This is a genomic window from Pseudoduganella lutea (genome assembly GCF_004209755.1).
Classification (GTDB): domain Bacteria; phylum Pseudomonadota; class Gammaproteobacteria; order Burkholderiales; family Burkholderiaceae_D; genus Rugamonas; species Rugamonas lutea.
Map to the genome: position 1 here is coordinate 1 of NZ_CP035913.1, position 57,671 is coordinate 57,671.

Genomic DNA, 57,671 nt, shown 5'->3' on the forward strand with positions numbered 1-57,671 from the left:
CTTACGCCGGACGAGATGCGGGCGTGGGGCTGGCGCATCCCGTTCTTCATCGGCGCGGCCGCCGCGCTGGTCGCGCTGTTCCTGCGCCGCGCGCTGGTGGAAACGGCCACCGAGGCAAGCAAGAGCGAAAAGGCGGGCACCATCCGTGGCGTGCTGGAACACCCGCGTGCCCTGCTGACGGTGCTCGGCTACACGGCCGGCGGTTCGCTGGCGTTCTACACGTACACGACCTACATGCAGAAGTACCTCGTCAACACGGCGCACATGGACGCCGAGTCGGCGACGCTGGTGATGACGGCGGTGCTGTTCTGCTTCATGCTGATCCAGCCCGCCTTCGGCGCGCTGTCGGACCGCATCGGCCGGCGCACGATGATGATCATCTTCGGCTTGCTGACGACGGTTGCCACGGTACCGCTGCTGACGGCGATCGGCCAGGCGCAGTCGCCGGTGCAGGCATTCGCCCTGGTGCTGGCCGCGCTGGTGTGCGTGAGCTTCTACACGTCGATCAGCGGCATCGTGAAGGCCGAGATGTTCCCGCCGGAGATCCGCGCGCTGGCCGTCGGGCTGTCGTACGCGATCGGCAACGCGGCCTTCGGCGGCACCGCCGAATACGTGGCCCTGCTGTTCAAGTCGCAGGGGCATGAGAGCGCCTTCTTCTGGTACGTGGCCATCATCTGCGCGATCGCGCTGGCCGCCTCGTGGATCATGCCGGACTCGCGCAAGCACGGCTACCTGAAGGCATGAGCGGCCGTTGCCGCCCGCGGGCGCGTTACGGCTGCTGTTCTTCCCGGAGCACCTTGGCCAGCCGCAGTTGGCCGAGTTCCGCATATTTGCGGCAGGCCTCCTTGTCGATGAAGGCGGCGGTGCCCAGCTGCGCCGCCTTGCCCCTGCGCTCCCACAGGCCGCTGAATTCCGGGTGGGCGGAGACGAGCACGTCGCACGGCAGCGCGGCTACCCTGGCGATCGACGCTTCGAGCTGGGCCTTTGCCTCGGGCCAGCGCCGGTCGCCGCCGTAGCGAAAGCCGTCAGAGCCAAAGGCGGTCAGGCTGTCGGCATACACCATGTTCGCGGTGCGGCCATTCTCGGTCGATTGCCACGTCCACGACAGGCCGCCCGGCGTGTGGCCCGGCGTGGCGTGGGCGGTAATCGCCAGCGGGCCGAGCGTGATCACCTCGCCGTCGCGCACTGCGCGTGTCTTCGCGACAGGGACCATATCGGACAGGCTGGCGAACTGCGGGTCCGCCGGGGCGGGCTTGCCGCTGGCCAGCACCTTCGCGCTCTTCACGCTGCCGACGACGGTGGCACCCGTCATCTCCTGCAGCGCGGCGGCGCCACCCACGTGGTCGTAATGCTCGTGCGAGGTGAGGATGTACTTGACGTCTTCGACCTTGAAACCGAGCTTGCGGATGCTGGCCGCGATGGCAGCGGGCGATTTCGGCGTGCCGGCATCGATCAGGATGTGGCCGGCGGGCGATGTGACGAGTACCGCGCTGACGCCGTGCGGGCCGACATAGTATGAATTGCCGAACAGGGCGAATGGCTCCTGCGGCGCATCCCAGTCGGCGGCGTGCGCCAGCGATGCCATGGCAAGCAAGGCGGCAGCGATGAAGGTCTTCTGCATGGTGTTCCCGTTGTTGGTGATTGGACGGGAACCATTCTAGATGCCGGCTCTGCGCCAGGCCATCGCCGCCAACCCGCGGCGCGGGCGATTCATCCCACGATGACCAGGCCGGCGTGCTGCTGCGAGTTGCGGTCGCCGCGCCGGTAGCTGCGGAAGAGATGATTGCCGGTGCCATCGCACGCGCAGCAGGTGCAGCCGCCCACGTGGTCGATCTCCTTGATGCCTCCCTCGCGCAGCTGGTAGTCGGCGACCGCGCGCAGGTCCAGGTGGCGGTGGCGCGGCAGCAGTGACCCCGCCGGGATGGCCGCGAATTGCTGCGCGAACCGCAGCGCCAGCTCCTCGCTCACCTCATAGCACGCCGCGCAGATCGTCGGCCCCACGGCCGCCACCCAGCCCTCCCCTGCCCCCAGTTCATCGAGCACGCGGGGAATGACGCCATCGGCCAGCCCGCGCCAGCCCGCGTGCACCGCCGCCACATGGCGGCCATCGCGTCGCGCCAGCAGCAGCGGCACGCAGTCGGCCGTGATGACCGAGACCGGGATGCCCGCTTGTTCCGTATGGAAGGCATCCGCCTCGCCCACGCGCTGGCGCTCTTCGACGACCCGTACCACCCGCGTGCCATGCACCTGCTTTTTTTCCGGGCGCACTTCCCAGGCCGGTTGCAGGACCCGCGGCACGAGTTCGCCCTCGCCGCCGAAGCCGTGGCGGATGGATGGAATACTGCTGAGCAATGCGCTGGTAATCACGGACGTCTCCCAAGTTTCGACCGCCGCATGATAGCGAAGAAATATTTCCAAAATTCGGGGTCAGACCCCGTTTTTGGGAAATATTTCCTGAAACCGGGGTCTGACCCCGGTTTCAGGAAATGTTGCTTGGTGTTCGTGGCGTTTGGCCAGATCGGGATGCGGATAAAAAAACGGCGGCCCGGGGTGGGGCCGCCGTGAAGGACAACGCTAGGGTTTTAGTTGCTGGCTTGGGCGGTGTTGACGGGCGTGTCCCAGCCGCCGCCGAGGGCGCGGATGAGGGCGACCGTGGTGATGGCGCGGTCGCCGCGCAGTTGCACGGCGGTGCGTTCGACGGCGGCGAGGTTGCGCTGGGCGTCCAGCAGCTCCAGGTAGCTGGAGCGGCCGGCGTCGTACAGCTTCTGCGCCAGGTCGGCCGAGCGCCGGGCGGAGACCACGGCGTCGTCGATCTGCGCCGTCTGGCCGGACAGGATGCGCAAGCCGGCCAGGTTGTCTTCCACCTCGGCGAACGCGGTCAGCACGGTCTGCCGGTACGTGCCGACCGATTCTTCCAGCACGGCTTCGCTGCGGGTGATGTTGGCCCGGTTGCGGCCGCCGTCGATGACGGGCATCGACAGCAGCGCGCCCAGCAGCCAGGAGCGGCTGGACCAGCGGAACACGTCGGCGAATGCCGGGCCCACGCCGCCGCCGTCGGCGCTGATGGTCAGCGCCGGGAACATCGCCGAGCGGGCCATGCCGATGCGGGCGTTCGACGCTTCCATCGCGCGCTGGGCGGCGGCGATGTCGGGCCGGCGTTCGAGCAGCGACGATGGCAACCCGCCCGGGATGGCCGGCAGCGCGCCGGCGTCGGCCAGCGGGTTGACGGCGGCGGCGAACGATGCCGCCGGGCGCCCCAGTAGCACGGCCAGCGCATGCTCGGCGTTGGTGCGCTGCCGCTGCAGGCCGATCGCCTCGGCGCGCGACGTGGCCAGTTCCGTCTTGGCGCGCGACAGATCGAATTCGCCGATGTCGCCCAGGTCGAAGCGGCGCTGGTTGACCTTCACGTTCTCTTCGCGCAGCCGGACCGTCTGGTCCACGGTCGCCAGTTCGGCGTCCGTGGCACGCAGGCGGAACCAGGTCTGGGCCACGTCGGCCTGCAGCGCCAGCAGCACGGAGCGGTAATTCGCTTCCACCGTTGCCGCGTCGTTGCGTGCCGCCGCCACGTTCGACGACACGCGGCCGAACAGGTCCACTTCATAGCTGGCCGTCAGCCGGGCGCTGTAGCTCGTCGACGGCGCCACGTCCGTTCCCTGCGGCAGGCCGGACTCCCGCGGCGACAGGCGGCCACGGTTCGCGCCCACGCCCACGCCGACCTGCGGAATGCGGTCCGCCTCGGCGATGCCGGCAATGGCCCGCGCCTGCTTTACGCGGGCGGCGGCAACGGCCAGGTTGGCGTTGTTGCGCGTTGCCTCGGCCATCAGTTCATTGAGGCCGGTGTCGTTGAACGCCAGCCACCATTCGCCGCGCGGCTGCTGTTCGGCCGGCTGCGCCTCCTTCCAGCGCGTACCGTCGGCGGCCACTTTCACAGCATCGGCAGACTGGGTTTCCTTGAAGGCGACTGGTACGTCGACGGCGGGCTGCTTGAATTCCGGCGCAGCGCAGGCGGTCAGGACCAGGGCCGCCACCAGCGGGGCCAGGCCCCGTGCGGTCAGTTTCGTCATCAAGTTGTTCATCCGTGGGTTCCTTCCATTTTCACCAGCGATACGCCTTCCTCGTGGACCGGCGTGTCTTTCTTTTCCATGCGCTTGGCCAGCGTGCGCAGCAGCACGTAGAACACCGGCGTGAGGAACAGGCCGAAGAACGTGACGCCCAGCATGCCGGCAAACACGGCGACACCCATCGCATGGCGCATCTCGGCGCCGGCGCCACTGGAGAACACCAGCGGCAGCACGCCCATGATGAATGCGATCGACGTCATGAGGATGGGGCGCAGACGCAGGCGGCAAGCCTCCAGTGCGGCGTCGACGACGCTGCGCCCGTGATCTTCCAGTTCCCGCGCAAATTCCACGATCAGGATCGCGTTCTTCGACGCGAGACCGACCAGCACAAAGAGCGCGATCTGGGTAAAGATGTTGTTGTCGCCACCGGTCAGCTTCACCCCCACCAGGGCGCACAGGATCGACATCGGCACGATCAGGATCACGGCCAGCGGCAGCGTCCAGCTTTCATACTGCGCGGCCAGCACGAGGAACACGAGCAGCACGCACAGCGGGAACACATAGATCATCGTGTTGCCGGCGATGATGTCCTGGTACGTCAGGTCGGTCCATTCATACGCGATGCCCTTCGGCAGCGTGTCGCGCAGGATCTCGTCCATGATCGCCTGCGCCTGGCCGGACGACACACCCGCTGCCGGGCCGCCGTTCAGGTCAGCCGCCACATAGTTGTTGTAGCGCTGCACGCGGTCCGGGCCATACGTATCCTTCACGCGCATCAGCGACGACAGCGGAATCATTTCGCCCTTGTCGTTCTTCACCTTCAGCTGCGCGATCTGTTCGGGATGCGAACGGAACTGCGCGTCGGCCTGCACGCGCACCTGGTAGGTGCGGCCGAACTGGTTGAAGTCGTTCACGTACAGCGAGCCGAGGTTGATCTGCAAGGTCTGGTAGATCGTCTGCAGGGGCACGCCCAGCTGCTTGGCTTTCACGCGATCGACGTCGGCGAACAGTTGCGGCACGTTGATCTGGTAGCCGGAGAACACGCCCTGCAGCCGCGGTTCCTGCGCCGCCTTGGCCTGCACGGCCTGCACCGCCTTGAACAGCTCGTCGTAGCCCAGGTTGCCCCGGTCTTCGATCATCAGCTTGAAGCCACCCGTGGTACCCAGGCCGTTGACCGGCGGCGGCGGCAGCACCATCACGAACGCGTCCTGCACGGCGCCCATGCGCTTGTTCATCTCGCCGGCGATTGCCTCCGCGGACAGCGACTTGTCCTTGCGCTTGTCGAACGGCTCCAGTCCCAGGAACACGATGCCCGCATTCGGTGCGTTCGTGAAGCCGTTGATCGACAGGCCCGGGAACGAGATCGAGTTTTCCACGCCGGGGATGTCTTCCGCGATCTTCGACATCTTGCGGATCACCTCATCGGTACGGTCCAGCGACGCGGCATCCGGCAGTTGGGCAAAGCCGATCAGGTACTGCTTGTCCTGCGCCGGCACGAAGCCCGGCGGTACGGCCTTGAACATGAACAGGCCGGCGGCACCCAGCAGCGCATACACGACCAGCGATGCACCCTTGTGACGCAGCACACCCTTCACGCCATTCTCGTACTTGTGGGCAGACTTGTTGAAGAACTTGTTGAACACGCGGAAGAAGCCGCCAAACACCTTGTCCATGCCGCGCGTCAGCACGTCCTTCGGTTCATGGTGGCCCTTCAGCAGCGCGGCGGACAATGCCGGCGCCAGCGTCAGCGACGAGAACGCGGAGATCACGGTCGAGATGGCGATGGTCAGCGCGAACTGGCGGTAGAACTGGCCCGTCAGGCCGGACACGAACGCGATCGGCACGAACACGGCGCACAGCACCAGCGCGATCGCAATGATGGGACCGGACACTTCCTTCATCGCCTGGATCGTCGCATCGCGCGGCGTCAGGCCGTTCTCGATGTTGCGCTCGACGTTTTCCACCACCACGATCGCATCGTCGACCACGATGCCGATCGCCAGCACGAGGCCGAACAGCGACAGCGTGTTGATCGAGAAGCCGAACATCATCATCACGGCGAAGGTACCCACCACCGAGACCGGCACGGCCAACAGCGGAATGATGGAGGCGCGCCACGTCTGCAGGAAGATGATCACCACCAGGGCAACCAGGATCACCGCTTCGATCAGCGTGTGGATCACGGAGTCGATCGACTCGCGCACGAATTGGGTCGGGTCGTACACGATGCTGTATTCGACGCCTTCCGGGAAATCTTTCGACAGCCGTTCCATCGTTGCCCGCACGTCCGTGGACAGCTGCAGCGCGTTGGCGTTGGGGGCTTCGAAGATGGGAATCGCGACCGCCGACTTGTTGTTCAGCAGCGAGCGCAACGCATAGGAGTTCGAGCCCATTTCAAGGCGTGCCAGGTCAGACAGGCGCGTCACGGCGCCGTCGGTATTGGTCTTGACGACGATGTCGCCGAATTCCTCGACCGTCGACAGGCGGCCCTGCGTCTTGACGGTGAGCTGGAAGTCGGCATCCTTCGACGGCCCCTGGCCGATGACGCCGGCCGCCACCTGCACGTTCTGCTCGCGGACCGCATCGACGACGTCGCCCGCGGTCAGGCCGCGCGCCGCCACCTTTTGCGGATCGAGCCAGATGCGCATCGCATAATCGCCGGAACCGAACAGCTGCACGTCGCCCATGCCGTTGATGCGGGCCAGCTGGTCCTTGATGTTGAGCACCGCGTAATTGCGCAGGTACAGGTCGTCGTAACGGCCGTCCGGCGAATTCAGGTGGACCACCATCGTCAGGTTCGGCGACGACTTCACGGTGGTCACGCCGATCTGGCGCACCTCTTCGGGCAGGCGCGGCAGCGCACGCTGCACGCGGTTCTGCACGGCCGTCTCGGCCTGCTCGACGTTGGTGCCGATCGCGAAGGTGACGGTCAGCTGCAGGGCGCCGTCGCTGGTGTTCTGCGACGACATGTACAGCATGTTTTCAACGCCGTTGATCTGTTCCTCGAGTGGCGCGGCCACCGTTTCGGCGATGATCTTCGGATCCGCGCCCGGATACTGGGCACGCACCACGACGGAAGGCGGCACCACGTCCGGGTATTCGGAGATGGGCAGCTTGAAAATGGAAATCAGGCCGGCGACGAACACGATGATCGACAGCACGGCCGCGAAGATCGGTTTGTCGACGAAAAAGCGTGAGAAGTTCATGGCTATTCCTTGTTCTTGTGCGAGGGTCGTCGCTTACAGCGCGGCGACGTCGGCGCCCTTCTTGTTTTCCTGCGGCTTGGCAGCCACCGTGGCATCCATCGGCACGATCTGTGGCGACACGGGCGCACCCGGGCGCACGCGCTGCAGGCCGTTGACGACGATCTTTTCGTTGGCTTTCAGGCCTTCCTTCACCACGCGCAGGCCATCGTAGGTGGGGCCCAGCTTCACGGCGCGGTATTCGGCCTTGTTGTCGGCGCCGACCACGAACACGAACTTGCGGTTCTGGTCCGTGCCCACAGCGCGGTCGTTGATCAGCACCGCGTTGCTGGCCGCGTTGCCGCCGCCCAGCTGTACGCGGGCGAACAGGCCTGGCACCAGGGCGCGGTCCTTGTTGTCGAACGTGGCGCGCATGCGCACGGAGCCCGTTTGCGTGTCGAGCTGGTTGTCGACGAATTCCAGCTTGCCCTCGTGCGGGAAGCCCTCCTCGTTGGCCAGCCCCACCTTCACCACGACCGGCTCACCCTTGTGGTTCTGCGTGCCCACGCGCAGGTAGGTGTCTTCGTCGCCATCGAAGCTTGCATAGATCTTGTCGAGCGAGACGACGGAGGTCAACACCGCCGACGCATCCACCAGGTTGCCCAATGTGATCTCGGCTTTCGAGACGCGGCCGTTGATCGGCGACGTGACCTTCGTGTAGGACAGGTTCAGCTTTGCCGCGGCATACTGGGCCTGGGCTGCGCGGGCAGCGGCCTCCAGTTCCTTCTGGCCGGAGGCGCGCTCGTCGAACTCGCGCTGCGCAATGGCCTTGTCGGCCAGCAGCTTCTCGGCGCGGGTCAGTTCCAGGCGGGCGAGTTCGGCACGGGCGCGCGCCGAGTTGGCCGCCGCTTCGGCGCGGTCGGCCTCGGCCTGGTACGGACGGGGGTCGATCACGAACAGCACGTCACCCTTCTTCACTTCGCTGCCCGGCTTGAAGTTCACCTCGGTGATGAAGCCGGAGACGCGCGAGCGGATGTCCACATGGTCGATCGCCTCGAGACGGCCGGAAAACTCCTGCGTTTCCGTGATCTGCCTTTCAATGACGAGCGCTGCGGAAATGGGTGGACCGCCGGCAGCCGGCGCGGCTGCCTCGGCAGCCTTGCCATTGGCATCGTCGCAACCGGCGAGCGTGACGGCAACGCCGGCGGCAGCCAGTGCCATGACGATCTTGGCCAGTGCCGGTCGCGTCCATGCTGACATTGGATTCGTGTTTTTCATTCTTAACCCCTTTTTGTATGAAAAATAGTAATAACCTAGCGTTGCCGGTTTTCACTCGCCTAGTTCGAGAGAAAAAGCGGTCCCACCACGCCTCATGGGCGCTTTTACTTTTGGTTACAGGAAATTGGTCGTTCGACTATATCGCCAGCCGACGATAAGTAAACGTTTTTATTTATTTATACGTCAGGCTGGTGGGTCTCCGTCCCATCGACGCCGCGGATGAACGCGGCAATTTCAGTCAATGCAAACACACAGGCACAATCGTTGCGCCCACCGGGTTGTTCGAGCGGCGCGGGGGCAGGCGTTTCACCGTGGTGGTGATGCCGCACTTGATGAGTTTTGCCCCGTATTGTTCAGCTTCGTCACGTAATGGGTCGTCCTCGGCGGACAGGATCAGTGCCGGCGGCAGGTTCTTCAGGCGCGACGATTGCAGCGGCGACGCATACGGATGGCTGCGGTCGGCCGCATTCGGCAGGTAGCCCCGATAACCGGCCGCGCACGTATCGGCCACCTTGTCGATGACGGCCGCCTTGTCGCGGCACACCGGCACTTCGCGCATCGAGCACGTGGACAGCGCCGGATCGAGCATCGGCATGATGAGAACCTGGCCGGCCAGCGGCGGCCCGCCGCGGTCGCGCGACATCAGCGATACAACGGCCGCCAGGTTGGCGCCGGCTTCGATGCCGGCCACGACGAGGCGCTTGCCGTTCCACGACAGCTTCGACTTGTTTTTCTTGGCCCACAGCAGGAGCGCATGTGCATCCTCGACGGCGGCGGGAAAAGGCTTCACGGAGGCCAGCGTGTAGCCGGCCGACAGCGCCACCTGGCTGCGGTCGCCGCTCACGAGGTGCGAGAGAAAATCGTCCGCCTCGTCGATGGAGCCGCCCACGAAGCCGCCGCCATGGAAGAACACGACGAGCGTTTCACGTTTCGCGCCGGGGGCGCCGGCCAGGTAAAGCCGTGCCGGCAGCAGCCCTTCGGCGCCCTGCACCTCCAGGTCGCGCAGCACGAGGTCGTCCGCCACGGGCGCGACTTGCTGCATTGCGTTCTGCTGCGAGCCCTTCATCGGGATGCTCCGCGCGGTGCCTCGGCCAGCAGCGGATCCTGCGCGGAAGCACGCACTTCCACCATCAGCGCATGCAGGCCGCGCGCCTCGGTGCCCGCCGCCTGCGAATAGGCGTCCGTGCTGACGATGCCGACCATGGCCAGCGCATACAGCGCCAGGGCCACGATGATGAGAAGGTTGCGAAGTTCCATGATTGCTTTCCTTGCTGAGGCTGCCATTGGCAGCGTTTCTATGATGCAGTGCAGTAATCATAGACTTGATCTACAATCTGATAAATACGGCAATGACGAATTGATTGTTCATAGATCCGAACAATGACAGCTTCGTGACGGAACAGCACTCCGGATCTTGCCGTGCAATGTCGAGGCACTGGCGGAGGGTGGAATGAACAAACTACAGGCGATGGAAGTTTTCGTGCAGGTCGTGGATGCAGGCGGCTTTTCGCGGGCAGCCGACTTGATGCAGCTGCCGAAGGCCACCGTTTCAACGCTGATCCAGCAGCTCGAAACGTCACTTTCAGTTAAGTTGCTGCACCGGACCACGCGCCAGGTCAGCGTGACGGCCGATGGCGCCGCTTATTACGAGCGCTGCCTGCGCATCCTGTCCGACGTGAAGGACGCCGAGGAGTCGCTGTCGCGCACCCGCCTGTCGCCGAGCGGTCGGCTGCGGGTGGAATCGCCGACCGGCCTGGCCGGCGAGGTCCTCGTGCCCGCCCTGCCCGCGTTCTTCGAACGCTACCCGGACATCCAGCTGGAACTGGGCAGCTCGGACCGCCCCGTGGACCTGATCGAGGAAGGTGTCGATTGCGCCGTGCGCGGCGGCGCGTTGGGCGACTCCACGCTGATCGCGCGGCGCATCGGCATCGTCAACTTCGTCACCTGCGCGGCGCCATCGTACATCGCGAAATACGGCACGCCGCAGCACCCGCGCGACCTGGAACGGCACCGCTGCGTGAACTATTTTTCCGCCAAGACCGGCAAGATCTACGACTGGGATTTCACGAAGGATGGCGAGCGCATCCAGGTACCGATGCCCGGCGTGATCGCGTTGAACGACTCGAACGCCTATGTGCAGGCGGGGCTGGCCGGCCTGGGCGTCATCCAGATGACCGATTACCTCCTGCTGCAGCACGTGCGCGATGGCCGCATGGTGCAGGTGCTTCCCGAGTGGACCACCGACGCGCTGCCGATCCACATCGTCTACCCGCAGAACCGCCACCTGTCCGCGAAGGTGCGCGTGTTCGTCGAATGGGTCGCCGAACTGTTTGCCAACCACCCGGGCATGCGCCTGCGCACGCCCCCTCATTCCTTACCGGAGGCTGCTTGAATCCCACCCACCACATTGTTTTCCTCGACCGCGACAGCGTGATCGCCAACGTGCGACGCCCCGCCTTCGACCACACGTGGACCGAGTACCCCGCGACGAGCGCCGGCGAAGCCGCCGCGCGGCTGGCGCAGGCCACCATTGCGATCACGAACAAGGTGCCCTTGCGCGCGGACACGCTGGCGCGGCTGCCGAACCTGAAGATGATCGCGGTCGCCGCCACCGGTACCGACATCGTCGACCTGCCGGCCGCCCGCGAACGCGGCATCGTGGTCTCGAACATCCGCGACTACGCCTATGCGGCGGTGCCCGAACACACGTTCGCGCTGATCCTTGCACTACGCCGCAACCTGCTGGCCTACCGCGCCGACGTAGAGGCGGGCAAATGGCAGGCGGCGCCGCGCTTCTGCCTGTTCGACCACCCGATCCGCGACCTGCACGGCAGCCGCCTCGGGCTGTTCGGCTACGGGGCGCTGGGCCGCAAGGTGGCGCAGATCGGCAGGGCGTTCGGCATGGAGATCGCCGTGCACACGCGCACGCCGGTGCCGGACGCCGACGTGGTCAATGTCGGCTTCGACGAATTGCTGGCAACGTCCGACGTGCTGTCGCTGCATGCGCCGCTGTCGGACGCGACACGTAACATCATCGGCGCGGCGGAACTGGCGCGCATGAAGCCGACGGCGCTGCTGGTCAATACGGCACGTGGCGGCCTTGTCGATGAAGCGGCGCTGGCCGATGCGCTGCGCCGTGGCGTGATCGCCGGCGCCGGCTTCGACGTGCTCACGCAGGAGCCGCCCCCGGCCGATCATCCGCTGCTCCACCTGCGGCTGCCGAATTTCATCCTCACCCCCACAACGCGTGGGCCAGCCATGAAGCGATGCAGGGACTCGCCGACCAGCTGATCGGCAATATCGAAGCCTTCGTGCATGGCGCACCGGTCAATCGGGTGGGATGATCACGCGCTGGCGGCTTGCGTATCGATAGTAAATCGCAGGAATATCCGGGCGAGCCAAGACCGATTGCGAAGTTGCATTTTATGCATTTATCCCATATTTTTCCTTATAATAGGGATCTTTCATTCGATATTCCGGCCATGAGCTTGCGTACCAGCGCCTTACTCTCCCTTTCGATTGCCGCCGTATTATCTTTCCCACTCGCCCAGGCGCATGGCGCGCCGGCGTCGAAGGCCACCACGGCGGTGGCTTCCACCTTCAATCCCGACAGCGTGCCGGTCAGCACCCGGCCGCTGCCGGCCTTTCCGTACCTCGACTGGCCGGAAAAGCTGCAGGAACGCGAACGCCGCGGCAAGACTGAGGATTTCGACCGCGCGTGGTTCGTCGCCGGTAATGCACGGCATGCGGCGGAGGGCCGCGTGTCGCGCCGCTCGTATTATCTGTCGCACGCCGGGCTATCCCAGCTGGCCGCCGTGCGCAATTACGAGCAGGCGCTGAAGGAACTGGGCGCCGTGCGCATCGATACGGTCAAGCCGTACAGCAAGGATTTCCCGGCCGAGGATGCCCCGGAGCGGAACCGCTTCATCCAGAAGGAATTTGGCATCTATGGAAAAAGCGCCGATTATTCGACGTGGCTGCTGCGCACGCCGGAAAAGCGGATCTGGTTCGGCCTGACGGTCACCAGCCAGCAGGTCAGACTGACCACCCTCGAAGAAAAGCCGATGGAACGGTCGATCGCGCTGACCAAAGCCGATGAAATGAAGGCTGCGCTCGACAAGCAGGGTTTCATTGCGCTGTACATCAATTTCGACACCGACAAGGCGGCGCTGCGCGACGATGGCAAGCCCGCCGTCGATGAAATCGCCCGCCTGCTGAAGAACAATCCCGGCCTGAAGATTGCCGTCGAAGGCCACACCGACAACAGCGGCGATGCAAAACGCAACAAGGCGCTGTCCGAGCAGCGTGCCGCGACGATCGTGACTGCGCTGAAAGGCGCCGGCATCGAGGCCGCGCGATTGAAATCGGCCGGCTTCGGCGCCGACAAGCCGATCGCCGACAACCGTACCGAAGATGGCCGCGCGCGCAACCGCCGCGTGGAGCTCGTTAAACTCTGATCAGCAAGGACTCTACATGAATCACCGCTACTGGATCGCCGCGCCGCTGCTGGCAGCCGCGTTTACCGCCTCGGCGGCGCCGCAGGTCACCGACCTGGACAAGCTGCAATTCAACACCGTGCAGCAGAAGAAGAACGTGACCGTCAACATCCTGAATGCGGCGATCGGCGATATCGGCAACACGGGCGGCCTGAATGGCCTGCAAGGCGCCACCACCGACTTCCAGGACAAGCGCCTGCCCCTCTACGTACTGTTCGCGCCGTCCGTCGACGAGGCGCAATACGAACACCTGGCCGAGAAGCAGGGCCGCATCGAAGGCAGCCTGCAATGCGCCCTGGTGCGCATCGGCAGCAGCCCGCAGTTCCCGCTCATCAAGATGGGCGTGCTGGCCCAGGATTGCACCGTCAAGAAACTGCAGTAGCGGGTCAACCCGCCGGTGGGATGAAATGCCCGGCCGGCGGGTTCGCCGGCCGTGTGTTCCGTGCCGCTCCGCCCCTACAATGCTTCCGACCATTCACCATCGGGAGCCCCATGGACACCACCCGCCGTACCTTGCTGGCCGCTGCCGCGGCCCTTCCCTTCCTTTCGCTGCAGGCGCGCGCCGCGGATGCCGGCTTTGCCGCCATCGAGCGTGACCTGAAAGGCCGCCTCGGCGTGGCCGCCATCGACACCGCCACCGGCAAGATCGTCGGCAACCGGCTCGACGAACGCTTCCCCATGTGCAGCACGTTCAAGGCCATCCTCGCCGCGCAGGCACTGCACCGCGCTGCGCGCGAACCGGGCTTCCTGGAACGGCGGCTGCGCTACGCCAGGGCCGACCTGGTCAGCCATTCGCCCGTCACGGGCAAGCATGTCGACACGGGCATGACGGTGGCCGAGCTGTGCGCCGCCACCGTGCAGTACAGCGACAACACGGCCGCCAACACGCTGATGAAGGAACTGGGCGGGCCAGCGGGCCTGACGGCTTTTGCGCGCGGGCTCGGCGACGAGGCCTTCCGGCTGGACCGCTGGGAACTGGCGCTCAACAGCGCCATCCCCGGCGACGAGCGCGATACGACGACGCCGCTGGCGATGGCACGCACGCTGCAAAAGCTGGTGGTGGGCACGGCACTGCCGGCACCGCAGCGCCAGCAGCTGAAGGACTGGCTGCTGGGCAATACCACCGGCGGCAACCGGCTCCGTGCCGCGGTGCCGGCGGCCTGGCAGGTGGGCGACAAGACCGGCACGGGCACCTATGGCGTCACCAACGATATCGGCATCGTCTATCCGCCGGGCCGCGCGCCGCTGGTGGTGGTGGTCTTCACGCACCGGGATGACAAGGAAGCCGACGCGCGCGAAGACGTGGTGGCCGATGCCGCGCGGGCGGCGATCCGGGCGGTGGGCTAAACCCGGCATTGAAGCGATGGCGCGCGGGCTGCGGTCGCGCGCCGCAAATGTGCAAACACCTGTGCGCAATCCGGACAGCCAAAGAAAAAGGGACCGGATTGCTCCGGTCCCTTTTTCATTTTCTGGTGCGGCTGGCAGGAATCGAACCCACGACCCCTTGGTTCGTAGCCAAGTACTCTATCCAGCTGAGCTACAGCCGCAAAACTTTCATCACCCGGAAAGCTTCCGGGGTACTGCTGACGACGGTAAACAAAGACCGGATCGCTCCGGTCCTCTTATTTCTGGTGCGGCTGGCAGGAATCGAACCCACGACCCCTTGGTTCGTAGCCAAGTACTCTATCCAGCTGAGCTACAGCCGCAAAACTTTCCGAAGAACTCAACCATAAGCAAGGCGACCCTTGCCGACATTGACTTCCCTTGCTGCACGACGGGCTTCCACCCATCGGTAAAACTGGTGCGGCTGGCAGGAATCGAACCCACGACCCCTTGGTTCGTAGCCAAGTACTCTATCCAGCTGAGCTACAGCCGCAAAAAACATGTCACAGACACTGTATAACAACCGGCGCCACGTCAAGCGCACGTCTGCTGTGTACTGCTTGCTACGTATTTCTTACTACTTACTGCGCGCTGCTTGCCACGCGCTACCGCCAACCTTCCGGCATGCGGCATGAAATCTGGTGCGGCTGGCAGGAATCGAACCCACGACCCCTTGGTTCGTAGCCAAGTACTCTATCCAGCTGAGCTACAGCCGCAATCAACTGCGTTCGGCATTTTACAGTATTGATTACGGTTTGGAAAGCTTGATATTTCATCTCGTTTTCCGCTCCGGCGATACTGTCTTCCACCGCCCTTCGCGGTGTTCGTTGCGAAGGAGGCAGGATTATAGGGACAAGTGCCCTGCTTGTCCAGCGCCGAAGTGCATCCGCCGCCGCCGCCCGTTTGGTGTAGCATGCAAGCACCCTTCTATACACAACATAACATTGGAGACCCTGGCATGAATGTGCCCGCCATGAACAGCCTGTCCGCGCTCGAAGTCGACTGGTCGCGCACCGACGTGGGCCACCCCGATGGCTGGCCGCCGGCATTGCGCGTGGCCGTGGATCTCATGCTGAACTCGCCCCTGCCGTCCCTGATCATGTGGGGGCGGCAGCAGGTCATGCTGCTCAATGGCGCCTACACGGCACTGTCCGGCCTGCCCACGCAGCCGCCTGGCGGCCGCATCCCGGCGATGCAGCCTTCGGCGTGGAGCTGGAACGCGGCCGCGCTGGAGCGGGCCTGGCAGGGCGAATCGCTGGTGTTCCCTGGCCAGACCCTGCAGATGTGGCGCGCCGACGGTGTCAGCGAACAGCGCTTCGACCTTTACTACACGCCGCTGCGCGATGGCGACGGCGCGGTGCTGGGCATCGTGTGCACACTGGCGCCACCCAGCGCGATGGCCGCCCCGGTCGCCGCGCGTGCGCTGAAGATGCTGGTGGTCGAGGACAATCTCGACGCCCAGTATCTCGTCTGCGAAATGCTGCGGGCGATGGGTCACGAGGTCGACGCGGCCGCCGATGGCGAGCGCGCGCTGCAGCACCTGGAGAGCACCGCCTACGATGTGCTGTTCACCGACGTGAGCCTGCCCGGTATTTCCGGCGTCGAGGTGGCGCGCCGCGCCGTGGCCCGGTGGCCGCGGCTGCACGTGATCTTCGCGTCCGGCTACAGCGGCACGCTGACGCAGCAGCTCGACTTCCCCGCCGAAGCGATCCAGAAGCCATACGATATCGAACAACTGCAAGCCCTCCTGGACCGGATTCCGCGCACCTGATGGATCGTGCCGTTCAGTCAACGGTGCGGGCGTGGCGCGCCGCGCAGCGCTACAATCCGCAGCGGCAGCCGCACCGGCAGCCGGCAAAACCAATCGTCCTGAACCGTCATCAATGATTCTTTCCAACGGGGCCATCCCTCCTGAAGCAGACCCGCTGCGCGCCATGCTGGAAGCAAGGGAAGAGTTGCGCCGTGCGCGTGCCTGGTCGGGCGAGGTGCTGGACAGTATTGCCGACGGCCTGGCCATCGTGGACGAGGCCTGGACGATCACCTGGATCAATGCGCGTGCCGCCGGCCTGCTGGGCCACGAAGGCACCGACCACGACAGCGCCGCCGGCCTCGCCGGGCGCGGGCTGTGGCAGGCCTTTCCCGCCCTGGCCGGCAGCGCGCTCGAGGCACGGCTGCGCCAGGCCATGGCCGACCGCACGGCCACCAGCTTCGAGCTGTTCCATGCGCCGGGCCAGCGCTGGCTCGAAGTGCGGACCCGCCCTTCGGCCCAGGGCCTGACCTGCATGCTGCTCGATATCGACGCGCGCAAGCGCGATGAACGGGCGCTGCGCGAAAACAGCAACCGGCTGCAGGTGGCGATGGCGGCGGGCCGGCTCGGCGAATGGACGTGGGACGCCGCCACCGACGTCGTCACGCTGGGCCGCCGCGCCGCCGAGATCTTCGACCTGCCGGAAGGCACGCCGATCGCGTGGCACGCGCTGCAGGAACGCATCGCGCCGGAAGACCGCGCCGCGGCGCGCCAGGTGTTTGTCGACGCCTACATCGCGCACCGCGACTTCGACATCGAATGCCGCATCCAGGCCCGCGGTGGCGATGGCGGTGAGGGTGGCGAACGGCGCTGGCTGTCCGTCGTCGGCCATGGCAACTACGACGACGGCGACCGCCTGCTCGGCATGACGGGCATGGTGCAGGACATCAGCGCGCGCCGCGCCGCCGAGGAAGCGCTGAAGGACAGCGAAGCGCAATTGCGCGCCCTGGCCGATTCGATCCCGCAGCTGGCCTGGATCGCCCACCATGATGGCCGCATGACATGGTACAACCGGCGCTGGTTCGAGTACACGGGCCTGACGAGCGATGACCTGCGCGGCGAGGGCTGGGGCCAGGTCTACGACCCCGAGTGCATCCCGGCGATGACGCAGCACTGGAAGAATGCGATCGACTCGGGCCAGCCGTTCGAGATGGAATTTCCGATCCGCGGCGCCGATGGCCAGTACCGCTGGTTCCTGACCCGTGCCAACCCGGTGCGCGACGGCGAGGGCCGCACGCTGCGCTGGTTCGGCACGAGTACCGACGTCGACCAGGTCAAGCGCGCCCAGGAAGCGCTGCGCGACGAGACGGCCGTGCTCGAACTGCTGAACAGCACCGGCAATGCGCTGTCGCGGCACCGCGACCTGCAGCCGCTGCTGCAGGAAGTGACGGACGCGGCCACGCGGATCAGCGGCGCCCGCTTCGGCGCGTTCTTCTATGACAAGAATCGGGAAAGTGCGCGCGACGATGCACACGCCCCCGCGCCCGCTGGCGACCCGGGGCAGCACAGTGGCGACGACGTGATGACGCCCTATACACTGGCGGGCCGGCCACCGTCGCCCTTCGGCGAACTGGCGCGCACGCACGCCGCGGCCCTGTTCGGCGACACGCTGCGCGGCAGCACGATCACCCGCTGCAGCGACCTGCTGCGCCAGCCCGGCTGCGCACCCGCGCTGCCGGCCGGGCACGTCGGCGCGCTGCGCAGCTACCTGGCCGCGCCGGTGATGTCGCGCGATGGCAGCGTCATCGGCACGCTGCTGTTCGGCCATCCGGAACCGGGCATGTTCAGCGAGCGCACCGAGCGCATCATCGGCGGCATCGCAGCCCAGGCCGGCGTGGCGATCGACAATGCGCGGCTGAACGAAGCGGCACGCCGCGCCGCCGAGGAGCGCATCGCCCTGCTCGACAGCGAACGCAACGCACGCGCCGAGGCGGAACGCACGAGCCAGATGAAGGATGAATTCCTCGCCACGCTGTCGCACGAGCTGCGCACACCGCTCACGGCGATCCTCGGCTGGTCGCAGATCCTGCGGCGCGGCGGGCGCGGCGAGGCCGACATGGAAAAAGGCTTGCAGACGATCGAGCGCAACGCGCGGGCGCAGGCCCAGCTGATCGAAGACCTGCTCGACATGAGCCGCATCATGTCCGGCAAGGTGCTGCTCGATATCGAAGCCGTGGCGCCGGCGACGGTCATCGATGCGGCCATCGAAACCGTGCGCCCTGCTGCCGCGGCCCGGCATATCCGCATCGAACGCGACTTCGGGCCGTGCGGCATGGTGGCGGCCGACGCGGGCCGCCTGCAGCAGGTGGTGTGGAACCTGCTGTCGAACGCGATCAAGTTCACGCCGCAGGATGGCAGCGTGCGCGTGAGCGTGCGCGAGGCCGGCGGGCAGGCGGAAATCGTCGTGGCGGATACCGGCATCGGCATCGGTGGCGGCTTCCTGGCCCATGTGTTCGAGCATTTCCGCCAGGCCGACGCCTCCTCCACCCGCCGGCATGGCGGGCTGGGCCTGGGGCTGTCGATCGTCAAGCACCTGGTCGAACAGCATGGCGGCACCGTGGTGGCGGACAGCGCCGGCGAGGGCCGGGGCGCCACGTTCACCGTGCGACTGCCGCTGGCGGCCCGCGTACCCGGTGCCGAGCGCCCTCCCCGCCCGGCCCTGCCCGATGGCGAACCGCGCATGGCCGTCGCCGACGACTTGCGCGACCTGGGTGGCTTGCGTGTGCTGATCGTGGACGACGAGCCGGACACGCGCGACCTGATCAAGCGGGTGCTGTCCGACTGCAATGCCGAGGTTGTCACCGCCGACAGCGCGCCCGCCGCGCTGTCCTTGCTGCCGCGCTGGCAGCCGGACCTGCTGCTGTCCGATATCGGCATGCCGGAAATGGATGGCTTCGAGCTGCTGGCCCAGGTGCGTGCACTGGGGCCGGAAGCCGGCGGCAACGTGCCCGCCATCGCGCTGACGGCCTTCGCACGGGCGGAAGACCGGTTGCGCACCCTTGCCGCCGGCTTCTCCGATCACATCGCGAAACCCGTCGAGGCACCCGAACTGGTTGCCGCCGTCGCCCTGGCTGCCGCCCGGCGCCGTGTTCATCCGGGCTGATCCATATCTGTTTTTCGCATATACATTACTGAAGTGTGCGCATGCGACACGTTTGCGTAAGAAAATACTCGATGCGTATTAATTAATTTATAATCGGAAAAATGTGTCCTACTGCATGACGCGGCAATGTCCTACAAGAAACTTGTCAGTGGTTTGCTACACTAAATATGCTGAAAATTCTTCATCAGGATAAGAATTTTCCTTTACGTGCGCCGCAGCAAATTCTTCGGCGCTACACTGAGTATTCCGCTCCGGCCCTGAATCCGCTGGAGCACAGTATTGCGAGACCAATTATGCCCAGCCCGGATGAGATCCTGAATGCCAAGATTCTGGTCGTTGACGACTGTGCCGACAACGTCGATCTCATGCTCGAGATCCTGCGTGAAGCCGGTTATGCGAACGTCACGGCCACCATGCTGCCCGACCAGGTTTGCGCCCTGCACCGGCAGCATAACTACGATCTGATCCTGCTGGACCTGCAGATGCCCGGCTTGAACGGATTCCAGGTCATGAAGGGCCTGAAGGAAATCGAGCAGGAAGGCTATCTCCCCGTGCTGGCACTGACGGCGCAGCCGAGTTTCAAGATCGCCGCGCTCGAAGCCGGTGCACGCGATTTCATCAGCAAGCCGTTCGACCTGCTCGAAGTGCACAAGCGCATCCATAACATGCTGGAAGTGCGGCTGCTGTACAAGGAACTGGCACAGTACAGCAAGCGCCAGCAGGAGCTGGCACTGCACGACCCGCTGACGGGCCTGCCCAACCGGCGCCTGCTGGAAGACCGCATCGAAACCGTGTTCCAGCACGCGCTGCGCAACCAGCGCAAGGCGGCCGTGATGTACCTGGACCTCGATGGCTTCAAGCCCATCAACGATACCCATGGCCACGCGTATGGCGACGAGATCCTGAAGCTGGTGGCCCAACGGCTGGTCGGCTCGTCACGCAAGGAAGATACCGTCGCACGCGTGGGCGGCGACGAATTCGTGATTGTCCTGGGCGACGTGAGCGGCCTGAACGATGCGCGGGAGCCGGCCTCGAAGCTGATCGAAGTGGTGTCCGAACCCTATGTGGTCAATGGCGTCACGCTGCGGCTGTCCACGTCGATCGGTATCGCGCTGTTCCCCGATGATGCCGACTCCGTGGGCGACCTGATCCATGCAGCCGACAACGCCCTGTACGACGCCAAGCGTTCCGGCAAGAACCGCTTCTGCTCGGCGCCGGGCAGCACGGCCCTGGCCGCGGCCGCCGCGGCGGCGATGCCGCATCAGCTCAAGGGCGTGGCAACGACCGTCTGAACGCGAACCTGGCTGTCCAGAAAACAATGCCGGCCACCTGTCTGAGAACAGGTGGCCGGCATTGATGTGCCCACTGCGGTGGGCACTGCAGTGAGCAATCCAATGAGCACTGCAGCTTGGATTGCGGCCCGCGTGGGGCCGCCGATATTACCGCGCCGCCTGCTTTTCCTTGCCCGTGGCCGTGCATTCGTCGACCTTGTTGGCATGCTGGTGATCGGAATGGGCATCGACCTTGTCCGGCGAGACTTCGATACGGGTGATGCCGGCATCGACCGAGATCGGATCGCTGGCCGGGAAGGTCATTTCGACGGCATCGTCGAGTAGCTCTTCCTTGGCCTTTTCCTGGGGCAGCATCTGCTCCTCGGCGGCCAGCGTGGCAATGGCGGAAGCCCATTTGATGAAGTTCAGGTTCGCCAGTTCCCGCACGGTCGTCACACCAAACGCCTGCTGCAGGGCTTGTGCGCCCTCTTCACCGACACCGTTCAGTGCGCTGACCGGCGCATCGGCCAGTTCGCGAAAACATTTACCCAGATAATCCTTACCCACCACGGTATCGACATTCATGATCGTATCCTTTCGTTTTGATTGCTCGTTCAATGCTTTCACTATTGCATGACCGCCCTTCCATGTATGTGCGCAATCGAACAATCCGGCTTGCGTTCTGTTGCACACTGGACTTTTGACAGCGCCAGTGCCTGTTGTTATGATCGATCAGATGTTTGTCTTACAGAATTGTTTTCAGCAGCGCATCCAACGACAAGTGCCCGTGGCCAAAGTAGACAAACCAAAGATCCTTGTCGTCAACGACGACGCGAACAGCCTGTTTGCGCTCACGAGCTTGCTGGACCAGTGGGCGGAGCAGGAATCGTATGAGGTGATCGCCGCTCGAAGCGGCGAAGAGGCATTGCGGCAGGTCCTCATGCATGATTTCGCCGTCATCCTGCTGGACGTGAACATGCCTGGCATGGATGGCTTCGAGACCGCCGAGGCGATCCACCAGCGCGTCCGCTCGGCCAACATCCCGATCATCTTCATCACGGCCTTCGTGGCGGACGAGCTCGATCGCCTTAAGGCTTACCAGAAAGGCGCGGCCGACTTCCTGTTTACGCCGGTGATCCCGCAGATCCTGCATGCGAAGATTTCCGTGTTCGTGGCGCTGGCGATGAAGAATGAGGAATTGAAGAAGCAGGCCCGCCAGCTGAGCCAGCGCACCAATGACCTCATCAGCAGCAACAAGCGGCTGCTGCAGGAGATCGAAGAGCGCAAGGTGGCCGAGCGGCAAAATCACGCCAAGGACGAGTTCTTGGCCATGCTCGGGCACGAACTGCGCAATCCGCTATCGGCGATCAGCAGCGCCGCCTCGCTGCTCGGCCTGCCCGCGGTGACGGCCGACGCGGCGGTGCGCGCCAAGAAGATCATCCAGCGCCAGAGCCAGCATCTGGGCCGCATCGTCGATGACCTGCTCGACCTGTCTCGCGCGATGTCCGGCAAGATCCTGCTGAACCGTGCGCCGGTCGACGTGGCGGCACTGATCCGGAACTGCCTGGAGACTTATCGCACCACGGGCCGCACGGCCGACTACGACGTGCACGTGGAACTGGAGAGCGGCTGGGTCGACGGCGACGTGACGCGGCTGGAGCAGATCTTTTCGAACCTGCTCGACAACGCGCTGAAATACACCCCGCCCGGCGGCACGATCGATATCCTGCTGGAAGCGGACGAGGAAGATGTCGTGCTGACCGTACACGACAGCGGCGTAGGCATCGCGGCCGAGTTGCTGCCGCACGTATTCGACGTGTTCGTGCAGGGCACGAGCACGCTGGACCGGGCCCAGGGCGGGCTCGGCATCGGCCTGGCGCTGGTGCGCCGCCTGGCCGAACTGCATGGTGGCGGAGTGGAAGCCGACAGCGCCGGTCCGGGCGAAGGCAGCACTTTCCTGATCCGCCTCCCGCGCACCGAACGAATCACCGAACCCAACTCGCAAATCATGGAAACCACTGAACGGGCCAAGCCCAATGTCCTGCTGATCGAAGACAACGACGACGGCCGCGAAATGATGGCGATGATGCTGTCGTGCTACGGCTATGAAGTGCGGCATGCCGCCGACGGACTGCAGGGCCTTGCCGTGGCGCGCGAGTACCGGCCGGGCGTGGCGCTGGTCGATATCGGCCTGCCCGGCATCGACGGGTATGAAGTGGCGCGCCGCCTGCGCAGCGATCCGGACATGCGGCACATCCGGCTCATCGCACTGACGGGCTACGGCCTGGCCGAAGACCAGCGCCGCGTGCTGGAAGCCGGTTTCGACATGCACCTCGTGAAGCCGGTCGACATCGACAGCCTGATGAAGGCCATCGCCAGCCTGACCGCCGACGTCGCACCGCCGGCCGCCGCGGTGGCGGCCACCAGGCAGTAGCCGGCAGCCGGCTGCCGATAGTCGATACTCGATAAACCCGCAGTCAGCACGGCCGCCCCGAAAGGCGGCCGGCTTACTTGCGCGGTCGGCTTACTTGCGCAGACGGCTGCTTACACCGACGGCTGCTTACACCGACGGCTGGTTGGAATAGACCACCTTGCCCGGCACGGGCATCGGCGGAATTTCATCGATCTCGTCCTTGCGGGCCTGGATCCGTTCGCCGAGGGCCACGAGGTCGACGCCGGCCTTCTTCGCCTGCGGGAACATCTCCTGCTCTTCTTCCTTCACATGGTGCTCGATGTACTCGCCCAGCACCTTCACCTTCGCATCGTACAGGTCGTCATGCGGATCCATCGCGTGGATCTGCGCGATCAGGTCCTTCGCCGACGCGTGCTCGACGGTCGCTTCGTCGACCAGGTCATCCGCATCGTCGACCTCGGCGCGCACGGCCGGGTAGAAGATTTCTTCCTCGGCGATCGCATGCTTCGTCAGCTCCAGGCAGATTTTCTCGGCCAGCTTCTGCTTGCTGGCAAAGGCGCGGTCGCCCAGCTCTTCATATTGCTTGAACATTGCTTTGACTTCATCGTGATCCTGTTTCAACAGGGCGACGGCATCACGCGGCTTGGCTGTGGCACTCATGGCTGCTCCTTGTAATGGTTTGACAACGTGGGTCCAGTGTGCCCCGTACTGCCAATGCTGACTGTGCGACAACACACGGTCGTGCCGGTGCGACATTTCCCAAAAACCTCAGGTATGATCCCGCTGTCTTATCGGCCAATACCTATACCAATCATGCCCGACGAAATCACCAGCGCCAGCGAGCGCGCCGCCGAACTCTCCGACCTGCTGGGCCACGTGGTCACCAGCTGGGACAACGATCGTCGCGCACTGGCCCGCCAGTTGCACGACAGCCTGGGCTCGTCGCTGACAGCGCTCACCATGCACCTGGGCCTGCTGACGGCCAAGCTGCCGCCGGACCAGCCGCTGCGCGACCGCGCGGCAGCAGATGAAGAACCTGCTGCACACGATCATCGAGAACAACCGGCAGATGCAGCACAAGATGTGGAACGACAAGTTGGAGTTCCTCGGCATCAAGGTCGCGTTTTCCGAGCTGGTGACGCAGTTCGCCCAGCAATACGCACTGACGGCGCGCTACAGCCTGCCGGAAGAAGAGCCGAGTTGCCCGCGCGAGTATGGCGTCGTGCTGCTGCGTGTGCTGGAACAGGGCTTGTCGAACGTGACCGCGCATTCGGGCGCCAGCGAAGTCGATGTCATCGTCGACGACAATGAAGACGAGATCATGCTGACGGTGCGCGACAATGGCAAAGGCCTCGCCGCGGGCACGGGCATGCCGGCGGACGGCGCGGCCGTCGGGCAATACGGCCTGCGACTGCTGCGCGAACGGGCCCGCCTGCTGGGCGGCGCGCTGACGCTGGCCACCCACCCGGAAGGCGGCACCGCACTGACGGTCGTGCTGCCGAAACCGGCAGCGACCGCCTGATTCCGCAACCCGCGTCCCGCACGCGGCAACGTCATCCTCCTGGTCACGCGCGAGTGCCTCGCGCGACTATCCGTTCCGACGCGCGGGCCGACGGTGGCACCGCCGCGCCCATGCGGCCAAGACCGCGATCCCCACGATGTAAAGGCCGCCCGTGGCAGGTTCGGGAACAGCCAGCTCGACGAAGGCATACGTCGTCTGATCGATCCGTAGCTGATAGGTACTCCGGGCATGCAGCAGGCCGAGGTCGATATCGAAAGGCACGATGCCCGGATCCTCGATATACCCGGCATCATCTTCGGGCGCCGTCAGGAGGTGGTTGAACACCCTGTCGACGGTGAGCACGGAGTGCCCGGCGGTCAGGTCGAAAAATTGCACATTCACGCCGACCGCCGCAAAAGCCCGGCTGCCGGCAGGCGATCCAGGAGCGATGTACAGGTCGAGATAGGGGCGCACGTCGAACACCACGCTGAAGTCGCTGGTGACTTGCGGCTGCAGGTCGATAATGTAGGTTCCGGATGCACTGGCGTCGTTTATGCGGGGGCCCGTAGCCGTGGCATCGGCACGCGTGGTGGCGACAGCGGGATCGGCACCGCCCATGGCCATGTAGCCGTTCGTTACGCCATGGGCATACCCTCCCGGGCCGACATTCGTATCGTCGGGCGGGAAGTTGGCACAGGCGCCAATGCAACTGCGTGCGTACCAGTAGCCGTAGGAAGGCGTCGAGAAATCGAAGGCCTGTTCTTCCCTCAGTCTCGTGACGACAATGGCCGAGGATTGCGACCACAGGTCGTGGGGCTCGGGCGCCATGTAAGGCGTGCCGTTCTGCAGCAACCATCCGTCGGAAAACTCCAGGCGGGCGGTGGCGCGCCCCTCCGCGAGGGCGGTGGCGGGAACCAACAGCGCCAAGAGGCACGACAGCAAAAGCTGAATGGTCTTCATTGGATTCCTCGCTGCGTCGATGGCGACGGTTGCCGCCTGCCCGATCAGCATAGGCCGCCCGACCGGCGGTTTCAACCCGGAATTGACCGCATCCGCGGATGGCCCGCCACCCCGGCCGGGAATGGTCCGGCACGGGTGACGCTGCTCAATGCAGCTTGACCATCGGCGTGGTGCGCTTGATCAGGAAGCGCGCCAGCGCCAGCACGCCGGTGCGCAGCGTGCCCATGATCGCCTTGTGGTGCATCAGGTGCAGGCTCGTGTACATCAGCCGCGCGAAGAACCCTTCGACGAACCAGTTCTTGCCCTGCAGTGAACCCATCAGGCTGCCCACCGAATCGTGCTGGCCGAACGACACGAGCGAGCCATAGTCCTTGTATGCGTAAGGCTTGCCCAGCGGCAGCTGGCCGCGGTCGCGCCGCAGCAGGGCCGCGAGCAGGTAGTCGGCCTGCTGGTGCGCGGCCTGCGCGCGCGGCGGCACCGGCTTGCCGTCCGCGCCGATGCACAGCGCGCAATCGCCCAGCGCGTAGATATCCGGAAAACCCTTCACCACCAGCTCGCCCGTCACGTCGAGCTGACCGCCCTTCACCGTCGGCAGCCCGAGGTTCTTCAGCAGGTCCGGCGCCTTGATGCCGGCTGCCCAGACGACGATGTCGGCGGGATAGACATCGCCCTTCAGCACGGTGACCTGGTCGGCATCGATCTGCGTCACCCGCGTATCGGTCAGCACGCGCACGCCCCGCTCGGCCAGCAGCCCGGCCGCCGCGGCGGACACCCGTTCCGGCAGCGGCGCGAGCACGCGTGGCGCACCTTCGATGATCGTGATGCGCACGTCGCGCATGGGCTGCAGGTCGCCGAAGCCATAGGCGGCATACACGCCGGACGCTTCACGCAGTTCGGCCGCCAGTTCGACGCCGGTCGCGCCGCCGCCGATGATGACGATGTCCACGCCCTGCCCGGCCTTTTCCGTGGCCGCCCGGGCCAGCAGTTTGAGCAGCGTGAGGCGGAAGCGTTCCGCATCCTCGGTGCCGTTCAGTGAAATCGTGTGCTCGGCCGCGCCGGGCACGCCGAAGTAGTTCGACGTGCTGCCGACCGCCATCACCAGCGCCTCGTAGCCGATCGTGCGTGCCGGGAGGACCGTTTCGCCGGCCGCCGTCTCGATCGGGCCGATCCGGATCGTGCGATCCGCCGCATCGAGCCCCTCGAGCGCGCCGTATACATAGGTGAAGCCATTGTCGTGCGCCAGCATCTGGTACGACAGGCCTTCCGCATGGATGTCCAGCGTGCCGGCTGCCACCTCGTGCAGCGACGGCTTCCAGATGTGGTAGAGCCGGCTATCGACCAGCATCACCTTGCCCGGTCCCAATTTGCGGCCCAGCTTGCAGGCCAGTTCCAGGCCGCCCGCCCCGCCGCCGACGATCACATATTTGCTCTGCAAACGCTTCTCCCCGAAAAATGTTGAAAAGACATTGCCTTGCATTGTATGCGCGAAGCCGATGGGCCGTTTGTACGCAAGCGCACCCGGCAACCGAGGCGGGCGGGGTCGCGGCGGCGGATGGCGGAACGGGGTAGGAAGCGAAAACAGAACCAGGCGCCTCCGGTGCGGCACGCAATGGCCGCACCGGAGCGCTTCGTCAGCCGAGGGGAACGGCGGCGCTCAACGCCGCCTGCAGCTGGCCAATGGCGCCCTGCGCCTGGGCGATGACCTTGTCGGCGATGCGCTTGCGCACGGCCTGGATGCGCGCGGCCGCTTCGGCTTCCAGTATCAGCGGGGTCAGGAGGGCGCTGGCCGATTCGTAGAAGGCGGTGCCGATGCGATCGAGCTGCACGACGAAACCCTCTTCGGCCTCCTTCAGCCGCCGCCGCAGCTCTTCCTCGAACACGCGGCGCTTGTCGCGGATTTCTTCGCGCTTGCGCTTGTTCGTGTCCGTGGCCCACTTGAACGCGGAGGCCAGCAGCACGGCACCGCCGACGAACGGCACCACCGGCGCAACCACCGGCACCACCACGGCCACGCCGAACAGGTAAGCCGCGGTGCTCGTGCCGGCGGCGGCGACGGCGCTGCCCATCAAGGTGAGATTGGCGGCCGTGTCGACGCTGTTGACGAGTCGCGTGCCGATGCGCAGGCGCGGCATCAGCCGGGCCAGTGCCGCATGGTGCTGGCGCTTGAACGCGTCGCCCTGCGTGATCCGCATGTCGGCCTGGAACAGCTTCAGGTCGTGGTGCAGCAGGTCCAGCGCTTCCTGCTTGCGACGCGCCACGCGGTCGAGCCGGTGTTCCATCTCGCGGGCGAACTGGTCGCGCGCGATGCCCGACCATACCTGCTCATCCTTCCAGCCTTCACTGTCGAGCCGTTCGCCGATCGCCACCTCGATCGCGTTGCCGGCATCGTGCACGGCGTCGTCGATGTCCTGCCACAGCATGCGGCGCTCGTATGCGATGCGGGCGTCCACCAGCGCCAGGCGCTGCAGCACCTGCTGGCGCAACTGTTCGGCGGTGGCGGACAGGGCCCCTGCCTCCGCGTCGCCCTGCAGCGGCACTGCCGCCGTTTCCTGGTAGGTAGCGATGCCCTGGGCGATCGTGTCGACGGCGCCCTGGACCACGTCGCGCAACTGCTCCTGCGTCATCATGCCGCCATTGAAGCCGCGCGCATGGTCCAGCAGTTCGACCTGGCCTGTGCTGCGCCCGAAATCGGCCACCGCGTCGACCAGCCCCCTGCCCCTGACCAGTTTGCGGGCCTGCGTGCCCAGGTTGTTCAGCAGTCGGCGCTCTTCCTCGGGCGGCAGGCCATAGTAATGGTCCGGCACCAGCCGGATGCCGAGCGCGCGCGCCGCCTTCACTGCCAGCGGCCGGGCGCGCCGGCCCTGCAGCGCCAGCAACGGTTTCATCATCACGAACGCCGCTTCCCGCGCGGACGGGTCCACCGACCCGCTGCTGCGCGACAGCGCATTGGCGGCCCAGTCCACGGTCACGCCCGATTCGATCGCGTTCAGCACCAGCGCCGTGAACACGGCCGAGGCCTTGCCATCGCCGGAAAGATCGGTAACGGCGGCAAACTGCGCCAGCGTCATCGCGCCATCCTCGCCGACCGCCAGCGCGCCCAGCAGCCGCGCCAGCGCGGACGCGAAGCTCTGGTCGGTACACAGATGCTCGTCGAGCGTGCGCAGTTTCAGCGCGTGCTCCGGTGCGGCCGGCCTGAGTTCCGATGCTGTTTCCGGCCCTGCTTGCGACGACATCTGTGGTGACATACCCGGCGGCATGTTCGACGAGAAATCCGGCGGCATTTGCGACGTGGCGGTGTGATTCACGGCAGTCCCCTGTCCTGTGATGTTTCCTCGACATTCTAGCGGAACAGACAGCCAGCCGGCGCAAACGCTTGTTTCACATCAGACAGCCATGTGAGTTTCCTTAAAGCATTGATGCCGTACGGCAATATCATGGAAGACGCCTTTTCCAACGGAGAATAAAATGCATAACCCGCTTGTCGCTCACGCCTGTGCGGCGCCCCCCGCCACGGTGCCCGCTGCCTTGCGCACCGCTTCCGGCCCGCTTGCCCGCACTGTTTTTCGCACCGTCAGCCGATGGTCCGCGGCCACCGTGCGCCGATGCCTTGCCTTGTTCGCTGCTCTGCTCCCTGCCTTACTGCTGGCCGCCGTGGGCGGCACGGCGCACGCCCTGCCGGACCTGGCAGACCATGTCGCCATTGCCGTGGACACCCCCGTGCCCGGCACCGCCAACGTGTCGGACAGCGTGGTGACCGTCACCAACACGTCCACCATGCCGATCGCGGCGCCGTTCACGCTGACGATCGCACGAAGCATGACGCCCGGCGTGGCGGTTGCCTATCCCACGTCACTGGATCATGCCGGCCTTGCCGGCATCGCCGTGCCCCTGCCGCTGGGCGTGCTGGAACCGGGTGCGCAAGTCTCGGTCCCCGTCCGGTTCGCCAACCCGCAGCGCCGGCAATTCACGTTCGAGGCGCGCGCGACCGGCACGCTGCTCGCGCCAGAAACGGCGGTGCCGCTGGAGGTCACCGTGTACCACTTTTCGGGCGACCCCGCCAATCCGCGCGGGGCGCCGGCCGGCGCCGGCGTCGGCATCGTGGTCGACGGCGTGCTGCGCGCACGGACCGATGCCAACGGCAGGGCCGCGCTGCTCGTTCCCGCCACCCTGCAGGCCATCACGGCCCGCCTGGCACCGGTGAGTACCGGCATCGCCCGCCTGGCTCTGGTACCGGGCATGGCACACAGCACGGACATCGTGCTGACCGATGGTGGCCAGGTCTATGCCGACGCCACGCTGCGCTTCGACGCGGTGATGCAGTCGCTGCTGCCCGCGGGCCAACGCACGCTCACCGGCCGCTTCATCGCACCGGATGGCAGCACGGTGCGCCTCGCCCACCTGGGCAGCGTGGAGCTGCGCGACGCCGACCGCGACGACGAAGACCAGAACGTGACAGGCAAGTTCGTGCTCAACGCCGACGGCACCGTGTACTGCCGCGACACCGCCGTCCTGCAGGCGCGGGCGGCAAACGGCCATGCCATGGTGGTGGTGACGGGAACGGACGCGCTTGGCAACGTGTACCGCGGCGCCGTGAACATGGTCCAGGCATCGGTCGTGCCGAAGGGCATGCTGGCGCCGCCCGTCGCGGAGCCGGGCCTGGACCTGGCAGGCATCACCGTGACCGGCACGAGCACCCGGAAGGGCAAGACGGTTGCCGTGTACACGGCCGTCGCGGATGCCGCCGGCAACTTCACGCTGCCCGCCGCGCCGCAGCAGGGCCTTTCGCTGTCCGCGCACGCGGTACGCAACGGCCGGCACTACACCGCGGCCAGCGTCATCGATCCCGGCCGGGCCGCCACGTTCCGGTTGCCGCTGCACGGCGGCGCGGAGCTGCGGCGCGCCCAGCCCGATCCGGATGCGACGGCGGCCAGCATCAATATCATGCGCGACTGGGGTGATCCGGACGTGAACAGTTCGACCATGATCGTGCCGCGCGGCACGCAGCACGTGACGCTGTCCTACCTGTCCTCGGCGGCGCCCGACGACATGGACGCCGTGCGCGACGTGCGCGTCGTGGCCGGACCGGCCGGCACGCCGCTGTACGGCGCCGCGCACCACTATGCGAGCCACCCGTACGACTACGCCCAGGCGACCTACATGAGCATGCTGGTCGCCCGCCAGCTGGACGTGGCGGCACTGGCCGCCGACGGCCCCCTCGAGCTGACGCTGTACGCCAACCTGTCGGGCGCGTGGAAGGGTCGGCAACGCATCGAAGCCACGCTGGGCGCCGGCACCCCGCTGATTCTCGAATCGGCCACGATCGGCGACGACTTCCACATCACCCATGGGCGGCGCCACATCAGCATGCCCGAACCGGGCGAGGCCAACCTGATCCAGCGCCGCGTGCGGCTGGCCGTGCGCAAGAGCGCCGGCATGGAAATCACGAACGTCAAGGTGGACCTGGCAAACCAGTACATGGCCGAATACGAGCTCAATTACGGCCTGCTCACGGTGCTGGACGCGCCCCCGGGACCGGACGTCGTCGTCGATGGTTCGACGATCGACACGGTGGTCTCGTTCACCGCACCGCACGGGCATGACCTGCGCGCACTGGACTACCGCATGGTCATGCACTACCAGGTCACAGTGACGGCGCGCGCGCCCGACGGCACCGAGGCCAAGGCAACCGGCCTGGTGACAGGCATCTGGCCGCTATGGCGCGCACCGGCGGGCCTGGCGCGCTATGGCCTGCGCGAAGCGGGCGGCGACGACTGGGTCTCGGGCGCCACGCATGACTGGCTGGTGGCGCATGCCGACGCGGTTACGGCGATCGATGATTGCGCCGGCGAGCACGGTACCGACCTCGGCCACCCTTCGCACGGCAGCGGCAACGAATTCGACATGTACCACTTCTACACGTTCCCGGGCGCCGACCCGGAAAGCGGCACGTCGAACTACCGGCAACTGGTCGCGCGCATCCTCGACCTGCCCCTGCTGCGCAGCTCGGATCCGGAGCAGTCGGCGGCGGGCAAGGCCGCGGCCGCCCAGGTACAGGCGTGGATCCGTGCCAGCCGCAGCGGCATCGACAAGCTGTACAGGGCGGGTGTCGCGCAGGTGGGCTACATCCTGGGCGGCCCGGACGCGGCCGGGATCGGCGGCATGGACTGGGGCTACAAGCTGCTCACGACGGGCCGGGTGACGGTCAACGGCGTGGTCCACGACCTCGGCATGGGTGCGTGGAACAACGCGGTCTACTACCCGCTGCCCAATCACCATCACCACATGCACGTGGCGCTGCGGCCCGACGCCTGGTTCTGAAGGCGCGGTTCGTGCAGCGGGCATTGCCCCGGCCACGTGTCCTCACGCATCGGGGCAATCCATCTGTCAGGATATTTCTGTCGACAGCGCCAGCGTTTCCTTGATCTCTTCCATCACCACATAACTTTTCGATTGCGCGGCACCCGGCAGGTTCAACAGCATATCGCCCAGCAGTTTGCGGTACTCGGCCATTTCGTGGATGCGCGCCTTGATGAGGTAATCGAAGTCACCGGACACCAGGTGGCACTCCTGCACTTCGGGAATGCGCAGGACTTCGCGGCGGAACTGCTCGAAATGGCTGGCCGATTTCTGGTTCAGCGTGATTTCCACGAACACGAGCAGCGTGGCGCCCACGGCGGCCGGGTTGAGCCGGGCGTGGTAGCCGGTGATGACGCCATCGCGCTCCATGCGCTTGACGCGCTCGATGGCCGGCGTGACCGACAGGCCGACCTGCTCGGACAGGTCCTTCATCGAGATCCGGCCATCGTCCTGGAGGATGCGCAGGATCTTGCGGTCGAGCTTGTCCAGCGACCGCACGGACTGTATTTGCGTACGCATTATTTTTTCCTGTTTTATCGAATATTTATAGTCACAACCACTGGCAAACAAAACTTACCATAGTCGAAATACCCAAGCAAATAACCATACCCATTCTTATATTCGAGGCAACCCTATGCGCGTAGTCATTCTCGGTAGCGGCGTCATCGGTGTCACCACGGCGTATTACCTGGCCAGGGCCGGGCATTCGGTGACCGTGCTGGACCGTCAACCCGGCCCCGCCCTGGAAACGAGCTTCGCCAATGCGGGGCAGATTTCGCCCGGCTACGCCTCGCCCTGGGCCGCCCCCGGCATTCCGCTGAAGGCACTGAAGTGGATGGTGCAACGCCATGCGCCGCTGTCGATCGCGCCCGACGGCACGCTGTTCCAGCTGCAGTGGATGTGGCAGATGCTGAAGAACTGCAATGCCGACAGCTATGCCGTGAACAAGGAACGGATGGTGCGGCTGGCGGAGTACAGCCGCGATTGCTTCAAGGTCTTGCGCGCCGCCACCGGCATCGCCTACGAAGGCCGCCAGCAAGGCACGACCCAGTTGTTCCGCACGCAAAAGCAGATGGACGACGCGGCCAAGGATATCGACGTGCTGAAGGAAACCGGCGTGCCGTTTGAATTGCTGGGCGCGCGCGAGCTGCTGTCGGCCGAACCGGGCATCGCCAGCGGGCGGCTCGTGGGCGGCCTGCGCCTGCCGAACGATGAAACAGGCGACTGCCAGCTGTTTACGACGCGGCTGACGGCGATGGCCGCCGAACTGGGCGTGCAATTTCGCTACAACGTCGCCATCGACGCGCTCGACGTGGAAGGCGGCGCCATTCGCGGCGTGCGCTGCGGCGCGGAAGTGGTGACCGCCGATTCCTACGTGGTGGCGCTGGGCGCGTATTCCACGCCGCTGCTGCGCGGCATCCTCGACCTTCCCGTCTACCCGCTGAAAGGGTATTCGATCACGGTACCGATCGTGGATGCGGCGCGGGCGCCCGCCTCGACGATCCTGGACGAGACCTACAAGATCGCGGTGACCCGTTTCGACGATCGCATCCGCGTCGGCGGCATGGCCGAGATCGCGGGTTACGACAAGCGCCTGAACCCGCGCCGCCGCGCCACGCTGGAAATGGTGGTCAACGACCTGTTCCCCGGTGCCGGCGACACCGCCCAGGCGTCGTTCTGGACCGGCCTGCGCCCCATGACGCCTGACGGCACACCGGTCGTCGGCCGCACCCCCTTGTCGAACCTGTTCGTCAACACGGGCCACGGCACGCTGGGCTGGACCATGTCGTGCGGCTCGGCGCAACTGCTGGCCGACATCATGTCCGCACGGCGCCCCGCCATCCGCGCCGACGACCTGTCGGTGGAGCGCTACCAGCGCGCTGGCCAGGTCCGGCAACCGCAGCTCGCCGGCGCCTGACCTTCCGCCAGCCGGTGACTTGCACGCCTGTGCTCAATTGTGCAGGCAGGAGCGCGTGCGTATAATCCGGCCATGAACAAACTGGAAGCCTTCGGGCATATCGCAGCGCTGGCAATCCGTGGAGACCTGGTCTTTCCCACCAGCGTCAACGCGGCATTGCGCGTGCAAATGGCGCTGGAAAATCCGGACACCCCGATCGACGAGGCCATTCGCCTCGTGCTGGCCGAGCCGCAACTGGCGGCACGCACTGTCGCGCTCGCCAACTCGGCCATGTTCAACCGCAGCGGCAACACCGTCACCAATGTACGCGCCGCCATCACGCGCGTCGGTTACCACAACCTGTATGCGCTGGCCGCGGCAATGGTGGTACGCCAGTTCGGCAGCCGCATCAGCGATCCCGCCGTGCGCGCCAAGGCTGAACAGTTATGGCAGCACTGTGTCTACGTGGCATGCCTGGCGCGCATCATCGCGCGCGAGGTAACCGAGGTGAATGGCGATACCGCGCTGTTCGCCGGCATCGTGCACGAAGTGGGCGGTTTCTACCTGCTGTCGCGGGCCGACGAATTCCCCGGCCTGCTCGATCCCGATCCGGACAACTGGCAACCTGCCAGCGAGGAAATCATCACGCGAGAAGTGATGAGCAAGCTGGCGATTCCCGAAGAAGTGTCGACCGCGATCGAAGGCCTGCGCGACGGCTTCCTCGGCGTGCCGCCGGAAAGCCTGCTCGACACGCTGCTGCTGGCCAATCACTTCGCGCCGGTGGATTCGCCACTGGCACAGCCGCGCGAGGAATTCGCGCAAGCCGAGTCCGTCGTCGACCTGTTCATCGACGAGGAAATGGCGGCGCGCTTCCTCGACGAGGCGGAGAAGGATGCCACGTCGATGAACGCGGCGCTTCTCGTTTGAGCTTGCCGCTCATCGGCTTTCCCCGCTTTTCCGCCAATCACTCCAGCGCCGCGGCCGGGCCGAAGAACTCGTAGCGGGTCTGGCTTTCCGGCACGCCCAGCTCGCGCAGCGCATGCTTCACCGCTTTCATGAACGGCTGCGGTCCCAGGAAATACGCATCCACGTCGCGCGAAGCCGGTAACCAGGCCGCCAGCTTGTCGCTGTCCAGCAAGCCCACCGCATCCGGCGCCCCGCCGGCGCCCTGGCCGCGGTCTTCCGCATACACATAATGGCGACGCAGCTGCGGGTGGCGCGCGGCCAGCTCGTCGACATGGTTCCGGAACGCATGCACGCCACCATGGCGCGCGGCATGGATGAAGTGCACGGGGCGGCCGCTTGCCAGCGCTGCCGGCAGCATCGCCAGCGTGGGCGTGATGCCGACACCGCCGCTGATGAACACGATCGGCCGGCTGTCATGCGGCGCCAGCGTGAACACGCCGGACGGCGGCAGCAGTTCGACGACGTCGCCTTCGTTGACCGCGTCGTGCAGGTGATTCGACATCGCCCCGCCCGCCTCGCGCTTCACGCTGATCTGGTAGGTCTGCCCGTTAGGCGCGGCCGACAACGAGTAGTTGCGGCGCTGGTCCACGCCATCGACGATGGCGCGCAGGCCGATGTACTGGCCCGGCTGGAAATCCGCCACGGCCTGGCCATCTTCCGGCCGGAACACGAACGTGGTGATCTCGTCGCTTTCGCGCCGCTTCGCGGCAACGATGAAGCGGCGCAGGCCGTTCCAGCCACCCGGCGCCGCCTTCAGCGCTTCATAGGCCCGGGCTTCAACGCCGGTCAGGATGTCCGCCAGCTGCCCGTATGCCGCGCCCCAGGCGTCGATCACGGCATCGGTCGCCACCTCGGCACCCAGTACTTCGCGGATCGCCTGCAGCAGGCTGGCGCCCACCATCGGGTAATGCTCGGGCAGGATGTTCAGCGCCACGTGCTTGGCGACGATCTGGTTCACCAGCGGGCCCAGCGCTTCCAGCCGGTCGATGTTCTTCGCGTACATCAGCACGGCATTGGCCAGCGCGCGTGGCTGGGCGCCATCGGCCTGATGAGTCTGGTTGAAGTACGGCTTCACCTGCGGATAGTCGCGGAACAGGATCGGATAGAAGTGGCGGGTCAGCGCCTCGCCACCCTGCTCGAGGATGGGTACGGTGGCGGAAACGATGGCGCGATGTTCGGCGGACAGCATGGTGTTCTCCTTCGGCTTCGGTGGGTGTTTAAAAGATGCATTAAGTTTGCATCTTTAAGTCCGAGGGTGGAATTGGACAAAATGTCCCAGCCAGAAAGAATGCCTGGAATGCCTGGAATATCAGGAAGCGGGCTGGCGCTCGGGCATGTGCAGCAGGATCGCCTGCTCCTGCCGCCGCGCGCCGGGCAGCAGGTCGGCCAGCGTAACGCCGTCGAGCACGGCCAGGAACGCTTCGGTGGCCTGCGCCAGCTTGCCCTGCAGGCCGCATGCGCCGGCGAAGGCGCAGCCGGCACTGGCGGGATCGAAGCATTCGGCCATGTGGAAGTCCGGTTCGCTGGCGCGCACCACGGCGCCGATGTTGATGTCGCCGGGCTCGCGCTTCAGGCGCAGGCCGCCGTTGCGGCCGCGCACCGTCTCGACCAGGCCCGACATGCCGAGCTGGTGGATCACCTTGGTGAGATGGTTCTTCGAGATGCCGTGCAGGTCCGCGATATCCTGGATCGTGGCCAGGCGGTCGCGATGCATGCCCAGGTACATCAGGGAGCGCAAGGTATAGTCGGTGAAAGTGGTCAGTCTCATGGTGTGCGGGCAAACGGCCCCACCATTATAGCGGTGGCGCGGCGCCGGCACCCGCGGCCCCCCGCACCGAGTCCGCTGCACGCCGCCCGCCTCTGCGCGGCAGGCGTTCCCCGCCGCCTCGCTGTCAGCGTTCGCTAGTGCCTGCGTTCGCTAATGCTTGCGTTCGTAATCGTCGCGCACGTAGCGCGCGATGAACGTCGACAGGCCCCTGCCCGCCTCGGCCAGCGCCTTCATCGTTTCCACGCGGGCGCGGCCGGTGGCGCGGTACGTGTAGTCGTACGTGTCGCCGCCGGAAAACTTCACGGCGATCGCTTCCGGCAGGATGTCGTAGGCCACGACGCCGGAATGGCCTTCGAGGTTGCGATAGCGCTTCATGCCGCCAGTCTAGCGCGCCGCCGCATGCACGCGCGCACGGCTGTGCGCGCATTCAAGCACGGCTGGCCGCCCTGTCGACGCATCGGCGCGGTGCCCCGGCGTCAATGCACCTCGTCGGGCTTCAGGGCTGCCAGCAGCTGCACCAGCTTGGCCGTGTCCATCGGCTTGACGAAATACTGGTCGAAGCCGGCGGCGATCGATTTTTCCTGGTCTTCCTTGCGGCCATAGCCGGTGACCGCAACCAGTTGCGCATGGGCCGTTTGCGGCAGCACGCGCAGTTGCCGGGCAAGCTCGTTGCCGTCCGTATCGGGCAGGCCGATGTCGAGGAAGCACAGCTGTGGCGCATGGCGGCGCCCCAGCTCCAGCGCCTCGGCGGCGCGGAATGCCACGTGCACCACGTGGCCCGCAGCCTCGAGGAACAACGCCAGCGTCTGCGCCGCGTCGACGTTGTCGTCCACCACGAGGCAGCGCAGCCTGCCGGGCCGGGCGGCCTTCGCGCCCGGCGCAGGGGTGCTGCCGACGCCCCCCGGCTGGGCTGGCGGTTCCTCGTACGGCAGTTCCACGGTAAACGCGCTGCCCTGGTCCAGGCCGGCGCTCTCGGCCCGCAAGGTGCCGCCATGCAGCGTCACCAGCGTGCGCGCCAGCGCCAGGCCCAGGCCCAGGCCGCCCTGCGAGCGGTCGGACGTGCGCTCGGCCTGCGTGAACAGCTCGAACACGCGCGCCACCAGTTCCGGCGTCATGCCGATGCCGTCGTCCGCCACCACCAGCCGCACCTGCTCGCCATCGCGCTCGAGCTGCACGCGGATGTGGCCATACTCCTGCGTGTACTTGGCAGCGTTGTTGAGCAGGTTCGCCACCACCTGCACCATGCGCTTGTGGTCGGCGTTGATTCCCATCGCGGCGTGCGGAATGTCCAGTTCCAGTTGCTGGCGCTTCGACTTGAACAGCGGGTAGGCCTGCTCCACCGCGTCTTCCACCACGGTGCGCAGGTCCAGCGGCTGCCGGTTCAGCTTGACGAGGCCGCGCGTGACACGCGACACGTCCAGCAGGTCGTCGATCAGCCGTGTCATGTGCTCGACCTGGCGCGCGATGATTTCCGCCGTGCGCGCGATGGCCGGGTTGTCGGCATGGGCCATCTTGAGCACCTGCGCGCCCGAGCTGATCGGTGCCAGCGGATTGCGCAACTCATGCGCCAGCATGGCCAGGAACTCGTCCTTGCGGCGGTCCGCCGCCTGCAGCGAAGCGGCCGCCGTATCGCGCTCCAGTTCCTTCTTCTGCAACGCCTGCGCCATCTCGTCCAGCGAGCGCGCCAGCGCGCCGATTTCCTCGTCCTCGTAGCGCAGGCCGGTGCGCGTGTCGAGCGAGCCGGTGGCGATGCGGTTGGCGGTGCGCGCCAGGGTCTGCACGCGGCGCACGATCAGGATGTCGCCGCCGAACCATGCCGCCAGCAGCGCCAGCGTGATGGTCGCCGCAAGGCCCACGATGGCGATCAGCTGGTCGCGCGTGGCGGCCGCCACGATCTCGTCGTACGGGATGCCGATGATCACGGTGTAGTCGGAAATATCCCGCTTGCCCACGCGCGCAAACGCGTACAGCCGCTCGACGCCGTCGGCATCGGTGAGCAGCACCGGCACGTTCGGCCGTGCCGTCACCGCCTGCCGCAGGTGCGGCGCGATCGGCTTGCCGAACCAGCCGACGGGATCGGGCCGGCGGGAAATGATCGTGCCATTGGCATCGACCGTCCACAGCATCGAGCCGGGCGACAGCTGCACGTCGAGCACGAACTTGTCCAGTTCGACAAGGTCCAGCGCCGCGAACAGGACTGCCCTCACGGTGCCGTTCTTGATGACCGGGTAGGTCAGGTTGACCGTATGCTTGCCGATCACGCGGCCGAACACGTAGTTGCTGGCGATGAAGCGGCGCTCCGCGATCGCGCGGCGGAAATGCGGCCGGTCGCCCAGGTTGACCAGGCCCACCGACGTAACCGCGCTGCAGGTAACGTCGCCATTCATCTGGATCAGCCCGAAGTTCACGTAATCGGTGTTCTTCGACAGGATGTCCGACAGCAGCACGCTGCAGTCTTCCTGGTTGTCCAGCAGGTCGGGAATGCTGGACAGGTCGCGCAGGATCTGCCGCGCACCTTCCAGCGACTGCGCCTCGTTGGCCGCGGCCAGGTTGGCCACCCGCTGCAGGTTCTCGCGCGCCACGTCGATCGCATGCTCGCGTTCGCGCACGCCGGTCAGCACCGTCATGGCCGCCATGGGCGTGATTGCCAGCGCAACGAGCAGGATCAGGCGCGCACGCAGGCTTTTCAGGCGAGGCACGTAGCGGCCCTCAATGCGCAGCCCCGGCGGCAGCCCACCGGTCGCCGAGCGCGATGATGGCGGCCACGCCGCGCCGCAACGTGGCCTCGTCGTCGGCAATGTAGCCGATGCGGATGAAGCCGGGGCAGCCGAGCGCCTCCCCCGGCATGATGGCCACGCGGTAGTCATCGATCAGCGTTTCGGCGAATGCCACCGTATCGACCGTCAGCGCGGACACGTCGCCCCACAGGTAGGGGCCGGACGCCGGCGCCGCCATGGCGATCCACGGCACCGGAGCGAACAGCCCCACCACGAGGTCGCGCCGCGCGCGGTAGTCGGCCAGCAATTCCGGCACCGCGCCGATCGCGAACGCCGCCGCGGCCGCGGCCTGGGTCAATGCCGGCACGGCCGCCGTGATCGGCCCCTGCAGCGCCTCCATCGCCTTGATCCACACGGCCGGCGCGCAGGCGAAGCCGGCCCGCCAGCCCATCATCGCGTAGCTCTGCGAGGCGGAAAAGATCGTCGTGATGCCCAGCGTTTCCCAGTCCGGGCAGGCGGCCAGGCTGTGGTGTTCGCCGTCGAAGACGAGCTTTTCATAGCTCTCGTCGACGATGCAGGCGCTGCCGCGCGCGCGCAGCCAGGCACGGATGGCGCCCAGTTCGGCTGGCGTGTACACCTTGCCGGTGGGATTGTGCGGGTTATTGAGCATCAGCACCTTCGCCACCGGCAATGCGTCGAGGAACGCCGCATCGACCACGTCCGGCTGGTCCGCCAGCACGATGTGCAGACCCAGCAACTGCGCCGTCGCCACGTAGGCAGGCCAGTGGGGGCGCAGCACGATCACCGTGTCGCCCGGATCGGTCATCACGTACAGCGACTGGTACAGCGCCTGCTTGGCGCCGTTGGTGACGATGACATGGTGCGCCTGCGCATCGATGTGGTTTTCGCGCCGCAGCTTGGCGGCCAGCATGTCGCGCAGCGCCGGCAGGCCACCGACGGCGGTATAGGGCAGCAGGGGCTCGTCGAGCGCGGCGCGCACCGCGGCGCGCACGGGCGCCGGTGCCGGAAAGTGCGAGATGGCGATCGAGAAATCGATCACCGCCTCGCCGCGCAGCTTCAGCAGCTCGACACGCTCGTGCATGGCGGTGGTGGCCAGCGGCCGGGCTGCCGCGATCCGCTTCGACACACTGCGGGGTAATGCATGCGACTCCGGAAGGTTGTGCTGCTGAAAGTTCATCGCTCGCTATCTTTCTTCTAGTTGGACGACCGCTCTGACGATGTGCATATTTTACCAAGATGCAATATTTATCGTATCACCCTTTCGTATCGTGCGCGGATCGCGCCAGCATCGCGCCGATATCCTCGGGCGGCACCGGCTTGCTGAAGAGATATCCCTGCATTTCATCGCAGCCGTACTGCGTGAGGAACGCCCGCTGCTGCTCGGTTTCCACGCCTTCCGCGATGACCCGCATCTGCAGCTGGTGCGACAGCGAAATGATCGCGCGCGCGATCGCCTGGTCGTCGGCGCTGTGCGCCAGGTCGCGCACGAACGACTTGTCGATCTTCAGGCGCGAGATCGGGAACGACTTCAGCGCCGCCAGGCTCGAATAGCCGGTGCCGAAATCGTCGATCGACAGTGCGATGCCCATGCCTTCGAGTTCGCGCATCTTGTCGACCGCCTGCTGCACGTCGCGCATGATCAGGCTTTCCGTCACTTCCAGCTCGAGCCAGCCCGGTTCGAGACCGGCCTCGGCCAGCGCGGCGGCTACCCGCGCCACGAGCCGGCGATCGTCGAACTGGCGCGGCGACACGTTGACCGACATGCTGATCGGCGGCAGCCCCGCGTCCTGCCAGTCGCGTGCCTGGCGGCATGCCTCGCGCAGTACCCATTCGCCGATCGCCACGATCATGCCGCTCTCCTCGGCCAGCGGAATGAACAGGTCCGGGCGCACCATGCCCCGCTCCGGGTGCTGCCAGCGGATCAGCGCCTCGACCCCGAACACCTGCCCGCTCGCCAGGTCCACTTTCGGCTGGTACAGCAGGCGCAACTGCTTGTCGTCGACCGCGCGGCGCAGCCCTTCCATCAGCGCCAGCTTCTCTTCCAGCGACGCGTTCATTTCCTGCGCATAGAACTGGCAGTTGTTCTTGCCCAGCTCCTTGGCGCGGTACATGGCCGCGTCCGCGTTCATCATCAGCGTGTCGCGGTCGCGGCCGTCATGCGGATAGACGGCGGCGCCGATCGAGCAGCTGACCTGTACTTCCTGCCCGTCCAGCAGCACGGGCCGCACCACGGCGGCCAGGATCTTCTCCAGCAGTGCCGCCCGGTCGGCATCGCCGGCATCGCCCTGTGGCAGCACGAGCACGAACTCGTCGCCGCCGAAGCGGCCCACGGTATCGCTCTTGCGCACGCAGTCGACCATCCGGCCGGCCACCGTCTTCAACAGCTCGTCGCCGGCCGTGTGGCCCAGCGTATCGTTGACGAGCTTGAAGCTGTCGAGGTCCACGAAGGCCACCATCACCTGTTGCGACTCGCGCTCGGCCAGCAGGATCGATTGCTCGAGGCGGTCGCCGATCAGGCTGCGGTTCGGCAAGCCCGTCAATGCGTCGTGGTGCGCCATGTGGAAGATGCGCTCCGCATCGCGCTTGCTCTCGGTGATGTCGCGCAGGATCGCGACCACGCCGCCCTCCACGCCGACGACCTGCCAGTGCATCCATTCGGCCTTGAATTCGGGCATGTCGTTGTGCCACTCTTCCTGGTACACGCCGCCCTTTGCCATGATGGCGCACAGCCGGTCGAACATGCCGGTCGCGCGCGCGCGGGGCAGCCATTGCAACAGGGTGTTGTTGCGCATGACATCCTTGGCGAGGCCGGTGATCTGCTCGGCGCGGGAATTGGCCGACACGATCCGAAAGTCGGTGATGCGCCGGTCCGCGCCCGCCCCCTTGCTCCAGATCGCGCGCAGCACGAAGAACGCGTCGAGGTTCGCCTCCGATGCGGCGGCATAGGTTTCCTGGGCGCGGCGGATGCGGCGGCGCGCCTTTGCGCCCTGCCACGACCATGCCCACACGAGGACGATGACGAGGAACAGCACGGCCGAGGCCACGCCGGCTTCCCACAGGTGGGTGCGGCGCCGCGCTTCGAACGGCGCCATCTGTTCTGCCTCGGCAAGCCCGGCAACCACCACCAGCCCATAGGTGCGCAGCATGCGCGTGGCCGTATAGCGAGGCACGCCATCGAGCGCGGACGTCCACGGTTGCGCGGCCGGCCGCTCCCAGGCCGCCAGGTCGACAGTCTGGCCCCATGACGTGCGTTCGCCGATGCGCACCGAGCGCATCACGCCGTCGCTGCCGGCGATCGCCAGCAAGCCCTGGTCGCCCTGGCGCGCGCGCTCGTAGCCGCTGGTGAAATAGGACGGGTCCACCTCGAGGATCACGGCGCCCGCGAACAGGCCGTCCGGGCCGTTGAGCCGGCGCGTGAAGTGGATGTGCCAGTCCTTGCGCCCGCGGTCGCGCGCCGTCCTGGCAACGAACGGCTGGCCGGTGTCGCGCTCGCGATGGATGGTGAAATAGCGCTCGCCCGCCACGGTCATGCCGGGGGCATCCGGGCTGCTGGCCACGATGCGGCCGGTCGCATCGGCAATACTGACGGCGAACACCATGCCTGGCGGCAGCAGGCCTTCCTGCGCCAGTTCCGGCAGCGCCTCGGTCGGCCCCTTGCGCTCGGCGGCATACTTGACCAGTTTCAGTGTCTGGTCGATACCGTTCAGGTTGCGCGCCACCTGGGCCTCGTAAGTGTCGAGCAACTCCATCACCGAGTCGCGCGCGGCTTCCTGCGCGGCCACCCGCTCGTTGCCGATGAAGTGGAACGTGGCGGCCCAGATCACGCCCAGCAGCAGGAGCGTGAACAGCGGCAGCGACACGTAGGTTTCCAGGCCGAGCCGCAGCCAGCGGTTGCCGCGCGATTCGGGACGGGCAGCCGGCGTCATTACCGCACCTGCAGGATGGCGCGCACGCTCGGGTCGAGCGCGGACCGCTCGATGTAGCCGATCATGCCGGGGTTGTCGGCGACGAGCTTGCGCACGGCGGCGTTGCCGGCCACTTCGCGCGGCGGCTGGCCGCGGCCCGTGAAGATCAGTTTCGTCCAGTAGGCCTTCATGAGCGCCGGCGACCGGCGCGCCACCTTGCCGTAGAACTCGTCGCGCACCGGGGTGCCGGTCTGCTGGTCGACCGCGACCGCCTCGCTGCCGTCCGGGAAACGGTTGGCTTCGGACAGGAAGATGTCGGCCACCTGCTCGGCGCTCAGCGCCGTGACCGGCGCGCGCGCCGAGACGATGACCACCAGGTCGGCGGCACTGGCACTGCCGACGAGCAGGGTGGCGGCCAGCGCGGACAGAAGTTTTCGATTCAACATGCTCGCCCCCGCTCAGAAGACGAAATCGACGCTGGCGCTCACCACGCCGAACGCCCGACCCGGACGGTAGCCGGGCTGTACTTTGACCAGCGTGCCTTCGGTACCGGCACGCGGACGGACCCGGTCGACCTGCATCTTGAACGCATAGTTCGGCGCGAAGTCCCAGCGCATGCCGACACTGACGGTGTCCTGCGCCGCGATGCGGCGCAGCCGGTAATTCAGTTCGGTGTTCAGCATGCCGGCCATCGCCGCGGCCTGCGGCGGCAGGCCGGCCGTCGGCAGCCCGTCCACCTCCGTGGCCATGTTGGCATCGACACGCGCGTATGTCGCATACGGGGCGAACGTGTCGAAGCGGTAGCCGCCCGACAGGTAGCCCGCGGTCTGATCGCCCAGCAGTGAACGGGTGTCGATGCGCGCGATCTCGCCCATCATGAACCAGTTGCCCGGATCGTAGTTGAAGCCTGCGCCGAACACGCGCACGTTGCGCTTGGCGATGTCGTAGCGGTCCGCCAGCGCCTGCCCCGGCGGCCCGAAGGCCCGGAAGGCATCGAAGAATTCCTCGGCGCCATGCACCTCGAGCATTGAACGGGCAACCGTGGCGCGCACCGTCAGCGCGCCCGCGGTGGCGTTGTGCGTGATGCCGATGAGATTTTTCGTATCGCCCCGCACTTCGGGATTCATCTGCACCGCAGCCCCGCCGATCGACACCTGCGTTTCATGCTTGAAGCCCGCCGCGTTCCACCGATAGCTCGCATCGACGCCGTCGCTGTTCGAGATCGGCATCAGGCCATACAGTTCGACAGGCGTGCGCAGCCACGGCAGCGCATAGCTGGCCTTGCGATAGTCGGCGGCCAGGAACAGCGGCAGGGCGATGCGGCCGGCACGGATCGACAGGTCGGGCGTGACCTGGAACTTCACGTTGGCCCAGTTCAGCGTCGGCCTGAAGGAATTGTCGACGGTTTTCTCATGCACCACCTGCACGACGGCGGACCAGCGCTTGTCGAACTGCACGCCGACCTGGGCACCGATCCGGCTGTCCACGTCGAACGCCCATGCCTTGCCCAGGCCCGCCTGGCCCGGCGAGGTCGGACTGGCCGTGTAGTTGGCCTGGCGTTCGGTCGAGTGCACCGCGGCCAGCGTGCCGAAGCCGCCAAACGTCCACCGGGACTGGGCCTGTGCGCCACCGTGCGCGCACGCAAGCACACAGGCCAGCGTCATCGTGGGCAACGCGCCCCGGCAGCGCGGAACGTGGGACAACGCAATCGTGTTTTTTCGGAGCATGGGCAGGTAAGCGCCGGAAGGCGCCGGTTGATGACGAACAGTAATCGGCTGAAAAGACCAGCGGAACAGTGGCGTCATGCGGCTCAGTGCCGGCGACGCGAATCGGTGGCGGTACGGGGACGAGGAACCGCGCGAACCCTACTCTATCGCAAGGAATAATGCCTGTCGATAAGTTTCCCTGAGGAACCACGCCTAAGCCCCGATGCAACGCTCAAATACAACAGTAAAATAAGTGTTTCAACAAGAAAGGAATGCGATTGGATACGTCTTGCGGCACCCTGATCGTCGACGCGGCGGGCCGCCTGCTGCTGTGCCACGTGACGGGAACGAAGCATTGGGATATCCCGAAAGGGGTGCGCGATGCCGGCGAAACGGCGCTGGAAGCGGCGCGCCGCGAACTGTTCGAGGAGGCGGGGCTGGCGATCGATGCGGGCCGCTTCATCGACCTGGGCGAATTCGCCTATCGCCGCGACAAGCGGCTGCACCTGTTCCGCGTGGAGGCCGGCGCGGAGCTGTGCTCACTCGACCATCTTGCCTGCACCAGCTTCTTCCCGCACCACGTGACGGGCGAACCCACGCCGGAAGCGGATGCGTTCCGCTGGGCAACGCGCGACGAGGTGCGCACGCTGTGCTGGCCGCGCATGGCCGAGCGCCTGCTGGCGCTGGACTGGTAGTCTCGCTTCAGCTTTCGTTGCCGGTTCCGCCGGCGCCGGGCCCCGCCGGCCGTGCAATGCGAAGCGGTTGTTGAACGGCGTGTCGGGCTTGGTCGTGAAGCACAGCGCCGCTTCGGTATCCCATGCGATACCGAAGCGGCGTTCGAGCGCAGGGCGGCCCGCCGCCCTGCGTCAGCGGCGGTCGCGCCGCTGGTACAGGTAGCACGCGATGCCGGCCACCGCCGCGCCGATCGCCACCTTCTGGGCCAGTCCGCGCTTGTTGTGCTGCCACTCGGCCTTGATGCCCATTTCGCCGAGGATGTTCGGCACGTGGCCGCGCCCCAGGTCCTCCACCAGCCCCTCGACCACGTCGATGCGGTCGGCCAGCATCAGCAGCAGCCAGTGGCGGATGTCGTTTTCCGTTTCCTTGAACGCGGCGCGGCGCACCATGCCGGACACACCGCGCGGCGGATTCGGGCTGCCGAACAGCGGCGTCATGTGCGGCCGTTCTGGCGAGAGCAGCACTTCCACGTGTTGCGGCTGCTGTTCGGGCTGCGTCAGCGGCGCGTCGATGCGGGGCGGCGTGCGCTCCATCGGCACGCCGGGGCGGTTCTTGCGGTCCAGGTCCGCGCCCCAGCCCTGGATTGCCGAGCGGTCCACGGGCGGGCGGCCGTGCTGGAACACGGCGAGGTCGCGGCCCTGATTGTGATCGTGGTCGTGGTCGTGGTGATGGTCGTGTGCCATGGCTCTCTCCTCAATGGTTCGCGGTGGATTCGATGGCACGCACCTGGTTCGCCGACGGCGGGATCAGCACCGTCTTGATGCAGTCGTCCAGCTTTGACGAAAAGATGTGATACGCATCCGACACTTCCTCGAGCGGCACGCGGTGCGTGATGATCTGCTTCGGGTCGATACGGCCGGCCTGGATATGCTCGATCAGCCGCGGCAGGTGGCGCTTCACGCTGGCCTGGTTCATCCGCAGCGTCAGCCCCTTGTTCAGCGCGTTGCCGATGGGGATCGCATTGAAGGTGGGGCCGTACACGCCCACGATCGACACATTGCCACCCTTGCGCACGGAATTGATGCACCAGTGCAGCGCAGTGGCCGAGCCGGCCTGCATCATCAAGTGGACGCCGGTGATCGTCTGCGCGGCGCTGCCGGCCGCTTCGCAGCCGACGGCATCGATGCACACGTCGGCGCCCAGCCAGTCCGTCATCTTCTTGATGTGCAGCGCCATGTCGTCCACTTCGCGGAAATTGACGACCTCGCACTGCGCATAGCGCCGCACGAAATCGAGCCGGTAATCGACATGGTCGACGACGATCACGCGCCCTGCCCCGAACAGCCAGGCCGACTTCGCGGCAAAGATGCCCACCGGGCCGGCGCCGAACACGACGACGGTGTCGCCTTCCGAGATGTCGCCCATCTCGGCGGCCTGGTAGCCTGTCGGCAGCGCGTCGGTCAGCAGGACCGCGTCATCCTCGTCCATATCCGCCGGGATCACCGTGGGGCCCACGTCGGCCATCGGCACGCGCACGAACTCGGCCTGGCCGCCATCGAAACCGCCCGCCGTGTGCGAATAGCCATAGATGCCGCCCACCGCCGACGCTTGCGGATTCGTGTTGTGGCAATTGCCGTACAGCTCCTTCTGGCAAAAGAAGCACGATCCGCAAAACACGTTGAACGGCACCAGCACATGGTCGCCCACCTTCAGCTTGGTGACCTGCGAGCCCACTTCCTCGACGATGCCGACGAATTCGTGGCCGAAGGTCGTGCCCACGCGCGTGTCGGGCACCAGGCCGTGGTAGAGGTGCAGGTCGGAACCGCAGATGCAGGATCGGGTGACGCGCACGATGGCGTCGCCGGGGTGTTCGATGACGGGGTCGGGCTTGTGGTCGGCGCGGACCCGGAACGGTCCGCGGTAATTCATCGCCAGCATGGTTTCTCCTGTTGTTGAAGGCGCGGCGCCCCGCGACAGGGCGCCGGCATGGCATATCGTTGATGGCGCGCCCCAGCCATCGCCGGTCCGGGACAGGACCGATGGCCCGGCGGAGCGCAAAAAAGCCGCCTGCTGGCGGCTGGAGAACTGCTTAGCGGGTCGGCAGCGGCGGCGTGGTCGTGCCGCTCGTGCCCGATCCGGAGGTGCCGGTGGTGCCCGTGCCGGTCGCGCCAGCCCCGGTCGAACCGGCGCCCGACCGCGTCGTGCCCGTGCCGGACGTGCCCGTGGTGCCGGACGTGCCCGAGGACGAGCCGGTGGCGCTGCTGCCCGACGTGCCGGACGTGGACGAACCGCTGCTGTCCATCGAGGACGAGCCGCTGGTGCCCGACGTGGACGAGCCGCTCGTCGAGGCCGGCGGCGTGCTGTTCATGCCGGCGGTACCGCTGGCGCCGCGCCACGTGTCCGTGCCGCTGCTGGTGCTGCTGCCGGCTGAACCGCTGCCGCTGGAGCCGCTGGTCGCGCCCATTTCAGTCGATTGCGAGCCCGCCGTGCCGCTGGCACCCGACGTGGTCGTGTCCTGGCTGCCGGTGCTGTGCTGCTTGGATTTGCTGGACTTGGTGGACTTGTGTTTCTTCGTATCGCTGGCTTTTTGCTGATCCGTACCGGTGCTCGTGGATGAGCTGGTCGTCTGTGCCGCGACGCCAGCGCTGACAAACATGGCTGCGAGGATTACCGCGAGTTTGCTCTTCATGTCATTCTCCTTTTGCTTGTGGGTGCATACGGTGAATTGACATTCTGGCACCGCGCCATCGCATGGCACGTAGGAGAACATGCCGTGCAGCGGTCGGAACCGCCCCAAGCAAAATGCAATATTTCCAGCGTTTATCACCAGGTCGGTCAGCGCCGGAACCACCAGACAAGGAACGAAACCACGATCGACACGACGATGCAGGTAACGATCGGGAAATGGAAACTGAAGCCTTCGCGCACCACGTTGACGTCGCCGGGCAGCCGGCCCAGGGGCAGCTTGCTCAGCCATGGCCAGGCGAGGCCGGCCAGCAGCAGGATGACACCGAGAATGATCAGGAGCTGTCTCATCGTGAGCGGGAACGTTTGTCGACGGTAAAAGCAGTGTAGCGCGGTGCCGGCCCGCGCGGCGCGCCATCACACCCACAGCATCAGCGTGTTCGCGCTGGCCTGCAGCGCCGGCACGCAGCGCGCCGCGGCTTCGGCGCGCGAGGTGCTGGAGATCATCATCGACACGGACAGCGCGCCGATCACCGTGCCGTGCCGGCTTTTCAGCGGCACGGAGATGCCCCGCATGCCGATCTCGTACTGGTTTTCCGTGACGCCGAAGCCCTGCTCGCGGATCGTGCACAGCTCGCGTCGCAGTACTTCCCTGTCCAGCACCGTCATGTGCGTGTAGGCCACCAGTTCCACGCGGGCCAGGTAATCGTCCAGTACCGCGTCGGGCAGGCCGGCCAGCAGGACCCGGCCCGCCGTCGACGTGTAAGCCGGCAGCCGCGTGCCCGGCTCGAAGCCCGGTGTAAGGTGGCGCGGCGCATTCACACGGCTGACATACACCACGTCGTCGCCATCGAGCACCGAGTAATTCGTGGATTCCTGCAGCTGCGCCGTGAGGTGCTGCAGGTACGGCACGATCGCGCGCGGCATGCGCGCCGAATCCAGGTAGGAGTGGCCCAGCGTCAGCACTTTCGGTGTCAGCCAGAACTGGCGACCGTCGGTGGCGGCCATGCCGGTATGTACCAGCGTCAGCAGGTAACGGCGCGCCGCGCTGCGGCTGATGCCGATCCGTTCGGCCAGCAGCGTGGGGGTCAGGCGTGCGGTGTCGTCGTTGAAGGCGCCAATCACGGCAATGCCCGTGACCAGCCCTTCGATGATGTCGCGCGGGGCGACGGCGACATCGGTCAGCGGTGGCTTTTTCATCTAAAAATCAGGATTTTTGTGCGCCAATCGCGCAATGTGCGCGATTATCGTATTTTCACTGGTTTCACGGTGTTTTTTTGGCAGTGGCGCCTTTCTATACTCAGTGCACTGAATCACACGAGGAACGCCATGAGCCAGCCACCCCTGCCCGTCGAACCCGCCGCGCCACCGGCCAGCCCGCTGCACAACAATCCGCTGAACATCGACGGCATCGAATTCATCGAGTACGCCACCACGCAGCCGCAGGCGCTCGGCGCCCTGCTGGAAGCCATGGGCTTTGCCGCCGTGGCCCGCCACCGTTCGCGCGAAGTCACGCTGTATCGCCAGGGCGGCATGAACGTCATCGTCAATGCCGACCCGCGCACGCTGGCGATCGCCGAGAGCGAACCGCAGGCCACCGTGATCGGCGCCATCGCCCTGCGCGTGCGCGACGCCGATGTCGCCTACCGCCGCGCCGTCGACATGGGTGCGTGGCCGATCCCGACCCGTGCCGGCGTGATGGAATTGAACATCCCCGGCGTGCACTGCGCGGGCGATTCGATCCTGTACTTCGTCGACCGTGTCGGCGACTTCTCGATCTACGACGTCGACTTCAAGCCGATCGACGCCAGCGCAAAACCGGGCGCCACGGCGCAGCCACCGGCGGTCGCCGGGCTGCATTTCTTCGGTGTGGTGCAGGCGATCGGCGCCGGCCGCGCGCCGGAATGGACGGATTTCTATCGCCAGATGCTGGGTTTCCAGCCGCTGGCAGAGGGCACCTGGTTCGGCGTCGTGCCGAAAGGAACGCTGCTGGCAAGCCCGTGCCACCGCTTCTACCTGCAGCTGGTCGAACCGCCGGAGGGCGCCGGCGGCCTGCAATGGGAAGAACAGCTGATCCGCGTGGGCCTCGGCGCGCCGGACGTGGCCGCGGCGGTGCGGGCGCTGAAGGAGCGCGGCATCGTCTTCCAGGACCGCGAGCCGTCGCAACGCGGCGCACTCACCCAACTGTACAGGGGCGGCGTCAGCTTCGAGCTCGTCGCGAGCAGCCTGGAACAGCGCACCGCCGGAGACACGCATGACTGAGATTTCCGGTACCACGCGCATTTTCCCGGTGATCGGCTGGCCCGTCGAGCAGGTCAAGGCGCCCACGCTGTTCAACGCCTTCTTCCAGCGCCACGGCATCGATGCCCGCGTGATCCCGCTGAAGGTGGCGCCGGGCCAGTACACGGCCGCGGTGCGCACGCTGATGGCGATGGAAAACGTGGGCGGCATCTTCGTCTCGATCCCGCACAAGCCGATGAGCGTGACGGCCGTCGACGAAGCCAGCCCGCGCGCACTGCTGGCCGGGGCCTGCAACGCGATCTACAAGGGCGCCGACGGCCGCATCCTGGGTGACCTGATCGATGGCGAAGGATTCATCCGCGCATTCGACCGCACCTGCGGCGACACGCCGTTCCCCTGGCGCAGTGCCAGCGCGCTGGTGGTCGGCAGCGGCGGCGTCGGCTGCGCCGTGGCCGAGGCACTGGCCGCGCGCGGCATCGCCCGCCTTGCCATCTGCGACACGCGCCCCGGGCAGGCCGAGGCGCTGCGCGAACGGCTGCAGCAGGCCTTCCCGGCCGTTGCAGTCGCCGTCGGCACGCCGCACGGGGCCGGCCACGACCTGGTCGTCAATTGCACGCCGCTCGGCATGGACGCGAACGACCCGCTGCCGGTCGATCTCGCCGGCATCGCCCAGTCAAGCATCGTGGCCGACTGCGGCATGAAGATTGAAATGACGCGGCTGCTGCACACGGCGCGGGACCTGGGCTGCCGCATCCAGAAGGGCAAGGAAATGATGATCGAACAATCGCCGCTGTACCTGGAACTGTTCGGCTGGCACGGCATATCGGCGGATGCATTCCGCGCACTGGAGGCTTTATGAACCTGTCGAACTTCGGCATGGATACGATCACGCTGGGCGGATCGCTCGAATCGAAACTGGCGGCCTCGCGCGCCAGCGGCTTCACGCAGATCATGCTGTGGGCACGCGACCTGGCCACCTATCCGGGCGGCCTCGAGGCGGCGGTGGCGCTGGTGCGGGGCAGCGGCCTGCGCGTCACCGGCATCCAGGTAATGCGCGACTACGAGGGCCTGTCCGGCGCGCTGCACGACTACAAGCTCGATATCGCGAAGCAGATGCTGCTGGTGGCCCGCGCGGTGGGCGCGCCGTTGCTGATGGTGTGCTCCAGCACGTCGAAGCACGCCAGCGGCGACATGGCGCACATCGCCCGCGATCTCGCCAGGCTGGCCACGCTGGCCGTGCCGCTGGGTGTGCGGATCGGCTATGAAGCCCTGTCGTGGGGCCGCCACGTGAACGGCTACCTGCAATCGTGGGAAGCCGTGGCGCTGGCCGACCACGCCAACCTCGGCGTGATCCTCGATTCGTACCATATGCTGGCCAACGATGCCGATCTCGATGGGCTCGACGAGATCCCCAGCGACAAGATCGCGCTCGTGCAGCTGTCCGACTACATGTGGCGCGAGCTGCGCAATGCCGAGGAGCGGCTGGAAACGGCGCGCCACCTGCGCGTGTTCCCGGGCGAGGGGGCGCATTCGAAGGAACTGTCGGACATGCTGCGCCGCCTCGACCGCGCCGGCTACCGGGGCGACTTCAGCTTCGAAGTGTTCAACGACGATTATGTGCAGCTGCCGCAGGCCTTCGTGGCGAAGCGCGCGCACGCCGGCGCGAAGTGGGTGACGGACCAGGTGCTGCGCCGCAGCCTGCCGGTATTGCACGCCACGCCGCACCATGCGGCGATGGCATAGGGAGCGGCCGTGCGGACGATCATGGTATTGAATGGCCCGAACCTGAACCTGCTGGGCTCGCGCGAACCGGGCATCTACGGGGCGCACACGCTGGCCGACGTGGAAGGCCTGTGCCGCGACGCCTGCGCCAGGCACGGCTTCGCGCTCGACTTCCGCCAGTCGAACCACGAAGGCGTGCTGCTCGACGCACTGCACGAGGCGGGCGCCGCGCAGGCTGCCGGCATGCTGGCCGGCGTGGTGCTGAACGCCGGCGCCTATACGCACACGTCGGTGGCACTGCACGATGCGATCAAGGGTGCGTCGGTGCGCGTGATTGAGCTGCACATCTCGAACGTGCATGCCCGCGAACCGTTCCGGCACCATTCCTTCATCGCCCCGGCCGCGCAGGGCGTGATCGCCGGGCTGGGTGTCCAGGGCTATGCGCTGGCGATCGCGGCACTGGCCGATCACGGAAACCGGAACGGAAACGCCTGACCATGCACGGTGTGCCTTCCCCCGTCGCTCCGCAGCCCATCGTTCCGATGTCCATCGTACTGATGCTGCTGCTGGCCGCGCAACCGGTCGCCACCGACCTGTACCTGCCGGCGCTGCCGCACATCGCGGCGGACCTGGATGTGGCGGCGGGGCAGGCGCAGGCCACGCTGACGGTCTTCATCCTGGCCTTCGGCATCGCGCAACTGGCGGCGGGACCGCTGGCCGATCGTTACGGGCGGCGCCGCTTGCTGCTCTGGGGCCTGGCGCTGTACGTGCTGGCAGCAATCGCCGGCGCGCTCGCACCGGCGCTGCCCATGCTGCTGGCGGCGCGCGCCGTGCAGGGCATCGGCACGGCGGCATCGGTGATCGCCGCGCGCGCCATCATCCGCGACCAGCATGCGGGCGCCGCCGGCATGCGCGCCATGGCCCGCAGCCTGACCGGACAAAGCGCGATCGGCGTGGCCTGCCCGCTCGCCGGCGGGCTGGCGGCGCACTACCTGGGCTGGCATGCCACGCTGGGCATGGTGGCCGGCTTCGGCGTGCTGGCATGGCTGGCCGTGTACACGGGCTACCGCGAAACGTGGCGCCGGCCGGAAGGCGATCGCCCGGCAGGGCTGCTGACCTTCCTGGCGCATCCGCAGTTCGTCGCCTGCGCGCTGCTGGCGGGCCTGTCCTTTTCAGGCGCGCTGTGCTTCCTGATCCTGTCGCCCTTCGTGTTCATCGGCGAGTTCGGCATGTCGCGCCTGGCCTACGGCGCGCTGCCCGCCCTGTGCTCGCTGGCATTCCTGCTGGGCACGGTACTCTGCGGCCGGCTGCTGCGGCACTGGAGCGTGCCGCGCGTGGTGCGGCTCGGTGCCTGCCTGTCGCTGCTCGGCGGCGCCGGCCAGGTGCTGCTGTGGCACGGCGGCGTGCATGCGGTGTGGGCGCTGGTACTGCCGCAGTGCGTGTACATGCTGGGCCACGGTTTCCACAACCCGTGCGGCCAGGCCGGGGCCGTGGCGCCGTTCCCGGCCCAGGCGGGGCGCGCGGCGGCCGTGTCGGGCTTCGTGCTGACGGCCACGGGTTTCGTCAGCGGCCAGCTGGCTTCGGCCAGCGGCGCGTCGCCTTCCGACACGCTGGTGGCGGCGATGGGGTGCATCACCGCGCTGCTGGCCGTCGTCGCCCTCGTATTCGTGCCGCTGGCGTGCCGCGACGGCCCGCTGCCCCGCCCCGCCAGCCAATAACAATATTCACAACAACGGAGACATGATGAAAGCGAAAATCCTCGCGGCCTGGATGGCGGTCGCCTGCCCGGCCCTTGCCGGCGCCCAGGCCACCGGTGTGACCCTGTACGGCAACTTCGATGAATACATCGGCCACGTGCGCAACGACAGGGGCGCCCACGTCACGGGCCTGAACGATGGCGCGATCCTGCGCAGCCGCCTCGGCGTGCGCGGCAGCGAAGACCTGGGCGATGGCGTGCAGCTGAAGTACGTGCTGGAGATGGGCCTGAACGCCGATGCCGGTTCGGCGGCCGACACCAGCCGCCTGTTCGACCGCCAGGCGTGGCTCGGCCTGGCCACGAAGGCGGGCGAGTTCCGCGCCGGTCGCCAGAACACCGAGATCTTCATGATCGGCGGCGCCATCGACTACACGGACCGCACCACATTCGGTTCCGTCGTCAATTCCTTCGGCATCCCGTCGCGCTACGACAACGACCTGTCCTACCGCTCCCCGCGCATCGGCGGCTTCGAGGCCACCGTGCACTATGCGTTGCCGGAAAACGGCGGCGCCACGCGCGGCAACCACCCGATCTGGCAACTGGCGCTGGACTATACGCGCGCGCCGTTCCGCTTCGGCTATGCGGGCCTGCAGGCCAGTCCCGACGATGCCACGGCCACCGTGCACGAAAAGATCCGCTACCACAACGTCTACGCCAACTACCGCTACGGCCGGGGCACGCTGTACGCGACCTTCGTGCGCAGCAATAACTCGACGGCCAACGCCAGCGGCAACAACGCCGGCACCATTCTCAGCAACGTATCGATTCCGAACAATTACTTTGCCGGCACCGACCCGAACGCGACGCGCTACTACCACATCTGGCAGCTCTCGGCCGACTACCGCGTCGACGAACGGCTGCGCGTGGGCGCGCTGTACGGCGAGATCCACGACCAATCGGGCGGCGGCGCCGGCGCGCGCGGCGCCAGCGCCGGCGGCTACTACGACCTGTCGCGGCGCACGTCGCTGTACGCGTTCGCCGCGTGGCTGAAGAACGATGCCGCCGCCGGGTTCCGCTTCAGCAGCTCGGCCGGGCCGTCGGCCAACCTGGCCGGCGACGACATCAATGGCCGCCGCCTGACCGGCGTGCAGCTGGGCATCCTGCACAAATTCTAGAAAACAGTTCCGTCAAGAGAACGCAACCCCGTGAATCAACGGCGCCCGCGGGCGCACACTATACTTGGAGGACGATATGTGCACAGCTTTGCAACCCCATCATGCCCCGACGGCCGGGGGCCAACCATGAAATCACAAGCCCGCAAGGCCACGCTGAGCGGCTGGATCGGCTCGGTACTGGAGTACTACGACTTCTTTATCTACGCCACCGCCGCCACGCTGGTCTTTCCGCAGATTTTCTTCCCGTCCACCGATCCGAAAACGGCGATCGTCGCCTCCCTGGCCACCTACGGCGTGGGCTACATCGCCCGCCCGATCGGCGCGTTCATGCTGGGCCACTGGGGCGACACGCGGGGCCGCAAGTACGTGCTGTTGATGTGCATGTTCCTGATGGGGATCTCGACGATGGCCGTCGGCCTGCTGCCCACGTATGAACAGGTGGGCGTGCTGGCGCCGGCCATGCTGGTGGTGCTGCGGCTCGTGCAGGGCTTCGCCGTGGCCGGCGAGATTTCCGGGGCCAGCTCGATGATCCTGGAACACGCGCCGTTCGGCCGCCGCGGCTTCTACGCCAGCTTCACGCTGCAGGGCGTGCAGGCCGGCCAGATCCTGGCCGCCGCCGTCTTCCTGCCGCTGGCGCATTTCATGCCCGACGCGCAGTTCAACGCGTGGGGCTGGCGCATCCCGTTCCTGCTCAGCGCCTTCGTCATCCTCGCCGGCTACCTGATCCGCCGCAACGTGCACGAGACCCCGGCGTTCGCGCAGGAAAACAAGCGCGCCAAGGCGCCGATGGTGGAAGCGGTGACGGAAAGCTGGCGCGACATGCTGCGCGTGGTGTGCATGGCGTTCATGAACGTGATCCCCGTGGTGACGTCGATCTTCGGCGCCGCCTACGCGGTGCAGCCCGGGTACGGCAACGGCTTTTCGAAGGATGTGTACCTGTGGATCCCCGTGCTGGGCAATTGCCTGGCCGTGCTGGTGATCCCGTTCGTCGGCATCCTGGCCGACAAGGTGGGCCGCAAGCCGCCGATCGTCGTCGGCGCCCTGCTCTCCGGCCTGCTGTCGTTCGGCTACCTGTATGCGATCAGCATTCATAACGTGCCGCTGGCGATCGCCATGTCGCTGCTGATGTGGGGCGTCGTGTACCAGGGCTACAACGCCGTGTTCCCGAGCTTCTACCCCGAGCTGTTCCCGACCCGCACCCGCGTGTCCGCCATGGCGATCTCGCAGAACCTGGGCACGCTGGTCACCGCGATGCTGCCGGCCGTCTTCGCCTTCGTGGCGCCCCCGGGGCCAACGACATCCCGCTGAAGGTGGGTGCCATCACGTTCGGCGTGACCGTGATCGCCGCGCTGGCCGCGCTGTCAGCCCGCGAAACCTACCGGATCAGGATGGAAGACCTGGGCAAGGTGGATGCCGTGCCGATGCCGAAGGAAGAGTATGTGCGGCTGCGCAAGGCCAGCGCCGCGCCGGTGAAGGGAAGCGGGCACGAACGCGCGGCGTGAGCCGTGTGAAGCTGGACTGATCCAGGCAAAAAAAATCCCCGGTACGACATACCGGGGATTTTTTTACGCTAACAGCGCCATCAGAACGCGCCCACGTAATTCTCCGCCAGCGCCTGCGCCAGCGCCCGCGAACCCACCACGTTCTCCAGCTCCGCGCGCTGCATCTCCCGTTCGAACGGCGTGGCGTCGGCGAACGTGTGCAGCATGCGCGTCATCCACCACGAGAAATACTCGGCGCGCCAGATGCGCTTGAGCGCCCGCTCGCTGTAGCCGTCCAGCAGTTCGCTGCTGCCCTTCCGGTAGAACATGTCCAGGCCTTCGGCCAGGAACTTGACGTCGGACACGGCCAGGTTCATGCCCTTCGCGCCGGTCGGCGGCACGATGTGCGACGCGTCGCCGGCAAGGAACAGGCGATTGTGCCGCATCGTCGTGCAGACGAAGCTGCGCATGCCGATGATGCCCTTCTGGAAGATGCGGCCTTCGTTCACCTTCCAGCCATCGCTGGTTTCCACGCGGGCGTGCAGCTCGGCCCAGATACGGTCGTCCGACCAGTTGTCCACGTGGTCCGCGGGATCGCACTGGAAGTACAGCCGCTGCACTTGCGGCGTGCGCGTGGAAATCAGGGCGAAACCCCGTTCATGCTGCGCATAGATCAGCTCTTCGGACGACGGCGCCGATTCGACGAGGATGCCGAACCAGCCGAACGGATACGTGCGCTGGAACTCGGTGCGCGCCGCCGCGGGCAGCGTTTTACGGGAGACGCCATGGAAGCCATCGCAGCCGATGACGAAGTCGGCATCGATGCGGCTGCGCTCGCCGCGATGGGTAAACGTGACGGCCGGCGCTTCGCTGTCGATGCCCTCGATGCCCACGTCGGATACGTCGAACAGGATCTGGCCGTCCGCGGCGAGGCGCGCGGCAACGAGATCCTTGATCACTTCATGCTGCGGGTACACGGTGATCGCCTTGCCCGTCAGTTCGGTCAGGTCGATGCGGTGGCGGCGGCCGCCGAACGCCAATTCGATGCCATGATGCAGCGCGCCGAGCTCGCGCATCCGCTGGCCGACGCCGGCATTGTCGAGGATGTCCATCGTGCCCTGCTCGAGCACGCCGGCGCGGATCGTCGATTCGATCTCTTCGCGGCTGCGGCTCTCGAGCACGACCGATTCGATGCCCTGCAGGT

47 protein-coding genes, 4 tRNA genes and 3 pseudogenes (1 of these 54 running past the window's edge) are annotated in these 57,671 nt (G+C 66.4%); 24 read left to right on the top strand and 30 right to left on the bottom strand.

Annotated features, from left to right (window positions below; genetic code table 11):
- Positions 1-744, top strand: a 744-nt coding sequence (locus EWM63_RS00005; protein ID WP_130184731.1) for an MFS transporter, incomplete at its 5' end; no start/stop codon positions are given.
- Positions 745-769: 25 nt separating this feature from the next.
- On the opposite strand, the gene bla (EWM63_RS00010) is transcribed toward EWM63_RS00005, so the two are convergent.
- The 7 genes from bla (EWM63_RS00010) to EWM63_RS00040 all read right to left on the bottom strand — a co-directional run bounded on the left by bla (EWM63_RS00010) (position 770) and on the right by EWM63_RS00040 (position 9,778).
- Complete coding sequence (gene bla, locus EWM63_RS00010; RefSeq protein WP_130184732.1) at positions 770-1,621, bottom strand: subclass B3 metallo-beta-lactamase; 852 nt, start codon at positions 1,619-1,621, stop codon at positions 770-772.
- An 89-nt stretch (positions 1,622-1,710) separates the two neighbouring features.
- A complete protein-coding gene (locus tag EWM63_RS00015) occupies positions 1,711-2,367 on the bottom strand; it encodes a purine nucleoside phosphorylase YfiH/LACC1 family protein (protein WP_165390697.1) in 657 nt (218 codons plus the stop codon).
- 215 nt (positions 2,368-2,582) lie between these two features.
- Positions 2,583-4,076, bottom strand: coding sequence for an efflux transporter outer membrane subunit (locus EWM63_RS00020; RefSeq protein ID WP_130184734.1), 1,494 nt, complete (start codon positions 4,074-4,076; stop codon positions 2,583-2,585).
- Positions 4,073-7,267: an efflux RND transporter permease subunit gene (locus tag EWM63_RS00025; protein WP_130184735.1), complete on the bottom strand. Its 3,195-nt coding sequence runs from the start codon at positions 7,265-7,267 to the stop codon at positions 4,073-4,075. The genes EWM63_RS00020 and EWM63_RS00025 overlap by 4 nt, the downstream gene beginning before the upstream one ends.
- A gap of 33 nt (positions 7,268-7,300) precedes the next feature.
- The gene (locus EWM63_RS00030; RefSeq protein ID WP_229487628.1) at positions 7,301-8,521 is read right to left on the bottom strand and encodes an efflux RND transporter periplasmic adaptor subunit; all 1,221 of its coding nucleotides are present in this window, start codon (positions 8,519-8,521) and stop codon (positions 7,301-7,303) included.
- A 238-nt stretch (positions 8,522-8,759) separates the two neighbouring features.
- On the bottom strand, positions 8,760-9,563 hold the full coding sequence (locus tag EWM63_RS00035) for an alpha/beta hydrolase (protein WP_307720816.1): 804 nt from the start codon (positions 9,561-9,563) through the stop codon (positions 8,760-8,762).
- A 20-nt stretch (positions 9,564-9,583) separates the two neighbouring features.
- Positions 9,584-9,778 (bottom strand): hypothetical protein, encoded by a 195-nt coding sequence (locus EWM63_RS00040; RefSeq protein ID WP_130184736.1) that lies wholly within the window; start codon positions 9,776-9,778, stop codon positions 9,584-9,586.
- 193 nt (positions 9,779-9,971) lie between these two features.
- Between EWM63_RS00040 and EWM63_RS00045 the strand changes: the two genes are divergently transcribed.
- The 5 genes and pseudogenes from EWM63_RS00045 (at position 9,972) to bla (EWM63_RS00065) (ending at position 14,364) form a co-directional block, all read left to right on the top strand.
- On the top strand, positions 9,972-10,913 hold the full coding sequence (locus EWM63_RS00045) for a LysR family transcriptional regulator (protein WP_130184737.1): 942 nt from the start codon (positions 9,972-9,974) through the stop codon (positions 10,911-10,913).
- A pseudogene (locus EWM63_RS00050) lies at positions 10,835-11,865 on the top strand (D-2-hydroxyacid dehydrogenase). The gene EWM63_RS00045 and the pseudogene EWM63_RS00050 overlap by 79 nt, the downstream one beginning before the upstream one ends.
- A 138-nt stretch (positions 11,866-12,003) precedes the next feature.
- On the top strand, positions 12,004-12,978 hold the full coding sequence (locus EWM63_RS00055; protein ID WP_165390698.1) for an OmpA family protein: 975 nt from the start codon (positions 12,004-12,006) through the stop codon (positions 12,976-12,978).
- 16 nt (positions 12,979-12,994) lie between these two features.
- Positions 12,995-13,399 (top strand): hypothetical protein, encoded by a 405-nt coding sequence (locus tag EWM63_RS00060; RefSeq protein WP_130184739.1) that lies wholly within the window; start codon positions 12,995-12,997, stop codon positions 13,397-13,399.
- A gap of 110 nt (positions 13,400-13,509) precedes the next feature.
- Complete coding sequence (gene bla / locus EWM63_RS00065; protein WP_130184740.1) at positions 13,510-14,364, top strand: class A beta-lactamase; 855 nt, start codon at positions 13,510-13,512, stop codon at positions 14,362-14,364.
- 123 nt (positions 14,365-14,487) lie between these two features.
- Here bla (EWM63_RS00065) and EWM63_RS00070 read toward each other — a convergent pair.
- From EWM63_RS00070 to EWM63_RS00085, 4 genes are all read right to left on the bottom strand, one after another.
- Positions 14,488-14,564, bottom strand: a tRNA-Arg gene (locus tag EWM63_RS00070).
- Between the two features lie 82 nt (positions 14,565-14,646).
- Positions 14,647-14,723: transfer RNA gene (locus EWM63_RS00075), tRNA-Arg, on the bottom strand.
- A gap of 93 nt (positions 14,724-14,816) precedes the next feature.
- Positions 14,817-14,893 (bottom strand) — tRNA-Arg (locus EWM63_RS00080).
- Between the two features lie 146 nt (positions 14,894-15,039).
- Positions 15,040-15,116 (bottom strand) — tRNA-Arg (locus tag EWM63_RS00085).
- 242 nt (positions 15,117-15,358) lie between these two features.
- On the opposite strand from EWM63_RS00085, the gene EWM63_RS00090 reads away from it, so the two are divergent.
- From EWM63_RS00090 to EWM63_RS00100, 3 genes are all read left to right on the top strand, one after another.
- Entirely contained in the window at positions 15,359-16,171 is an 813-nt protein-coding gene (locus EWM63_RS00090) for a response regulator (RefSeq protein WP_130184741.1), read from the top strand.
- A 112-nt stretch (positions 16,172-16,283) separates the two neighbouring features.
- A complete protein-coding gene (locus tag EWM63_RS00095) occupies positions 16,284-19,310 on the top strand; it encodes a hybrid sensor histidine kinase/response regulator (RefSeq protein ID WP_229487629.1) in 3,027 nt (1,008 codons plus the stop codon).
- 293 nt (positions 19,311-19,603) lie between these two features.
- The gene (locus EWM63_RS00100) at positions 19,604-20,602 is read left to right on the top strand and encodes a diguanylate cyclase domain-containing protein (RefSeq protein WP_130184742.1); all 999 of its coding nucleotides are present in this window, start codon (positions 19,604-19,606) and stop codon (positions 20,600-20,602) included.
- A 147-nt stretch (positions 20,603-20,749) separates the two neighbouring features.
- Here the strand turns inward: EWM63_RS00100 and EWM63_RS00105 are convergent, their stop codons facing one another.
- Positions 20,750-21,166, bottom strand: a complete 417-nt coding sequence (locus tag EWM63_RS00105) for a hypothetical protein (RefSeq protein WP_130184743.1) — start codon at positions 21,164-21,166, stop codon at positions 20,750-20,752.
- Positions 21,167-21,368: 202 nt separating this feature from the next.
- Here EWM63_RS00105 and EWM63_RS00110 point away from each other — a divergent pair, with 202 nt between their 5' ends.
- Positions 21,369-23,015: a response regulator gene (locus EWM63_RS00110; protein WP_130184744.1), complete on the top strand. Its 1,647-nt coding sequence runs from the start codon at positions 21,369-21,371 to the stop codon at positions 23,013-23,015.
- A 126-nt stretch (positions 23,016-23,141) separates the two neighbouring features.
- On the opposite strand, the gene EWM63_RS00115 is transcribed toward EWM63_RS00110, so the two are convergent.
- Positions 23,142-23,654 carry a hemerythrin domain-containing protein gene (locus EWM63_RS00115; protein WP_130184745.1) on the bottom strand — a complete coding sequence of 171 codons (513 nt, stop codon included), beginning with the start codon at positions 23,652-23,654 and terminating at the stop codon, positions 23,142-23,144.
- 153 nt (positions 23,655-23,807) lie between these two features.
- On the opposite strand from EWM63_RS00115, the pseudogene EWM63_RS32215 reads away from it, so the two are divergent.
- Together EWM63_RS32215 and EWM63_RS00120 are read left to right on the top strand one after the other, a co-directional pair.
- Positions 23,808-23,951 (top strand): annotated as a pseudogene (locus EWM63_RS32215) (histidine kinase); the annotation flags it as partial.
- Between the two features lie 70 nt (positions 23,952-24,021).
- Positions 24,022-24,516 (top strand): sensor histidine kinase, encoded by a 495-nt coding sequence (locus EWM63_RS00120; RefSeq protein WP_229488008.1) that lies wholly within the window; start codon positions 24,022-24,024, stop codon positions 24,514-24,516.
- A 66-nt stretch (positions 24,517-24,582) separates the two neighbouring features.
- Here EWM63_RS00120 and EWM63_RS00125 read toward each other — a convergent pair whose 3' ends face one another.
- The 3 genes from EWM63_RS00125 to EWM63_RS00135 all read right to left on the bottom strand — a co-directional run bounded on the left by EWM63_RS00125 (position 24,583) and on the right by EWM63_RS00135 (position 28,760).
- Complete coding sequence (locus EWM63_RS00125; protein WP_130184746.1) at positions 24,583-25,455, bottom strand: hypothetical protein; 873 nt, start codon at positions 25,453-25,455, stop codon at positions 24,583-24,585.
- A gap of 145 nt (positions 25,456-25,600) precedes the next feature.
- A complete protein-coding gene (locus EWM63_RS00130) occupies positions 25,601-26,890 on the bottom strand; it encodes an NAD(P)/FAD-dependent oxidoreductase (protein WP_130184747.1) in 1,290 nt (429 codons plus the stop codon).
- A 196-nt stretch (positions 26,891-27,086) separates the two neighbouring features.
- Positions 27,087-28,760 carry a hypothetical protein gene (locus tag EWM63_RS00135; RefSeq protein WP_229487631.1) on the bottom strand — a complete coding sequence of 558 codons (1,674 nt, stop codon included), beginning with the start codon at positions 28,758-28,760 and terminating at the stop codon, positions 27,087-27,089.
- 160 nt (positions 28,761-28,920) lie between these two features.
- On the opposite strand from EWM63_RS00135, the gene EWM63_RS00140 reads away from it, so the two are divergent.
- Positions 28,921-31,773, top strand: coding sequence for a hypothetical protein (locus EWM63_RS00140; RefSeq protein WP_130184748.1), 2,853 nt, complete (start codon positions 28,921-28,923; stop codon positions 31,771-31,773).
- 66 nt (positions 31,774-31,839) lie between these two features.
- On the opposite strand, the gene EWM63_RS00145 is transcribed toward EWM63_RS00140, so the two are convergent.
- Positions 31,840-32,331 (bottom strand): Lrp/AsnC ligand binding domain-containing protein, encoded by a 492-nt coding sequence (locus EWM63_RS00145; protein WP_130184749.1) that lies wholly within the window; start codon positions 32,329-32,331, stop codon positions 31,840-31,842.
- Positions 32,332-32,446: 115 nt separating this feature from the next.
- On the opposite strand from EWM63_RS00145, the gene EWM63_RS00150 reads away from it, so the two are divergent.
- Complete coding sequence (locus EWM63_RS00150; RefSeq protein WP_130184750.1) at positions 32,447-33,730, top strand: D-amino acid dehydrogenase; 1,284 nt, start codon at positions 32,447-32,449, stop codon at positions 33,728-33,730.
- A 72-nt stretch (positions 33,731-33,802) separates the two neighbouring features.
- Positions 33,803-34,636 carry an HDOD domain-containing protein gene (locus EWM63_RS00155; RefSeq protein ID WP_130184751.1) on the top strand — a complete coding sequence of 278 codons (834 nt, stop codon included), beginning with the start codon at positions 33,803-33,805 and terminating at the stop codon, positions 34,634-34,636.
- A gap of 37 nt (positions 34,637-34,673) precedes the next feature.
- On the opposite strand, the gene hmpA is transcribed toward EWM63_RS00155, so the two are convergent.
- From hmpA to EWM63_RS00195, 8 genes are all read right to left on the bottom strand, one after another.
- Positions 34,674-35,864 (bottom strand): NO-inducible flavohemoprotein, encoded by a 1,191-nt coding sequence (gene hmpA, locus EWM63_RS00160; protein WP_130184752.1) that lies wholly within the window; start codon positions 35,862-35,864, stop codon positions 34,674-34,676.
- A 120-nt stretch (positions 35,865-35,984) separates the two neighbouring features.
- Complete coding sequence (locus EWM63_RS00165; protein WP_130184753.1) at positions 35,985-36,443, bottom strand: RrF2 family transcriptional regulator; 459 nt, start codon at positions 36,441-36,443, stop codon at positions 35,985-35,987.
- Between the two features lie 150 nt (positions 36,444-36,593).
- Positions 36,594-36,818 carry a hypothetical protein gene (locus tag EWM63_RS00170; protein ID WP_130184754.1) on the bottom strand — a complete coding sequence of 75 codons (225 nt, stop codon included), beginning with the start codon at positions 36,816-36,818 and terminating at the stop codon, positions 36,594-36,596.
- 101 nt (positions 36,819-36,919) lie between these two features.
- Entirely contained in the window at positions 36,920-39,142 is a 2,223-nt protein-coding gene (locus tag EWM63_RS00175; RefSeq protein ID WP_229487633.1) for a hybrid sensor histidine kinase/response regulator, read from the bottom strand.
- Between the two features lie 10 nt (positions 39,143-39,152).
- Positions 39,153-40,358 carry a pyridoxal phosphate-dependent aminotransferase gene (locus EWM63_RS00180; protein WP_229487635.1) on the bottom strand — a complete coding sequence of 402 codons (1,206 nt, stop codon included), beginning with the start codon at positions 40,356-40,358 and terminating at the stop codon, positions 39,153-39,155.
- Between the two features lie 76 nt (positions 40,359-40,434).
- Positions 40,435-43,107: a bifunctional diguanylate cyclase/phosphodiesterase gene (locus EWM63_RS00185; RefSeq protein WP_130184755.1), complete on the bottom strand. Its 2,673-nt coding sequence runs from the start codon at positions 43,105-43,107 to the stop codon at positions 40,435-40,437.
- A complete protein-coding gene (locus tag EWM63_RS00190; RefSeq protein ID WP_130184756.1) occupies positions 43,107-43,532 on the bottom strand; it encodes a type 2 periplasmic-binding domain-containing protein in 426 nt (141 codons plus the stop codon). The genes EWM63_RS00185 and EWM63_RS00190 overlap by 1 nt, the downstream gene beginning before the upstream one ends.
- Positions 43,533-43,544: 12 nt before the next feature.
- Positions 43,545-44,789 (bottom strand): hypothetical protein, encoded by a 1,245-nt coding sequence (locus tag EWM63_RS00195; protein ID WP_229487637.1) that lies wholly within the window; start codon positions 44,787-44,789, stop codon positions 43,545-43,547.
- A 275-nt stretch (positions 44,790-45,064) separates the two neighbouring features.
- On the opposite strand from EWM63_RS00195, the gene EWM63_RS00200 reads away from it, so the two are divergent.
- Positions 45,065-45,487 carry an NUDIX hydrolase gene (locus EWM63_RS00200; protein WP_130184758.1) on the top strand — a complete coding sequence of 141 codons (423 nt, stop codon included), beginning with the start codon at positions 45,065-45,067 and terminating at the stop codon, positions 45,485-45,487.
- Positions 45,488-45,658: 171 nt separating this feature from the next.
- Here EWM63_RS00200 and EWM63_RS00205 read toward each other — a convergent pair whose 3' ends face one another.
- Both EWM63_RS00205 and EWM63_RS00210 read right to left on the bottom strand, forming a co-directional pair.
- Positions 45,659-46,210: a hypothetical protein gene (locus tag EWM63_RS00205; protein WP_130184759.1), complete on the bottom strand. Its 552-nt coding sequence runs from the start codon at positions 46,208-46,210 to the stop codon at positions 45,659-45,661.
- Between the two features lie 10 nt (positions 46,211-46,220).
- Positions 46,221-47,405 carry a zinc-dependent alcohol dehydrogenase gene (locus EWM63_RS00210; RefSeq protein WP_130184760.1) on the bottom strand — a complete coding sequence of 395 codons (1,185 nt, stop codon included), beginning with the start codon at positions 47,403-47,405 and terminating at the stop codon, positions 46,221-46,223.
- A 173-nt stretch (positions 47,406-47,578) separates the two neighbouring features.
- On the opposite strand from EWM63_RS00210, the gene EWM63_RS00215 reads away from it, so the two are divergent.
- Positions 47,579-48,061: a hypothetical protein gene (locus tag EWM63_RS00215; protein ID WP_130184761.1), complete on the top strand. Its 483-nt coding sequence runs from the start codon at positions 47,579-47,581 to the stop codon at positions 48,059-48,061.
- Between the two features lie 241 nt (positions 48,062-48,302).
- Here the strand turns inward: EWM63_RS00215 and EWM63_RS00220 are convergent, their stop codons facing one another.
- Together EWM63_RS00220 and EWM63_RS00225 are read right to left on the bottom strand one after the other, a co-directional pair.
- Positions 48,303-48,503 (bottom strand): DUF2905 domain-containing protein, encoded by a 201-nt coding sequence (locus tag EWM63_RS00220; RefSeq protein WP_130184762.1) that lies wholly within the window; start codon positions 48,501-48,503, stop codon positions 48,303-48,305.
- Positions 48,504-48,569: 66 nt separating this feature from the next.
- A complete protein-coding gene (locus tag EWM63_RS00225) occupies positions 48,570-49,352 on the bottom strand; it encodes an IclR family transcriptional regulator domain-containing protein (protein WP_130184763.1) in 783 nt (260 codons plus the stop codon).
- 129 nt (positions 49,353-49,481) lie between these two features.
- Between EWM63_RS00225 and EWM63_RS00230 the strand changes: the two genes are divergently transcribed.
- The 7 genes and pseudogenes from EWM63_RS00230 (at position 49,482) to EWM63_RS00260 (ending at position 56,488) form a co-directional block, all read left to right on the top strand.
- On the top strand, positions 49,482-50,414 hold the full coding sequence (locus tag EWM63_RS00230; RefSeq protein ID WP_130184764.1) for a 4-hydroxyphenylpyruvate dioxygenase: 933 nt from the start codon (positions 49,482-49,484) through the stop codon (positions 50,412-50,414).
- Positions 50,407-51,252, top strand: coding sequence for a shikimate dehydrogenase family protein (locus EWM63_RS00235; protein WP_130184765.1), 846 nt, complete (start codon positions 50,407-50,409; stop codon positions 51,250-51,252). Before EWM63_RS00230 ends, EWM63_RS00235 begins: the two co-directional genes overlap by 8 nt.
- Positions 51,249-52,136, top strand: coding sequence for a sugar phosphate isomerase/epimerase family protein (locus tag EWM63_RS00240; protein ID WP_130184766.1), 888 nt, complete (start codon positions 51,249-51,251; stop codon positions 52,134-52,136). The genes EWM63_RS00235 and EWM63_RS00240 overlap by 4 nt, the downstream gene beginning before the upstream one ends.
- A gap of 21 nt (positions 52,137-52,157) precedes the next feature.
- A complete protein-coding gene (gene aroQ / locus EWM63_RS00245; RefSeq protein ID WP_130190077.1) occupies positions 52,158-52,610 on the top strand; it encodes a type II 3-dehydroquinate dehydratase in 453 nt (150 codons plus the stop codon).
- A gap of 47 nt (positions 52,611-52,657) precedes the next feature.
- Positions 52,658-53,833, top strand: coding sequence for a Bcr/CflA family efflux MFS transporter (locus EWM63_RS00250; RefSeq protein WP_165390699.1), 1,176 nt, complete (start codon positions 52,658-52,660; stop codon positions 53,831-53,833).
- Positions 53,834-53,855: 22 nt separating this feature from the next.
- Positions 53,856-54,986 carry a porin gene (locus EWM63_RS00255; RefSeq protein WP_229487642.1) on the top strand — a complete coding sequence of 377 codons (1,131 nt, stop codon included), beginning with the start codon at positions 53,856-53,858 and terminating at the stop codon, positions 54,984-54,986.
- A gap of 126 nt (positions 54,987-55,112) precedes the next feature.
- Positions 55,113-56,488: pseudogene (locus tag EWM63_RS00260) on the top strand (MFS transporter).
- An 80-nt stretch (positions 56,489-56,568) separates the two neighbouring features.
- On the opposite strand, the gene EWM63_RS00265 reads toward EWM63_RS00260, so the two are convergent.
- Positions 56,569-57,671 carry the 3' portion of a 4-hydroxybenzoate 3-monooxygenase gene (locus EWM63_RS00265; RefSeq protein WP_130184768.1) on the bottom strand. The gene runs 64 nt beyond the window's last position, so only the last 1,103 of its 1,167 coding nucleotides appear in the window; the start codon falls outside the window, past its right edge; its stop codon occupies positions 56,569-56,571.

Excerpts from the sequence above, each read along its gene's own strand:
- EWM63_RS00125 (WP_130184746.1), bottom strand. The coding sequence starts at position 25,455 with ATGAAGACCATTCAGCTTTTGCTGTCGTGCCTCTTGGCGCTGTTGGTT.
- aroQ (WP_130190077.1), top strand. The coding sequence starts at position 52,158 with ATGGTATTGAATGGCCCGAACCTGAACCTGCTGGGCTCGCGCGAACCG.
- EWM63_RS00250 (WP_165390699.1), top strand. The coding sequence starts at position 52,658 with ATGTCCATCGTACTGATGCTGCTGCTGGCCGCGCAACCGGTCGCCACC.
- EWM63_RS00030 (WP_229487628.1), bottom strand. The coding sequence starts at position 8,521 with ATGAAAAACACGAATCCAATGTCAGCATGGACGCGACCGGCACTGGCC.
- EWM63_RS00165 (WP_130184753.1), bottom strand. The coding sequence starts at position 36,443 with ATGAGACTGACCACTTTCACCGACTATACCTTGCGCTCCCTGATGTAC.
- EWM63_RS00045 (WP_130184737.1), top strand. The coding sequence starts at position 9,972 with ATGAACAAACTACAGGCGATGGAAGTTTTCGTGCAGGTCGTGGATGCA.
- EWM63_RS00035 (WP_307720816.1), bottom strand. The coding sequence starts at position 9,563 with ATGCAGCAAGTCGCGCCCGTGGCGGACGACCTCGTGCTGCGCGACCTG.
- EWM63_RS00055 (WP_165390698.1), top strand. The coding sequence starts at position 12,004 with ATGAGCTTGCGTACCAGCGCCTTACTCTCCCTTTCGATTGCCGCCGTA.
- EWM63_RS00225 (WP_130184763.1), bottom strand. The coding sequence starts at position 49,352 with ATGAAAAAGCCACCGCTGACCGATGTCGCCGTCGCCCCGCGCGACATC.
- EWM63_RS00240 (WP_130184766.1), top strand. The coding sequence starts at position 51,249 with ATGAACCTGTCGAACTTCGGCATGGATACGATCACGCTGGGCGGATCG.
- EWM63_RS00100 (WP_130184742.1), top strand. The coding sequence starts at position 19,604 with ATGCCCAGCCCGGATGAGATCCTGAATGCCAAGATTCTGGTCGTTGAC.
- EWM63_RS00095 (WP_229487629.1), top strand. The coding sequence starts at position 16,284 with ATGATTCTTTCCAACGGGGCCATCCCTCCTGAAGCAGACCCGCTGCGC.
- EWM63_RS00170 (WP_130184754.1), bottom strand. The coding sequence starts at position 36,818 with ATGAAGCGCTATCGCAACCTCGAAGGCCATTCCGGCGTCGTGGCCTAC.
- EWM63_RS00230 (WP_130184764.1), top strand. The coding sequence starts at position 49,482 with ATGAGCCAGCCACCCCTGCCCGTCGAACCCGCCGCGCCACCGGCCAGC.
- EWM63_RS00040 (WP_130184736.1), bottom strand. The coding sequence starts at position 9,778 with ATGGAACTTCGCAACCTTCTCATCATCGTGGCCCTGGCGCTGTATGCG.
- EWM63_RS00120 (WP_229488008.1), top strand. The coding sequence starts at position 24,022 with ATGAAGAACCTGCTGCACACGATCATCGAGAACAACCGGCAGATGCAG.
- EWM63_RS00060 (WP_130184739.1), top strand. The coding sequence starts at position 12,995 with ATGAATCACCGCTACTGGATCGCCGCGCCGCTGCTGGCAGCCGCGTTT.
- EWM63_RS00105 (WP_130184743.1), bottom strand. The coding sequence starts at position 21,166 with ATGAATGTCGATACCGTGGTGGGTAAGGATTATCTGGGTAAATGTTTT.
- EWM63_RS00140 (WP_130184748.1), top strand. The coding sequence starts at position 28,921 with ATGCATAACCCGCTTGTCGCTCACGCCTGTGCGGCGCCCCCCGCCACG.
- EWM63_RS00205 (WP_130184759.1), bottom strand. The coding sequence starts at position 46,210 with ATGGCACACGACCATCACCACGACCACGACCACGATCACAATCAGGGC.
- EWM63_RS00090 (WP_130184741.1), top strand. The coding sequence starts at position 15,359 with ATGAATGTGCCCGCCATGAACAGCCTGTCCGCGCTCGAAGTCGACTGG.
- EWM63_RS00150 (WP_130184750.1), top strand. The coding sequence starts at position 32,447 with ATGCGCGTAGTCATTCTCGGTAGCGGCGTCATCGGTGTCACCACGGCG.
- EWM63_RS00020 (WP_130184734.1), bottom strand. The coding sequence starts at position 4,076 with ATGAACAACTTGATGACGAAACTGACCGCACGGGGCCTGGCCCCGCTG.
- EWM63_RS00255 (WP_229487642.1), top strand. The coding sequence starts at position 53,856 with ATGATGAAAGCGAAAATCCTCGCGGCCTGGATGGCGGTCGCCTGCCCG.
- EWM63_RS00220 (WP_130184762.1), bottom strand. The coding sequence starts at position 48,503 with ATGAGACAGCTCCTGATCATTCTCGGTGTCATCCTGCTGCTGGCCGGC.
- EWM63_RS00145 (WP_130184749.1), bottom strand. The coding sequence starts at position 32,331 with ATGCGTACGCAAATACAGTCCGTGCGGTCGCTGGACAAGCTCGACCGC.
- EWM63_RS00155 (WP_130184751.1), top strand. The coding sequence starts at position 33,803 with ATGAACAAACTGGAAGCCTTCGGGCATATCGCAGCGCTGGCAATCCGT.
- EWM63_RS00200 (WP_130184758.1), top strand. The coding sequence starts at position 45,065 with ATGCGATTGGATACGTCTTGCGGCACCCTGATCGTCGACGCGGCGGGC.
- EWM63_RS00185 (WP_130184755.1), bottom strand. The coding sequence starts at position 43,107 with ATGACGCCGGCTGCCCGTCCCGAATCGCGCGGCAACCGCTGGCTGCGG.
- EWM63_RS00115 (WP_130184745.1), bottom strand. The coding sequence starts at position 23,654 with ATGAGTGCCACAGCCAAGCCGCGTGATGCCGTCGCCCTGTTGAAACAG.
- EWM63_RS00190 (WP_130184756.1), bottom strand. The coding sequence starts at position 43,532 with ATGTTGAATCGAAAACTTCTGTCCGCGCTGGCCGCCACCCTGCTCGTC.
- EWM63_RS00235 (WP_130184765.1), top strand. The coding sequence starts at position 50,407 with ATGACTGAGATTTCCGGTACCACGCGCATTTTCCCGGTGATCGGCTGG.
- bla (WP_130184732.1), bottom strand. The coding sequence starts at position 1,621 with ATGCAGAAGACCTTCATCGCTGCCGCCTTGCTTGCCATGGCATCGCTG.
- EWM63_RS00025 (WP_130184735.1), bottom strand. The coding sequence starts at position 7,267 with ATGAACTTCTCACGCTTTTTCGTCGACAAACCGATCTTCGCGGCCGTG.
- EWM63_RS00180 (WP_229487635.1), bottom strand. The coding sequence starts at position 40,358 with ATGAACTTTCAGCAGCACAACCTTCCGGAGTCGCATGCATTACCCCGC.
- bla (WP_130184740.1), top strand. The coding sequence starts at position 13,510 with ATGGACACCACCCGCCGTACCTTGCTGGCCGCTGCCGCGGCCCTTCCC.
- hmpA (WP_130184752.1), bottom strand. The coding sequence starts at position 35,864 with ATGCTGTCCGCCGAACATCGCGCCATCGTTTCCGCCACCGTACCCATC.
- EWM63_RS00210 (WP_130184760.1), bottom strand. The coding sequence starts at position 47,405 with ATGCTGGCGATGAATTACCGCGGACCGTTCCGGGTCCGCGCCGACCAC.